Raw genomic sequence first — 56,318 nt, forward strand, 5'->3', positions numbered from 1 at the left:
GGAACAGCTCCAGCACCCACTCATTGGTGTCCAGCTGAACCAAAGGGGCAACGGCTTTGTGGGCAAATACCCCGTAAGTGTCTTCCAGCATGGCCCGAAAGTCGTCTGCCGGCACCGTGTCCTCGACGAACGGGTGCATCACGTTGAACGCCAACTCACTGTACGAGAGGCCGCGCCAGCTGCGGATTTCTTCCAGACTGAACTGTGGCAGGGATTCGGGCACGTAAAGGCCGCCGTCAGGGGCAAGCCCGGTCAGCAGGACGTCTTCAAAGCCAACCGAGGGCGCTTCGCCCCGTGTACTGATGTATCTCACCTTTTATGTCTCTCTAAACTGAATGCCTGACTGAACTGCGAGCCTAGCCTTCGAAATTTTCAGCGCGGATACGGACAACGCGGCCATCAATGTCGCTCAGTGCTTCCAGCTCCTCGATGGCGCGGTTCATCTGACGCTCCTGAACAGTATGGGTCAGGATAATGACCGGGATCCGCCCGTCCTTGAACTCGGACTCTTTCTGCATGATGGATTCGATGTTGATGCCGTGTTCGCTTAGAACCGAGGCAATCTTGGCAAGAACACCGGGGTGGTCCATCGCGGTGATCCGCAGGTAGTAGGCGGACTGAATATCCTCCATCGGCAGCACCGGAAGGTCTTCCATTGCATCGGGCTCGAAGCCAAGATAAGGCACACGCTGATTACTGGCAGAAGCCACAGAACGAGCTGCATCGATAATGTCTGCAATAACCGCAGAGGCAGTGGCCTCGTCACCCGCACCAGGGCCGTAATACATGGTCTGGCCAACGGCATCGCCATCAACCAGAACCGCGTTCAATACGCCATCAACTTGCGCGATCAGATGGCTGCGAGGAACCAATGTCGGGTGGACGCGCAACTCGATGCCGCCTTCCCGGCGACGGGCAATGCCCAGGTGCTTGATGCGATAACCCAGCACCTCGGCGTGGGCGATGTCATACGGAGTAATCTCGGAAATGCCTTCGGTGTAGGCCTTTTCAAACTGCAATGGCACGCCAAAGCCGGCGGAAGCCAGGATGGTCAGCTTGTGAGCGGCATCAATGCCTTCGACGTCAAAGGTAGGATCGGCTTCGGCATAGCCCAGATCCTGAGCTTCTTTTAACACTTCAGAAAACTCACGACCGGCGCGCATTTCGGTAAGGATGTAGTTACCGGTGCCGTTGATGATGCCAGCGATCCAGTCAACCCGGTTGGCGGCCATGCCTTCGCGCACAGCTTTGATAACCGGAATGCCACCGGCAACACCCGCTTCATATGCGACGATGACGTTCTTCTCGGCGGCCGCTTTGAAGATTTCGTTACCGTGAACCGCAATCAGCGCTTTATTGGCAGTGACAACGTGCTTGCCATTGGCAATGGCGGCCAGCACCAGTTCCTTGGCGGTATCGTAGCCACCGATCAGTTCAACCACAACGTCCACAGATGGATCATTGACCACATCAAACACATCGGTGCTGAACGGAATATCGCCCAGGTCGATGTCATTTCGTGGGGTGCGCGTGGCAACCCTGGCAACCCTGATCTGGAAACCGGTGCGGCCAGTAATCAACTGTGCGTTGCGCTCCAGAACATTGAATGTACCGCCACCAACGGTGCCCAGTCCGCAGATTCCGACATTGACCTGTTTCAAACCTTCACCTCTGTTCCCAATAGGTTATTCAAGCGAGCGACAGTATAACGGACAATGCCCGCCCGAATAACCCCGCCGATCAGCGTAATCCCAACGCTTGTGCGATCTGGTTGGCAGGACGGTAACCTGGCACCATTTGGCCATTGTCGAGAATGATGGCAGGCGTGCCGGTTACACCCACCTGTTGCCCGAGGCGATATTGGGCCTCAACGGGGTTTTCGCAGCTCTGGTTCGGCACGCTCTTGCCTTGTTTGGCAGCATCCATGGCGGCCTGCTGGTCGTCTGCACACCACACGGAGATATATTTCGAGAACGAAGGCGTGTTGGGACCGGAACGCGGGAACCCGTAATAGTTCACCGCTATGCCCATGTCATTCAGTGCGGATACTTCATCATGAAATTTCCGGCAGTAGGGGCAATCGATATCGGTAAAGACATCGATACTGGCTTTTTGCTCGCCGTTGGCCGGGAAAGTAATAAGTTTAGACTGATCGTACGCCGCCAGCGCCTGGGCTCTTTCGCCAAGCCGCTTCTCTTCCGACAGGTTGGCAATGCCCTCGGACGTTACCTTGAGAACATCGCCAGTGAGCAGGTACTGACCATCTTCAGTCGCCAGAATATTACCACCATTCGTGCTACTCACTTCGTAAAGTCCGGGCACTTCAGACGCTTTCACTCCGGTGATATCAAGCCTGGGAATTGCCTCCGTTAATTTGGCTCGAATGGCCTCTTCGGTGGATTCAGCGATCGCAACGCCGCTAGCGATGGCGCAGGCAATGCCGGCAATCAGTGAAACAAGCGCAGGGGTCATTCTATTGCTGGACATAAATATCAAAGTTCCGATTGGCGAAGGTTTAGGTGATATGCGACAGACGGACGCACCATTAGTTCAATGTCTGAGATTCAAAATACCGCGCCAGAGCCGGCTTTGCCAACAGCATCAACCACGGGGATGGTGAGATTGATGCAGTGACTGTAGGCGCTGACGGGCCACATGAGTGTAAATCTGCGTGGTCGAAAGATCTGAATGCCCGAGCAGCATTTGCACCACCCGCAAGTCTGCACCGTGATTCAGTAAATGGGTGGCAAACGCATGCCTTAAGGTGTGAGGGGAAAGATGCTTGTGGATGCCCGCCCGCTGAGCGTAGTGACGAATTCGATGCCAGAACGTCTGGCGGGTCATTGCGGCCGGACGATTGCCCGGGAACAGCGCATCGCACGGCCGACCCTTCAGCAAATCAGCACGACCATGGCGCATGTATTGGATCAGCCAGTCCACAGCTTCTTCACCCAGAGGGACCAGACGCTCCTTGTTGCCCTTGCCGATAATTCGAATCACGCCCTGACGCAGGTTAACCTCATCCACGGTCAGCGCCACCAGCTCCGAAACCCGCAGGCCACAGCCATAGAGTATTTCCATCATTGCCTTGTCTCTAAGCTCTATCGGCACGTCCGGGTCGGGTTCAGACAACAGGTTTTCAACATCCTCCTCGGAAAGTGAGTCAGGAAGTTTCTGGGGCAAACGGGGGCTATCTATTCGTAAGGTGGGATCTTCCGTGATGAGCTTTTCGCGCAAAAGGTAGCGATAAAAGCGGCGAAGACCCGACAGGCGACGGGCTGCCGTAGAGGTTTTGAAGCCTGAGGACAGCCCCGAAGATATCCAGCCCAACAGATGACTGCGGTTAACCTCTGTCAGGCGCGGCTTGGTCGGCTGACTGACCAGCCACGCCGCCAGCCGCTCAAGGTCACTACGATAGGCCTGACGCGTCTTTTCGCCCAACCCGTCTTCCAGCCAGACGGCATCGCAGAAGCGCTCGATCAATGCCTCATCGTCGGGCCTTAACGGCTGCTTGGTTCTTCGTTTATCCGTCATACAAAAAAGAAAAGGCAGCCACTGGCTGCCTTTTCTCCTTCAACTGTTGCCAGCACCGTTGGATGCTCAGCCCAGCTTTTCCTTGATGCGGGCTGCCTTACCAGACAGGTCACGCAGATAGTAAAGCTTGGCCTGGCGCACATCACCGCGACGCTTCACGCTGATGCTGTCGATCAGCTTGGAGAAGGTCTGGAAGGTACGCTCAACACCCACGCCGTAAGAAATCTTACGAACGGTGAACGAAGAGTTCATGCCGCGGTTGCGCTTACCAATCACCACGCCTTCAAACGCCTGCAGACGCTCGCGGTTGCCTTCAGTTACACGCACCTGGATAACCACGGTGTCGCCCGGTGCAAACTCCGGAACTTCCTTGGTCATCTGCTCTGATTCAATCTGACTGATGATGTTGTTCTTGCCGCTCATCGTAATGCTCCTGATACCCAATCTTTAATGCCCTGATGATTCGAAGGCACCCGGTTCGTTTAAAATCTCTTCCAGCAGCTCACGCTCTTCGTCCGTAAACACCCGCTTTTCAAGCAGGTCGGGGCGTCGCTCCCGGGTTCGCCTCAGCGACTCCTTGAGTCGCCAACGCCGGATCTGATCATGATGACCGCCCAATAATACTTCCGGCACCGCCTGACCTTCGTAGACTTCAGGTCGGGTGTAGTGCGGACAATCCAGCAACCCGTCAGCAAAGGAATCCTGCTCCGCTGACTGCGCATGACCCAGCGCTCCGGGGATGAGGCGTGTAATCGCATCCATGACAGCCATGGCTGCCAGTTCGCCGCCGGATAACACAAAATCACCCAGCGATACTTCCCGATCCACTTCTGTCGCTATCAGGCGCTCATCAACGCCTTCATAACGGCCGGCAACCAGAATCAGACTTTGCTCTGCTGCCAGCGACTCGACCACTTTTTGAGTCAGCGGCTCACCCTGAGGCGAGAGATACACCACACAAGGCTTAGACGGTGCCGCTTGTCTGGCCGTATCGATGGCGTCCCGCAATGGCTGGATTTTCATCAGCATTCCAGGACCGCCGCCGTAAGGCCGGTCGTCGACGGTGCGATGGCGGTCGTGGGTAAATTCCCGAGGATTCCACGACTGAAAGGTCAACAGACCGTCTCTCACCGCCCGTCCGGTCACCCCAACCTGGGTCACCGAATCAAACATTTCAGGAAACAGACTGACCGCACCAATCCACACCGGTTAAAACTCCGGGTCCCAGTCCACGGTCATGGCTGACTCCTCAAGTTGTACTTGCTTGACCACCTGATCAGGCAAGTACGGAATCAGTCGCTCACGCTGGTCAATCGATTCGCGGGTTGCATGAACAACCAGCACATCGTTGGAGCCGGTCTCAATCAGGTGATCCACCCGACCCAGACACTGCCCGTCCACCGTAAACACTGTCAGCCCTTCCAGCTGATGCCAGTAGTACTCGCCTTCAGGCAGTTCTGGCAGTTCGCTGATCGGAACCTGAATGTCTGCACCGCAATAGCTACGGGCCACATCCCGGTCGCTAATGCCTTTAAGCCGGACAACAATGCCCTGCCCCTGGCGGCGACCTTCTTCAAGCTTTGCAGGAATTCGCTGCCCGTTGTGGATCAGAGTCCAGTTAGGGTAATTCAGAATTCCTTCTTTGGGGTCAGTGTAGGAATAGACTTTCAGCCACCCTTTAACCCCAAACACCGAGGTGATCTGACCAATCACAGTTTCCTGCGAGTCTTTAGTCATATCGATACCCCGGTGAAACGTTATTGCCAATTACTCGGCTGAAGCGCCTTTCAGCAGCTTCGCAACGCGCTCGCTGGTCTGTGCGCCCTGGCTGATCCAGTGGTTCACACGATCCTGATCAATGCGCAGACGCTCTTCCTGACCGCGGGCAATCGGGTTGTAGAAACCAACACGCTCAATAAAACGGCCGTCGCGAGATTTGCGGCTGTCAGTCACTGTCAGATGGTAGAACGGGCGCTTCTTGGAGCCACCACGAGCCAAACGGATAATTACCATTTCGACCAATATCCTGTTCTGTTGTACGAACTTTGTACGATTCACGCCCAGCCAAGCATTAAAAACACCGGCTGGCGCGAAGACCCATACTCGAAAGGGGCGCTATTCTATGCTAATTAAACGCCAAAGAAAACAGGGAATGTGTCCCGGTTTCTACATACGGCCACCGGGTGGCATACCACCACCCGGACCGCCCGGCGGCATCATACCGCCAAGACCACGCATCATGTTAGCCATACCGCCTTTTTTGCCAAATTTCTTCATCATCTTCTGCATTTGCTTGTGCTGCTTCAACAGACGATTAACGTCCTGGATCTGGGTTCCAGAACCTCCGGCGATCCGGCGCTTGCGAGAATTGTTGATCACATCGGGGTAACGGCGCTCTTTGGGCGTCATGGAGCAGATAATAGCCTCCATCTGGCCCATGGACTTGTCGTTCACCTGCTGCTGGGCCATCTGCGCCATCTGGCCCATGCCCGGCAGCTTATCCATAAGACCACCAATACCGCCCATGTTTTTCATCTGCTGCAGCTGGTCGCGGAAATCCTCAAGATCAAAATTCTTTCCCTTCTTGATCTTCTTTGTCAGCTTCTGGGCTTTCTTCTGATCGATCTTGCGCTCTGCTTCCTCTATAAGGGAGAGCACATCCCCCATACCCAGGATTCTCGACGCGACGCGGTCCGGATGAAACGGCTCCAGCGCATCCGACTTCTCGCCCACACCCAGGAACTTGATGGGTTTGCCAGTGATGTGGCGAACAGACAGCGCCGCACCGCCACGGGCATCACCATCAGTCTTGGTCAGCACGACACCGGTTAAAGGAAGGGCATCATTAAATGCCTTGGCGGTGTTCGCCGCATCCTGACCTGTCATGGCATCAACCACAAACAGCGTCTCGATCGGATTCACCGCTTTATGCAGGCGACCGATCTCGCCCATCATCTGCTCGTCCACGTGCAAACGACCAGCAGTATCCAGAATAACCACATCGATATGTTTTTTGCGGGCCGCATCCATTGCGCCGTTGGCGATATCGACCGGATCCTGGTCACCTGTGCTTGGGAAAAACTCGACGCCCACTTCGCCCGCCAGGGTTTCAAGCTGACGAATCGCCGCCGGGCGGTATACGTCTGCACTGACGACCATCACCGATTTTTTCTGACGCTCTTTCAGGAAACGTGAGAGTTTCGCCACCGTGGTTGTTTTACCCGCACCCTGCAAACCGGCCATCATAATCACCGCCGGCGGCTGGGTGTTCAGGTTGAGGGCCTCTGTGCCATCGCCCATCACGCGTTCCAGCTCCTGCTGGACCACCTTCACAAACACCTGGCCCGGCGAGAGGCTGCGCTGAACCTCCTGGCCCACCGCCCGCTGACGAACGCCTTCGATAAACTCTTTGACCACCGGCAGCGCAACGTCGGCCTCCAGCAGCGCCATGCGAACTTCGCGCAACGTTTCCTTTATATTGTCATCGGTCAGCCGCGCCTGGCCCGAAATTTTGCGCAAACTACCAGAAAGTCGGTCCTGAAGGTTTTCAAACATGCTGTTCTTCCGTACCCGGATAAATTGATTGCAAAACAAAGGGAAACACTGCCGAAGTTCGTGACAGAGCTCCTTGATTCCAGTTGCATAATCGCGACATTATAACCAGACTAGCGCCTTGAAACGACCAGCCCGGTCAAATCGGTGTCAATCCCCGCCGATTCTCAGTTTGAATGTGGTTTAAGGATGTCATGGGAACGCTGATCCTCGCGGTCACCTCATTACTGCTCTACAGCATCGGCACCGCCCTGCAGGCACTCAGCTTTCGAGGCAGAGTTCACACCAGCACGGCGATCACCTCGCTCATCGGTCTTCTTGCGCTCACCAGCCATGGGCTCCTGATTGCCCAAACGGTGTACAGTCAGGGCGCATTCAATTTCGGTTTCTTCCAGAGTTCCGTGCTGATTTCCTGGCTCATCGTTGCCATGTTATTGGCGATGAACCTGCGCAAACCTGTGCAAAGCCTGTTTCTGGGCGTTTACCCGCTTGCAGGCCTGACCATCATCATGATTTTGATTACCCATTCGTCTTCTCGTGTGGTTCCAGGCGACAGCTACGGCATGCTGTCACACATTGCGTTGTCGGTAACTGCCTACAGCCTCTTTACCCTGGCGGCTTTACAAGCAGTCCTTCTTTACATGCAGAACCGCGGACTCAAGCGCAACTACAACAGCGTAATGATTCGAAACTTGCCCCCGCTCCAGACCATGGAATCGCTGTTGTTCGAGCTGGTCTGGGCTGGTGTCACCTTGCTCGTGCTGGCTATTGCAACAGGCGCACTGTTCGTGGAGGACCTGTTTGCTCAGGATCTGGCACACAAGACTTTGTTCTCGCTCCTGTCCCTGGTGGTCTTTATCGCACTTCTGATCGGACGGTATGTGAAAGGCTGGCGCGGCGTTACCGCAAGCCGCTGGACTCTGGCAGGGTGCGCACTTTTGATGCTGGCTTTCTACGGCAGCAAATTCGTACTTGAACTGTTATTCCAGCGCGGTGGTTGACCCGAGCAATGCACAACCATTCTTCCCACTTGTCGCTCCCGACCTTGACACCGGGGCCGACAGCCACCAACTTAGCTTCATCTCTGCTTTAGAAGGACGCTTTTCTTGAACGAAACATCGCTTACCGCGCTGTTTGTCATTCTGGTTTGCCTGATTCTGTTGTCCGGCTTCTTCTCCAGTTCGGAAACCGGCATGATGTCCCTCAACCGCTACCGCCTCAAGCACATGGCCAAAACCGGCCATAAAGGCGCGAAGCGGGCACAATCGCTGCTCAACCGAACAGACCAGCTGATCGGCGTCATCCTGATCGGCAACAACTTCGTCAACATTCTCGCTTCCTCTATTGCGACCGTCATCGCCATCCGCATCTGGGGCGACGCCGGTATTGCAATCGCCACGATTCTACTGACCATTGTTATTCTGATTTTCGCAGAGGTTACCCCGAAAACGCTGGCTGCCCTTTTCCCCGAGAAAATCGCCTTTCCTGCCAGCTACATACTTGGGCCGCTACTGAAAATTCTGTACCCCGTGGTCTGGTCGGTTAACCTGTTTACCGGCGCAATTCTGAAAGTGATTGGCGTCTCGGCAACCGACGCAGCCAGCGACCACCTGAGCCGTGAAGAACTCCGCACCCTGGTCAATGAGGCCGGCGCCCTGATACCCGCCAAGCACAAGGATATGCTGGTCAGCATCCTGGACCTGGAGAAAGTCACGGTGAACGACATCATGGTGCCCAGAAATGAAGTGGTCGGCATCGACCTGGAAGACGACCTGGAAACTATTTTGCGTCAGATCCGAAGCAGCCAGCATACTCGCATGCCTGTTTTCAAAGGCGACATCAATAACATCCAGGGGGTTCTCCACCTGCGCAACGCCACCAAACTGCTTCAACAGGAAGAGATCAACAAAGCCATGCTGATGCAGCTTTGCCGGGAGCCCTATTTCATTCCGGAAAGCACCCCGCTCAACACCCAGTTGATCAATTTTCAGAAAGCGAAAAGACGATTTGGCATGGTCGTCGACGAGTACGGCGACTTGCTCGGTCTGGCGACGCTGGAAGACATCCTGGAGGAGATCGTTGGTGAATTCACCACCGATTATGCGTCGACCAGTCCGGACATCATTCCTCAGGCGGACGGCACCTTTATTATCGACGGCACAACCGCAGTGCGCACGATCAATAAAACTCTTGGCTGGAAGTTCCCCCTGGATGGCCCGAAAACCCTAAATGGACTGATCACCGAGACCCTGGAAAACATCCCCGACACCAACGTCTGCCTTAAAGTCAGTGGGCACAGGGTCGAAGTCCTTCAAATCAAGGACAATGTCGTCAAGGCAGCCATCGTTCACCCGAAAAAGCGTAAGAAACGAACGTCACACTAAGGTACAGTTCGTTTTTTGTGCACCCGGTAGACGGTTTACTACATTTTGTTCACACTAACTTGTGTTACCGTGTGTAAAAATAGGGTAGATTAGAAAAAATAAAAACGATTGTTTAAAGTTTGCTCGGTTTTGTATCCGGTTGAGGCGTACACAGGAGTCGGCCATGAATAAGCAGTCCGGCATACATTTTCTCCGCGAACACCGGGAGGCAGGAAGCTCTGGCTCCTTGCCAACCGAGGTTGTGAGAATTCGGGACACGGTTGTCGCCGGTCTCGGAGATTTGTTGCAAGGAGCCTTCGACGCGGTAGATGATTCGCTATTCGAGCTAGCGAACAACGCCCGGAGCAACAACGAGCAAAACCGCTACTTTGAAGCAATGCGCGAAATCCGCATCAAGCGGAAGGGCGTCGAACGCCATTTTCAGAACGCGGTCGGCCAGCTTTTCGCCAATCCGCCTCAAAGTGGACATACCTCCCCCGAAGAACTGAGTTCAACCCCTACAAGCGCAGACAGCCTGTCGCTGGTCGGTGACGATGACCTGGAAGAACAGGTTGCACTGAATGGGATGATCACCAAATCCAAGGTGCATTTTCAGGGGCCACTGCTTCAGCTGCAGGCACGATTCAGCGAAATCTATCCGAACGTCGACGAAGAGACACCCGTCAACCCAATGGCGCCAGAACACCTCTGCAGCGCCTTTGTTGAAGCCATTCAGGCGTTGGAAATCCAGATTCGCGAACGCCTGATCCTGCTGAAACAATTTGATCGTTACGTAGTTTCCAACCTGGGCATGCTGCTGGATGAAGCCAACCGCATACTGATTCAGGCAGGCATCATCCCGAACTTCCGCTATCACGGCAAAGCCGGTAAACAGCACGAAAAAAGCTCTCAGACCGGCGCCGCGGGCGAACAGGGACAGGACGCTTCACCGGAGTCTGTTCAGGGGGAAGCACAGGGCCATCACGAGGGCGCCATGTTCGAGCAGATTCGCCAGATGCTGGCGATGCAGCGCTCCAACACCGGCCAGGTACCAAGATCCTCTGACCCGAACCTACACGTGATTGGTGGGGCCGAGCTGGTCGGGCTACTGAGCAATATGCCCCAGCAGTCCCCGGACATTCGGAACTACGACAATCTGAGCGAGGGATCGCCGACAGTGGTCGACCTTCGCTCGGCCGTTGAACAACTTCTGGCACAAAGCGCTCCCGCCAACGATGGCAAAAAGCCCGCGCTGAACGAAATGGACGAGGATCTGATTAACCTCGTTTCCATGCTGTTTGAGTTCATTCTTGATGACTACAACCTGTCAGCACCGGTTCAGGTGCTGATCAGCCGTCTTCAGATTCCCATTCTGAAAGTTGTCATCAAAGATAGAACCTTCTTCAGCAAGGCAACTCACCCGGCACGCCGACTGCTCAACAGTCTGGCCCGCGCAGGTATCGGCTGGAGTGATAGCGATGAGAAGACGCGGGACAAGCTATACGATCAGATTCATTCAACCGTGGCCCGCATTCTCAACGAGTTTGACGGCGATATTGCTCTGTTCGAAACCCTGAACGAAGAGTTTGAGCAATTCCTGGCCAGAGAGAATCGCAAGTCCTCACTGGTCGAGCAACGGACTCGTGAATCAGAGCGCGGCCGGATCAAATCCCAGAAAGCGCAGGAAACCGTCGACAAACTGCTTCAAACCAAGCTTTCCCGCTACAAGCTGAAAGAGTCGATCCGCAACATTCTGCTGAATGGCTGGAGCCGGGTGATGTTTCTGGCCTACCTGCGGGACGATGTGGAACATCGCTGGGCGCAGACAGTCCGCGTGGTTGATGATCTGATCTGGTGCCTCCATCCGCATCAGGAAGACGAGGAGCGCGACCAGTGGGTTCGAGTTGTACCGGGTCTGCTTAAATCGTTGCGAGCCGGGCTTGAAGAAGTATCCTACAACTCATCCAAACTGGATGAGATGATGGCAGACCTCAAGCACGAACTGACGGAGGCCTTCCGCGCGAATGCCCTGGCAGAGGCCATGGAGGATACCCCGGAACCTGAAGAGGAAGAGGTCAAGTCCACACAAACGGCCATCGAACGCCAGCAAGAGATTGAGAACGCGGCCATTGCCGAGCACCTCGCCCAGGTAGATGCGATCGAAATCGGTAACTGGGTGGAATTCAACCTCGTCAACGGCGCCAGCTTTCGCTGTAAGCTGTCGGCGATCATCGAAGAAGCGGAATGCTTTGTCTTCGTCAATCGCATGGGGCTGAAAGTCATTGAGAAGACTCGCTCTGATCTCGCCCACGAATTGCGCAGAGGACGATTGACGGTTCTGGAACAGGGCGCCCTGATTGATCGCGCACTGGATGCCGTTGTTGGCAGTTTGCGGAGCAAGGCTGGATAAGCTAGCCTGCTCCGCCGTTCTGCCTTAACCGCACTCAGGAGTCATCAAGGGTCAATGCTGAAGTATGGCAAGGATATCGGTCTTCCGGAGACCTACCGGATCACCCTGGCACTTTCCATTGCCTTTCTGGCTCACACATTGCTGGTGGCGGTGTTTCCCTTCGATTTGCCAGAGCACCATCACAATCCGGTGACCGTGGAAGTGCGGTTGACTCCGCTGGGCAGTACGCCCTCTCGCGAGCAAGCCGCCTCCCGTGCCGAAGCCGCGCCGATTGCCACCCCCTTCGCGATCGACGAACCGGCACCGGAGTCCAGCGAACCCGAGACGGTGTCTACCGTGCAAGACCAGGCACCGATCACCCCCGAACCCACCAGCGACCCGCTTTCGTCTCCGACTGAGAGCAGCAACGCCCGGACTCAACCCCGGCGAGAGACATCCTCATCCATCAGCGCCCTCGCTTCAACGCTGAGCGCCGCCGGGGGGCCACAACAACCAACCGAGGCCGCAGAGCCAGAACGCGTTACCCAGAGATCGACGAAGCCCACGGAAGAGACGGCCTACCGGGCACTCCTGGCGCGAAATATAAGCGAGAATGGCGGCGTTTCCGTAAAAGAGTTTCTGACACTGGATATCAAAGAGGGGGAGGCACGAACGGTATGGCTGCAGCTTCGATTGATGGGCAATGGCACCCTCATCGATGCACGGGTCAGCCAACCATCGGGCAATAAAAAACTAGATTTGCTGGCTTACAAAGCAGCTCTGTATGCAAATCCCTACCCAGAACCACCGGACGCCCTGAAGCGCCAGCGGTGGTTCAGCGTAGAGCTAAAAACGGGTGACTTCTGAGGAGGGGATCAGGCTTCTGCCTGCTTGGCAGCCGCTTTGACCTGCTCGGCCAACTCGCCGCTTTCTGACATTTCCAGGATGATGTCACAGCCACCAACCAGCTCACCGTTGATGTACAGCTGCGGGTAAGTCGGCCAGCTTGAGTAGACCTTCAAAGCTTCACGCAGTTCCTGGTTGTCCAGAATATTGACGAACGCAAAACGCTCACCACACGCCATCAGCGCCTGGGACGTTTTGGCAGAAAAACCACACTGCGGCTGCTGCGGGGTGCCCTTCATGTAGAGAATGATTGGGTTTTCTTCAAGCTGGTTCTTGATCGTTTCGTTGATATCCATTAACTGAATCCTCGCACATACATCGTGGGTTGCCCTTCGGCAACGACTTGCCTCTAATTGTACACGGCTCGAACGATGCAAACCAAACCACCGCAACGCACCAGCCTGTAGCGTTGTCATAAAACCACTGAAGGGCTAGACTTGTGCCCCTTTGCAAAGAAGGGCCATTTCATGGCAAGACACTTTCTCACCCTCAATGACCTGACGCCACAAGAACTCGATGCGGTGGTCGACCACGCGTCGAAGCTGCGTAATGAATGGCGCCAGGGCAAAATTCGAGACACCCTGAGGAACCGGGTTCTGGCGATGATTTTTGAAAAATCATCCACCCGGACGCGCGTGTCTTTTGAAGCAGGCATGACTCAACTTGGCGGATCCGCTCTTTTCCTTTCACCACGAGATACCCAATTAGGGCGTGGAGAACCGGTGGAAGATTCTGCCATCGTCATCTCAAGCATGGTCGATGCGGTGATGATCCGGACATTTGATCACGATACCGTTGAAACATTCGCTGCTTCATCCAGCAAACCTGTCATCAACGCATTGACGGACGACTACCACCCCTGCCAGCTACTGGCTGACATGCAGACCTTCCGTGAGCATCGCGGCAGCATCCGCGGCGCTACGGTGACCTGGGTTGGTGACGGTAACAACATGTGCCACTCCTATATGAACGCGGCGGCCCAGTTTGACTTCAATCTCCGTATTGCCTGCCCCGAGGGCTACGATCCGGATCCGAATTTGCTGCAGGCTCATGCCGATCGCGTTGAAGTTGTCCGTGACCCGGTCGAAGCCGCCCGTGGATCACACCTTCTGGTCACTGATGTCTGGGCATCGATGGGACAGGAAGATGAGCAGAAAGCCCGTGAGAAAGCGTTTCAGGAATACCAGATCAGTCCCGCACTGATGCAGGTTGCCGATAAACAGGCCTTATTCATGCATTGTCTTCCGGCCCACCGTGGTGAGGAAATTTCGGCGGACATGATGGAACATAAAAGCTCTGTGGTTTGGGACGAGGCCGAAAACCGCCTGCATGCCCAGAAAGCCTTGCTTGAATTTCTGATTCTCAATCGGCTGGATTAACCCAATGATGCAGAGTCTGAACCAGGCTGACGACTGGCTACTTGAAGTCAACAACATGTCTTGTGGCTATGGCGACGGCTCTGTCGTCAAGGACGTCAGTTTTGCGCTCAGCCACGGCGATATTGGCTGCCTTCTTGGCCCCAGCGGGTGCGGGAAAAGCACCATACTGCGGGCGCTGGCAGGGTTTCTGCCACTGAACACCGGGGAAATTTCGCTCCAGGGTACGTCAATCAGTTTGCCTGGCAAGACACTGGCACCAGAAAAACGTCGCATCGGCATGGTGTTTCAGGACTATGCGCTTTTCCCCCACCTCACCATTGCCGAAAACGTGGGGTTTGGGTTGCGTAGCGAAAGCCGGTCCGAGAAAAAGCAAAAGGTGGCTGAACTGCTGGAAGTGGTTCATCTGCAAGATCTGGCAAACAACTACCCTCATGAACTGTCAGGAGGCCAACAGCAACGGGTTGCTCTTGCCCGGGCCCTTGCGCCCGAACCTACTCTGATTCTGCTGGACGAACCTTTTTCAAATCTGGACGCAGATTTGCGGCGACGCCTGAGCCTGGACGTTCGGGAGATACTAAAGACCCTGGGAATCAGCGCCATTCTGGTCACCCATGACCAGCAGGAAGCCTTCGCCATGTGTGATCAGGTGGCCGTACTGAAAGATGGCGGCATCCAACAGTGGGACGTGCCCTATAACCTCTATCACGAGCCAGCCAATCGTTTTGTGGCCGGCTTTGTTGGTCAGGGAGGCTTTATTCCGGGAAAAACTCTGGGGCCAGACACCATTGAATCAGAGCTCGGCGTCATTCGCGGCAACCGGGCTTATCGCTGGGAAACCGGTACGTTGGTAGACGTACTGATACGCCCGGACGACATCGTTTACGACGCCGATTCTGACCTCAAGCCCAAGGTCGTGGAGAAAACCTTCGCTGGAACCTCAACGCTCTACCGATTCCGTTGCTCTGAAGACACAGAGTTTGAAGCCCTGTTCCGCAGTCATCTGGATTTCCATCTGGGCGAATACGTGCCGGTCCGGGTTGAAGCCGATCACTTGATCGCTTTCGAAAGAACCTGAGCAGTAGCGTGTAAGCCTGCCCAGGCTCCGCCGGGCTCAGTTGTTACAAACTCGCTCGATGGCATCTAGCCACCCGGAGTAAAGCGATTCGCGCAGCATGGGTTTCATTGAAGGCTCAAAACAGTGCTCCCGTTCCCACAGGTCAGCGATTTCTTCCAGGCTCTCATACACACCGCTTTGCAAACCTGCCAGATAGGCCGCGCCGAGCGCCGTGGTCTCGGTCACTCGGGGACGCTCAACCGGCACGTTCAGAATATCTGCGAGGAACTGCATTACCCAGTCGTTTACCACCATGCCGCCATCCACCCGCAGGGATTTCAACGACGTACCGTCATTCTGAATGGCTCGAACCAGATCCTTGGTCTGGTAACACACCGACTGCAACCCGGCGGTGACTATCTCGGCGATACCGGTGTCACGGGTCAGCCCCATGATGGCACCCCGTGCGTGCGGGTCCCAGTGCGGAGCACCAAGCCCTGTGAATGCAGGCACCAGATATACCGGGTTCTCTACGCCAACCTCCAAAGCATACCTGGAGGACTCACTGGCGTGACTGATCAGTTTCAGACCATCTCGCAACCACTGCATGGCGGCGCCAGCCACAAAGATGCTTCCTTCCATGGCGTAGCAGGGCTTGCCATTCAGGCGATAGGCCATGGTGGTCAGTAACCGGTTTTCCGAACGAGGCGCTTCAGACCCTGTATTCACCACCAAGAAACATCCGGTGCCGTAGGTGCTTTTGGCCATTCCGGGCTTAAAACAGGCCTGACCAATCAGTGCTGCATGCTGATCACCGGCAATACCGGACACAGGAACCGGCTTACCCAGCCACTCCGGTAACGTGGTGCCAAAATCGGCGGCAGAATCCAACACCTCAGGCAGCAAGGAACGGGGAATCCGGAACAATGACAGCAGCTCATCGTCCCAATCCTGAGTGTGGATGTTGAAAATCGCCGTTCGCGAGGCATTGGTTGCGTCAGTTCGATGGACCTTTCCGCCGGTCAGGTTCCAGAGCAGCCAGCTATCGACCGTGCCAAAAGCCAGTTCACCGGCCTCTGCCCTGCCCCGCAGCCCGTCGACGTTATCCAGAATCCAGGCAATCTTGGTTCCGGAAAAGTAAGGATCAATCAACAGACCGGTCTTTTCGACCACCTTGTCTTCATGCCCATCAGACTTGAGCTTGGTGCACCAGGAAGCGGTACGGCGATCCTGCCATACGATGGCTCGATACACGGGTTTTCCGGTTGCACGATCCCAGAGAATGGTCGTTTCACGCTGGTTGGTAATACCAATGCCGGCAATTGAGGAAGCATCAATGCCGGACGTTTCCAGGGCTTCCCTGCAAACGGACAACGTACTTTCCCAGATCTCGTCAGCGTCGTGCTCTACCCAGCCGTCTTTGGGAAAATACTGTTTGAACTCCTGCTGAGCGGTGGCTATGGACTTTCCGGAAGTATCGAAAACAATAGCACGGGAACTGGTGGTTCCCTGGTCAATGGCAAGCAGATACTGCGGCATTGGACGAATCCTTTCAGTTATTCGGCGTCTTTGTTGTTCGAAGCCTGAATTTTCTCAAAGGACGGTGAAGAACGCTATGACAAACGCCAAGGTAAAACCCTAAGACAAAAAAAAGGGCCGGTAAACCGGCCCTCAAAATGACGAATGAAACAAGGAAAGTTCGTAAGAACTACAACCTCAAAAGTCATCCCTTACACCGCCAGTATCTAATCACAGCTCGCTCATGTCCGTTTAGGTTATGTAGACGATGTGTAACATTCGGTGAGAAATCGCAGACGATCGGTCAAAGAGACGGCTCGATCGGTTTCTTACGCGGCCACACCAGGCTGAATTTTGCTCCTCCGAGCGCTTCGCTTCGGCTGACAAATGCCTGGCCGCCATGCCAGTAAAGAATTCTTCGCACTATCGACAGGCCAAGGCCATAGCCGCCCGAGGTTCGAGTGCGGCTATCATCCAGCCTGGCAAAGGCCGTAAAAACCTTCTCCCAATCCTCTTCGGGCACACCCGGGCCGTCGTCTTCCACATCGACCCGGCAGTTGTCTTCGTCCAATTGGCAATGAACGCGCACACGATTGGCCGCATAGCGCGCCCCATTACCCACCAGGTTCTGTATGGCCCGGTGGATATAGCGTGGTTCTAAGTCTGACATCGCCCAGTGTTCGGATTCTTCATCAATGTCAGCCTCGATGACATGCTCTGTCCGAATCATCTGCTGCTCACTGACGACCTGTCTCACGATGTCAGTAACCGAACACTCCTGAAGCGCGAACACCGGCCCGCCCTGCTCCAGGCGGGCGTATGTCAGGATTTCGTCGATCAACTCGTCCAGTTCCTGAATGTCCCCATCAATGCCATCGAGCTGCTTCTGAAGGGCCTCCGGGTCTGAAGTGCCTTCAATCATCTGGACCCCGAACCGGATACGCGCAACTGGTGTGCGCAATTCGTGAGACACCGCATGGATCATTTCCCGCTGCACACCGACCAGCCGCTGAATATGCTCCGCCATGCCGTTAAATGCTCCGGCAAGTCGCGACACCAGACGGCTGTCGGTGGTCTCAACCCGGGCTCCCATTTCACCCCGCGCGATACGAATCGCCACCGACTCCACGGCTCGCAAGTTGCTATCCACCTCTCGCATGGCGACATAGAGCGCCAGCGCCAGCACACTGCCACCAACAAGAAAAAGTAACCCAAGCACTGGCCATGCCCATTGATCGAAAGGCTCAGACGTTGCCAGATCAATCAGCGTGCCGTCTTCCAAACGAATCAGCACATTGGCGCGACCGTTCGAGGCATTCTGGTAGAGCGACAACCCACGGGAAGACACCCGTCCCAGCACGTCCGAGTCAGGAACCGCATCCGGCTCCTGAATGGTGGACAGCGTGACATCGAGAGACTGCGATAGCTGCTCCATCGCCTGATCACGACTTTCCGAGGGAATCCCGCTCAGGTGCCAACGCGCTATGAGACCAAGGGCTTCTGCAACATCGCTGTAAAGGTCACGGAATCGCATTCGAAGGACTTGCCCTTCGTCATCCCTGATCATCACTTGCTGCCCGATACTGGTGTCCACCGCGACAACCTGACCGTAGGCGAGGCGTTCCAGAGTAACGTCCGATACCGCGACGTCATCCGGGTCAAGTGCCTGGAAATCATAGGTCGATGATAGCCAGTGGTATTGCTGTCGAGCGTTGGGCGTGGACGCGATCCATTGCATGAGCGGCCCGGCATAACGTTCCTGCCAGTACTGCTCACGAACCGAATTCACCCCGACAAACAAGGCCACACAGAAGAGGATGATCAGGATGGTCAAGCCAATAAGGCGGGCGTATAGCTTTAGAAAAAACTTGAAGGGCATTCTATAAACCCTGGCAATGAACGCTGGCCTTTCCAGGCCAGCGCCAGAGACTGGATAGTCAGGCTTCCTTTACGAACAGGTAACCTTTACTGCGAACCGTCTTGATGCGCCTGGGATGGATCGGATCGTCCCCGATCTTCGGACGAATCCTCGACACCCGGACGTCGATAGAGCGATCCTGGCCATCGTACTCAATGCCTCTCAGAGCCGTAAAAATCTCTTCACGGCTCAACACACGACCGGCATTGCTGGATAACAGCCAGAGCAAGTCAAACTCGGCGCTGGTGAGGTCGATGCTGTCATCATTCAGCCAGGCTTCACGCATTGAGCGGTCAACCACCAGGTCATTGAACTGAAGACGGACCGGTTCCTCAGTGAGGCCTTCCTCGGCCGCAATCGTGCCGGTTTCGGTCACCCGGCGTAGCAAAGCGCGAATACGGGCCAGCAGTACCCGTGGCTTGACTGGTTTACCAACGTAATCGTCTGCACCCATCTCAAGACCCAATACCTGGTCGAGATCGTCGGTGCGAGCCGTCAGCATTATGATCGGACCGGTGTAATGAGGTCTTACCCGGCGACAGATTGACAGGCCGTCTTCTCCAGGGAGCATCAGGTCCAGCACAACCAGATCGGGCTGCTCGTTGCGGATGCGCTCGACTGCGTTTCCACCATGAGTTTCAAGAGACACTGTCAGGCCATTGCTTTCCAGATACTCCCGGGTCAGCTCTGCCAGCCTTTCATCATCTTCGACTATAAGAATCCGCCAACTTTCGTTCGTCTGTTCCACGCCGTCCATCTCTGCTGTTGTTATTTGGATTTCCCTGCACGAACTGCTGTGTATCTGACGATACAGGCTACGTCTTGTTACAGCAATTATACATGCTTTTCAGAAATATACATGGAACCCACCTCCCGTTACACCCCGGAGATCTCTTGCTTCCTCACGCCAGCCGTCATTGTGATCATAGCCTTGTCTGGAATTTACAATGAGACAAAGACATCTATGGCGACTTGTGCGGGAACCGCCACCCTCGAAGAGACCATCTTGGATGGGGTCAATAAAACCCGGAATGGGGACCTGACTATCAATCCAGAGGATACCCGGCAGCTACTTCCTCATCCGTGGCTTCGCGCTTCTCGATGATTTCCAGATCGAAATACAGGGTAAACCCGGCGAGTGGGTGGTTGGCATCCACTTTAATGAGATTGCCGTCGATCGACACGACCTGCACAACCTGGGCTTCATCCCCGGTATTGGTCTGAAATTTCATGCCTACCTGAAGATTCTCGACACCTTCGAACATCGAGCGCGGCACCTTGCGAATGAGCTCGGGGTTGTGTTCGCCGTAGGCCATGGACGGTGGTACGGTCACCTCCAGACAGTCGCCCACATTACGGTCTTTAACCGCTTCCTGAATTCCGGCTATCACGCCAGAACCGCCCAGCACAAAGTGCAAAGGCTCGCTACCCTCAGACGTGTCGACCAATTCGCCCAGTTTGTTCTTGAGCACGTAGTGAACCGTGTATACCGCTGGTTTTTGCATCAGGTTGGCTGGTTTCCTGTATTTGATGGGGTTTGAATCAGATCAAGGCCGTGAATCAATAGTTTCTGATCAAGGGTCTCCCGCAACCCTTTCGGGTTGTCCAGGTTCATTCGCTGCAGCAGCGAGGCGTAACGCCCCTGTTCATCACTGGCCTTTATCGCCCGCCAGAGCGCCGCCATTTTACCACGACGAGTTGCCGTTGCAGCCTTTAGACCCTTAAGGGCTTTCCCCAATGTCAGTTCCTGATCTGTAAAATCGCAACCAAAAGGAAAGGCCGGAAACACATCGCCACCGCCAGCAGACTGAACCAGGCTCTTGATTCTCTCCGGAGTGTTGTTTCGCCAGCCCAACGGCATCTGAAAGGCAGGATCCACTTTCCCGGCCTTTTTCGCCTGCGCAAGCAGGGATTCCTGAAAGCGCGAATCCGCAATGCGAATCAACCGCAGGTAGACCTGTTCATCCGGCTGACCACGAAGATCGGCAATACCGTACTCAGTGATCACAATATCCCGAAGATGCCTGGGGATGGTGCAGTGCCCGTAATTGAACACCAGGTTCGACACTGTCTTATGACCTGACTTCCGGGTGCTGCGAAGACAGATAATGGATCGCGCCCCAGGCAACTCATGGGCCATGGCAACGAAGTTGTATTGCCCGCCAACACCGCTCACCACACGGCCGTCCTCCAGGCCATCCGATACCGCAGCGCCGTTGAGGGTATGCATCATTGCCGTGTTAATGAAGCGGCTGTGGGCCCGCTGCGCCGCCTTCAAGCGCTGATTGCCAAAGGCATGATCATAAAGATGATTGATGAAGTTCACACTGGTCATACTGATGCGCTGGCGATCCTCTGGACTCAGATCGCGCAGCTTCTGGTAAAAAGAAGCCGGGCCCACGTAAAAGCCACCGTGGATAACAATGCCACCCGTGAGCTTCTTGCCCAGCGCCAGCGCCGATATCGCCTCTCGTGAGGCCTTCGCATCCAGATCCGGCTCAAGAGACTGCTCTCCGATTCTTAGCCGGCCGCCCTTGTACTCCACGTCCGAACGGAATATGCCGTAGCCTCGTAGCAAAGCAACATCACGGGCCCGCAACGGGGAGTCGATCAGGTCCTCCGCGTGCAGCACATCCAGCGTGTCAAGAGACACGTCCGGCTCGATACGCCCCTGGTTGATCAGTTCCTGCAATTCGGCATTATTGTAGACTTCCCGATGAATGACGCCGGCCTCAAGCAAGTGAATAAAGCCGTCCACCATCATCTCGCTGCAACCATAGAGTCCCTTTTCAAAGGGATCCACTCCACCCAATGACTCCACGACGGGAAAATTGGCAGCAACGGCCAGCTGATCATAAACCGCTTTCCAGTGGGCATTGTGCTGATGCCGCAGAATAGCGTTATGCACCAATGCAGAACCGAGGGAACCAATGCCAACCTGAAGGGTTCCGCCGTCCTTGAGCAAGGTGCTGGCATAGAACCCGATCAGATGATCTTCCGGGCTGATCGCCATCTGAGGCGCAGAAAACAACGGATAATCCGATCTCGGATGCTCCAGCAGAAGATCGAACTGGCTATCGCTGATTGCTGCACTGTTGCCCAGGAAAGGAAGATGGCGGTTCAGCTCGCCCACAATCGCCACCACATTACCATCCGCTTCCCGCTGTCTGAGCAGTGGCATCAGGTCGAGGGTCAGATCCGGATTGCAGCTGAGGCTCAGCAGCCCCTTGTCTCCGGCTTTGGTAGGCGGCGCCACCAACTGAGCCAGCACATTAACCCCAAGATCCATCAAGTCCCGAACCGCGTGGGTATAGTTGGTGCATACGTAACGTCGCTGCTGGGTCGCGTCGTTCAGAAAGGCCCCCGCTTTGAAGAAAAACTCGGAGACAGTGACATTCGGCGGTAGGCGTTTGCGAATCACATCCCTGGCATAGTCGAGTTCTGGAATATCGCCATAGAGCCGCTCTACAAACGGCTCCATGAATCGCTTTTCAAGGGTCGAAGATCCGCCGGGAGGCGTCAATGACAGCGCCGTGACAATGTGAAGGTTGATACCCGGGTCAGCCTGGGCACGTTCATAAAGAGCATTCACGAATCGGATCGGCTTGCCCAACCCAAGCGGTAAACCCAGCGTGATGTCTTTGCCGACGCGCTGAATCAGTTGATCCACACAGGCCTGGCTGTCATTAAGGGTCAGTGGCATGTCCTTGACCATGAACGAACTCCGTTTTGGCATCAGTTACGATCGTCAGAAACGGATGATCACACGGCTGCCGGGACCAGGCAATGGTCAGGCAATGGACAGACAGAAAATCGGCAATTTGTTGATCGGAAACGGCGGGACGTCGCTTACGCGAGACTGCGAATCAGAAATTCCACTTGAAGTTCAGGCAGGCGCCCTCTTCAAGCAACGCGACACCATGGTCTGGCTGTGCGGGTGCAGACGCGTACTGTCGCTTGTTTGCTTTCTGATCTGAAAAGCCAAGGCTCAGTAGACGTGAACCGATGGCGGCATACATGTCCGACTGCTGGCGTTCAAAGTCGCCCGACATCTCTTCCTGAAGCTGGTAAACATCCTGAACGGGCGTTTCATCGGCAAATACGCGCTCACTCGCTTCGGCGCGAACGACGAAAGCCAGCATATTGAGAACGAGAAGAGCGATAAAAATGCGAATAATCATGATGTTTCTAAGACCTTTAATCGGGCGCGAAGTGTAATGTCGCTTTGGATTAAAGTCTAATAAATCAGGTCGCGAAAAGATGTGATTTTGCACACATTCGCGCCAGCAAGCTGCCGCCCGGGCCAGCCTTTTTTGTCAGAAAAACATCACTTTATGTATCTGAATGTAACCAGACTGACCCGTGCCTGCTTACGGGCACGGGTAGGTGAAGTTCGAGTGCAGCGCCTCAATGTCCGACAGGACCGCTTCATCCAACGTCACTTCGGCCGACTCAATGTTTTCTTCAAGTTGCTCCAGGGACGTTGCACCAATGATATTACTGGTCACAAACTCACGACTGGTGACATAGGCCAGTGCCAGCTGCACCGGAGACAAACCATGCTGTCGGGCCAAATCCACATAGGCCTGTGTGGCCTCAACACCACGCTCGCTGGTGTAACGTGCAAACCGGGTATAAAGCGACAGCCTGGCGCCCTCGGGCCGTTTCCCGCCGAGATATTTTCCTGACAGAACTCCAAAGGCCAGAGGCGAGTATGCCAGCAAGCCTACGTTTTCGCGGCAGGCCATTTCCGCCATGCCAACTTCGAAGGTGCGATTGAGCAGATTGTAAGGGTTCTGAATGCTGGCAATGCGAGGCCAATTACGCTCCCGGGACAATCGCAGATATTCCGAGGTGCCCCAGGGCGTCTCATTGGAAATGCCAATGTGACGAATTTTACCCTCCTCGGCCAGCTCATGAAGTGCTTCCAGGGTTTCTTCGATCGGCGTCGATTGCTCGTTTACTTTGTGCTCGTATCCAAGCTTGCCGAAAAAGTTGGCGTTTCGCTCAGGCCAATGCACCTGATACAAATCGATGTAATCCGTCTGAAGCCGCTTCAGACTGTCCTCGCACGCCTTGCGAACATGGTCTTTGGTTAATCGTGGGCCGTTGCGAAGGTAGGTCAGCCCATTGCCGGGGCCTGACACTTTGGAAGCGATCACCAGATCTTCCCGACGACCCCGTTTCGCCAGCCAGTTACCCAGATAAGTTTCCGTCAGGCCCTGAGTTTCGGCGCGCGGCGGAACCGGATACATTTCGGCCGCATCGATGAAATTGATGCCCCGATCTGTCGCCAGATCCAATTGTTGCGCCGCCTGGCGCTCAGTGTTCTGCTCTCCCCAGGTCATCGTGCCGAGGCATATTTCACTGACGTTGATATCGGTTCTGCCGAGCCTACGGGTATTCATAGATCCTCCGTTGTCGTTCGATCATAGCGCCCTGCCGCTGTCACAGGATTGTCACAGCAATGTCGCGACCCTGTCATGGCCTGCTCTCATAGTGAATGCCATGAAAGCAGAAAGCTCGGGAGATAACGTGACTGAAACAAGCCTGGTGATGACGGATAAGCGACACATTAGCATTGTTTCTGAGACCTTTCCGCCGGAAGTCAACGGCGTCGCCAATACGCTTCGCTATCTGTGCGAAGCGCTGGTGAAACGCGGCCATCAGGTATCGGTTGTCAGGCCCCGGCAACACAGCGCAGATCAAGCGTTCATCAAGATGGACGGCAGCCAGCTTTGTCACCAGTCCACTCTCGTCACAGGCATTCCTATCCCGGGCTACAACGATCTGCGATTCGGCATTCCAGGCCCGGGCCGTTTGATGCGGCTGTGGCGTCGCAATCCGCCGGACGCGGTTTACGTTGCCACCCAGGGGCCGCTGGGCATCAGCGCTGTGAACACGGCACGAAAACTCGGCATTCCGGTCAGTTCAGGCTTCCACACCAACTTTCACAGCTACAGTCAGTATTACGGCGCTGGCTGGCTTGAAGCCCTGCTTTGCCGATATGGGCGCTGGTTTCACAACCGCACGGCAGTCACGCTGGTTCCGACCCGAAAAACCATCAATACCACCAAAGCAATGGGCATTGGACCAACAGCACTCTGGAGCCGCGGGGTAGACTGCGAACTGTTTTCACCGGCCAAACGCAGCTCCTCGTTGCGAGCATCCTGGGGATTATCACCGGAAGATCTGGCGGTTATCTACGTCGGGCGGCTGGCACCAGAGAAGAACGTGCAATTAGCAGTTTCCTGTTTCGAACGCCTGAAAAGCCTGCATCCAACGGCAAAGTTCATCCTTGTGGGCGATGGCCCTATGCGAACCCGCTTGTCAGAGCGCCATCCGGACTATGTGTTTACAGGCATTCAGCGCGGCGAAACCCTGGCGCAGCACTATGCGTCGGGCGATCTGTTCCTGTTTCCCAGCAAAACCGACACCTTTGGCAATGTCGTTACCGAAGCCATGGCCAGTGGGCTGGGGATTGTGGCGTTTGACGATGCCGCCGCCAAAGAGCATATCCGCCACGGCGACAACGGTCTGAAGGCCCGTCTGGACGACAGCGAGGCCTTCGTCAGCCAAGCCTTTCGCCTGGCCGACCAGCCGTCCTTTACCAAGCGCATTCGGAACCAGGTCCGGATGGACGCCCTTGATATGGACTGGGCATCGCAAGTGGAACGATTCGAGAACCTGGTCATTCATCCGCCACAGGAGACGCGCAGAGATGTCCGTCACAAGCAAAGTCTCACAACTTTTTGATCTGGTCGACCAGAGGGAATTCCGGCTCTGCCAGTCCATCAATCAACTGCTGCGCTACCGGCCTGTGCGGCGGTACTTCAGCCTGGTCAGCCGGCTGGGCGATGGCTGGCTCTGGTACCTGATCATTCTGGCCATGCCGATCATTGATCCTGAACGCGGGCTTTCTATCGCCCTGGCCATGGTAACAACCGGTCTGCTCTGCACAGTCCTCTATAAATTCCTGAAACACCGGCTGATACGGGAGAGACCGTTTATCTCATTCAAGGCAATCAATTGTGCTGTGCCACCGCTGGACCGATACAGTTTTCCGTCAGGACACACCCTGCACGCGGTCTGCTTTAATACCATGCTGGCCGTCGCTTCGCCGCAGCTGGCTCTTGTACTGCTGCCATTTACCGTCAGCGTCGCAGCATCAAGAGTGGTTCTCGGGCTGCACTACCCGACCGACGTAGCCGCCGGAGCGTCAATCGGTGGCACATTGGGCGTCCTGGCCACCCAACCGTTGGTTGATCTGTTCAGTCGAACAGTCTGAGCTGCGTGGTGGGCGACTCGTCATTGCGAAATCTCACCCCCAGCCCCAGCAGACGCACCGGGCGTTCGGTATTGGTCACCAGCTCATCCAGCAATGGCTGGTAGTCGTCCAGCTCAGGCTGTTGAATCTGGTCGCGAACGCGCTCTAGGGTGTGGGTGGAAAAATCGCTGTATCGAATCTTTATAAACAGCTTATGAATGGGTTTTCGCCCTGCCTTGCGGCTGAGCCGAAGGTTCAGATCTGCCACCAACGACGCCATCACTGACTCGCACGCCTGTTTGTCAGGCAAATCCTGTGAAAAGGTGCGTTCCACGCTCACCGACTTGGCAATGCGCGACACCACCACGTCCCGGTTATCGCGTCCAAAGGCCATCTCTCGCAACCGGTAGCCCTGTTTGCCGAACCGGTCCAGCAAGTCTTCTACCGGAACCTGCTGCAAATCGCCGCAGGTGGAGACTCCCAGGTCATGCAACTTCCCGGCAGTGACTTTTCCTACACCAAACAGCTTTTCCACCTGCAGTTGCTGGACAAATCCATCCACCTGATCCGGTGTGATCACGAACAGACCATCCGGTTTTTCCCAGTCACTGGCAATCTTGGCAAGAAACTTATTAGGCGCCACACCGGCGGAAATGGTAATACCCACTTCGTCCCTGACTCGTTGCCTCAGATGCTTTGCCATCAGCGTGGCGCTGCCCTTGTGATCGGTCACCTCTGTGACGTCCAGAAAGGCCTCGTCCAGAGAAAGCGGCTCGACCAGGTCGGTCAGTTCTCTGAGAATGGCCATTACCTGTCGTGAGACACTGCGATAGCGATTCATGTCCGGCGGAACAGTCACCAGGCCCGGGCAGAGCCTTCTTGCCTCGCCTCCCGGCATGGCTGATCGTACACCGAACGCTCGCGCCCGATAATTGCAGGTGGTCACCACGCCGCGACCTCCCTGCCCGCCTACGGCCAGCGGCACATCCCTGAGAGTCGGGTCGTCACGCATCTCTACGGCGGCATAGAAGCAGTCGCAGTCAACGTGAATGATTTTTCGCTGGGTCATGGCGCTGCCATTCGGAATAGCGTTACGATCAAGTCCTGGATCTGTACATATGTACAGCCTTGTATCTTAAGGTAACATGCAGAGAATGTCAGGATCGTGCTAGACGAACCGCCAACAATGTCAGAGGTAAGCGACACCATGACTGACCAGATTCCCGAAAATTCCCAGACTGAAATTGAAGCCGCTGCTTTCCGCAAACTGGTAAGCCACCTGCGCGAGCACACAGAAGTCCAGAACCTCGACCTGATGAACCTGGCGGGGTTCTGCCGTAACTGCCTGTCAAAATGGTATCGCGCCGAAGCCAGCGAGCGTGGCTTTGAGCTGTCAGATCCGCAGGCACGCGAAATTATTTACGGGATGCCCTACGAAGAATGGAAAGCGGCCTATCAAACCGGGCCCAAACAGGATCACAAGGAATGAATGTCAATGAGAGGGTGAGAATCCACCTCGCCTCCATTGATGCAGGCCACGGACACTTCAAAGATACGCTGGAGTTGATCAGCGCAGCCTTCGATTACGAACCGGCCGGCTTTCATAACGGGCCACTGTTCAACGCCGCGGGAGAAAACGAAGGCTCATGCCGTGTATTCTCCCTGGCCCAGTACTGCAACCTGAATGAATCAGACACCTTGCGCCTGTTTGCAGAACACTACCAGAATGTGTTGGATGACCCGGCCGGTGACAGCCATGGCAATATCCGCCAGTTTATGACGACCGGGTGGTCCGGCATTCGGTTTGAACAACCACCATTACGCAAACGCCCGGCCACAGGCCCGGGAGACAACACCGAAGAGAGCCTTTAATGACTGATACCGCTGCTTCTGGCGTCACCCAGTGTTTTCAGCTGAAAAGTGCCAGTGTGTCCATGACGGCACTGGAACTGTATTTTTTTCACGAAAGCGATTTTGAACAAACCCTTCGGGACAAGATCAGCCAGGCCCCTGGCTTTTTCAAAGACATTCCGTTGGTCATCAGCCTGGAAAAATACGAAGGACTGAGCAGCGAGCTGGATTTTTTTAAAATTATTGGCGCCTGTCGCCGCCACAACATCCATGTGATCGGCGTACGTGGCGGTGACGACGACCAACGCAGACTTGCCAGAGGCGCATCGCTGGCCTTGCTGCCGGGAGGTGGACAGCGCGATCGAGACATCGCCGAGACCGGACCCCAGCCTTCAGAAACCGCGGGGGCAGACACCGCACAACCGCCACCGGCCAGAGAGGTTGCCGAGCCTGCAGCGGCAAAAATCATCAATCAACCGGTCAGGTCTGGCCAACAGGTCTATGCACCGGAAGGGGATCTGATTATCCTCGCGCCCGTTCAGGCGGGCGCCGAAGTGCTGGCGGCGGGCAATGTTCATGTCTATGGCCCACTCAGGGGCCGAGCGCTGGCCGGGATACATGGGGCTGAACATGCCCGGGTTTTCTGTCAGTCTCTTGAAGCAGAGCTTGTGTCCATCGCTGGACACTATAAAATCTCGGAAGATCTTCAGGATAACGGTTGGAAAACCGCCGTACAGATCCAACTCAAGGACGAACTTCTGGTGGTAACACCACTGGACAAGGGCTAAGTTCGAATTCACTGCAAAACAGGAATGCAATTTTGGCTAGAATTATTGTCGTTACCTCAGGTAAGGGTGGCGTAGGTAAGACCACAACCAGCGCCTCTATCAGTACAGGCTTGGCGAAACTCGGCCACAAAACCGTGGTAATCGATTTCGACGTGGGCCTTCGCAACCTTGATCTCATCATGAATTGCGAACGCCGGGTGGTTTACGACTTTGTGAACGTCATTCAGGGCGAAGCCACCCTCAACCAGGCGCTAATCAAGGACAAACGGGTAGATACACTATCCATCCTGCCGGCGTCTCAAACCCGAGAGAAAGAAGCCCTGACCAAAGACGGCGTTGAAAAAGTCATCAACGAGCTGTCTGAGCGCTTCGACTACATCGTGTGCGATTCACCGGCCGGGATTGAGCACGGCGCCCTGATGGCGTTGTACTATGCCGACGAAGCCATTGTGGTGACCAATCCGGAGGTTTCCTCTGTCAGGGATTCCGACCGAATCCTGGGCATTCTCCAGAGCAAATCCCGCCGCGCCGAAATGGGCCAGGATCCGGTAAAAGAGCACTTGCTGCTCACCCGCTACAACCCGGACCGCGTCGAAAAAGGCGAAATGCTTTCAGTCGCCGACGTGGAAGAAATTCTGGCGATTCCCTTGCTGGGTGTGATACCGGAGTCACAGGTTGTCCTCAACGCCTCCAACCAGGGCGTTCCCGTAATCTTGGAGGAAGACAGCGATGCCGGACAGGCCTACGAAGATGCCGTTGCACGTCTGCTGGGGGAAGAGCGCGAACACCGCTTCATGTCCTCGCAGAAAAAGGGTTTCTTCTCACGGATGTTCAAGGGGGGCTAAGGGATGAGTTTCCTGGATTATTTCAAAAGCAAGAAGAACACCCGTACTGCCAGTGTTGCCAAAGAACGCCTGCAGATCATCGTCGCCCATGAGCGTGGCCAGCGCGGGCAGCCGGACTACCTGCCGCAGCTGCAAAAAGAACTGGTGGAAGTCATCCGCAAATACGTCCAGATCAGTGACGACATGGTCCAGGTTGAGGTAGACAGAACCGACAGCCATTCTGTGCTGGAACTGAACGTCACACTCCCCGAGCACTGACCTCCTATATCTTAACGCCGAGACCGTTGTCACTTTCTCATGCAACGGTTTCAGGCGTCAGATTGGGCCATATTTCGCCTGGTTCCAATCGATGAGATACGCAGTTCACAAACCCCGTATCGGACACGGCTGAACTATCGGCAGGCGTGGTAGACTCCCGCCATTATTTTCAAGGAAGTATTTGTGATGCAAACACCGAACACCCACGATGTTCGGCGGCCTGTTGCCAAATTGGCCGTGCGAGTTGCGGTGACTGCCCTTTTGGCATTGTTTATGCCGGTGGCGGCTGCCGAATTACCAACTGAAAACGATAAAGGCTGGGATCTTCGTAAGGAAACCGATTCCATTCAGGTGTATACCATTGATCAGCCAAACTCCAGTTTCCAGGCCTTCAAGGCAGTGGCGATGCTGGACACCTCCATCGAGAACCTGATGGCGGTAATGATCAACCCCAAATCCTGCGTAGAGTGGGTTCATAATTGCTCCGAGTCCTACGCATTCGGTGACGGCGATTTTCGCGATCGTTACGCCTACTCCATCAATGATATGCCCTGGCCGGTTGCTGACCGGGACTATGTGCTGCGTATTCGCACCCACGGTAGCGAAAGTGAGGGCGATATCATCATGGATCTGAACGCTGTGCCCCAGCGGCGGGACGTGAACGAAGACTACGTAAGAGTCGACCGCTCGGACACGCTTTACCGTTTCACTCCGATGGGTGATCAAACCCGCATGGTCTGGATTCAGCACACCGAACCGAATGGTTCCATACCTGGCTGGCTCGTGAATTCGCTGTTGGTGGATATCCCGATCAAGTCCATGGAAGAACTGGAACGGGTGGCCCGCAAAGATCGTTATCAGAACTACACACTGGTTTATGACGATGACGGGCACCTGACCGCCGTCGTTCCCGCGTCATCAAACGCTCAATCAGGGGATGACGAGTCCGAGCCGAACAGCTAAGCTCTAGGTTAATGGAATGCCCCGCGCCTAACCGTCAATGGGAGCCTTATTGTCGATGACCGTTCTCGCCCACGAGATCATGACCCCCAGCATCAAAGCCGTACCACAATCATGGACGATGGATCGGCTGGCAAGATTCCTCACCGACAACGAAATCACCGGCAGCCCGGTGACCGACGATTCAGGCGAAATCGTCGGCATTGCCACTCTCAAGGACATCACCGAATTTCGTTGGAATGCCAGCCGCGCCGACAACTCTGACAATCCCATGACGGCGGAGGAAGAGCAGGAAGCTCGTCGCTTGCGCATGGTCATTTTCGAGGAAATGGGAAAGGTGCCGGTAGAGGTAAGGGACATCATGACACCCATCGTACTTTCCGTTGACGAGCAAACCCCGGTTCAGGACATTGCAGAACTGATGATGAAAGAGCATCTGCATCGAATCTTTATCACCAAAGAGAAAAAAATTACAGGTATCGTAACGACCTACGATATGCTGAAACTGATCTCCGACAAGGAGCTCACCCAACGCTGTGCCGGAAACGGCGGCTGACCAAAAGGTTGAACAGAGAGGTATCGCACCCTATGCCAAGAGCATCGCAGGCTCGCAGAAAGATGTATGTCCTCGACACCAATGTGCTGATCCACGACCCCAACGCCCTCCTGAATTTTGAAGAACACGATGTCATCCTGCCGATGACGGTCCTTGAAGAACTCGACAGCCTCAAATCCGGAAAACAAGCCGTCGCCGCCGATTGCCGTCAGGCCATCCGCAACATCGACAAATTGCTGGGTGATGCCAGCCCTCGAGACATCGAAAAAGGCGTTCCCATCGTCAGAGCCAAGAAAGCAGAGCCACTCGGCGCCCTGTCGATTCTGATGAGCACTGAATACCACGGCAACCACGGCCTGCCAGAGCACCTCAACGATAACAAGATCATCAATACCCTTGCCGCCTTGCAGGCCCGCCATCAGGATCGGGACATCATTCTGGTCAGCAAAGACATCAATATGCGGCTCAAGGCCCGCGGCTTTGGTGTGGAGGCTCAGGACTACCACAACGACATGTTGCTGGATGACATTGACCTGCTGCCCAAAGGGTATAAAGAATTTTCAAATTCCTTCTGGGACACCATCGAAAAGGTGGAAACCATCCAGCGGGAAGGCATAACCGAGCATATCCTGAGAAAGGAAGGCGAGCTCGCCAAGTTGACGATCAATGAATTTGTCATTGACGAGCAGGGGTTCGTTGGCAAGGTTTCCGATGTCAGTGAAGACCAACTTGTTATCCGCGACCTCCATCAGCACGATCTGATGAACGAGGAAGTCTGGGGACTGATTCCCAGGGACATCTACCAGGCCATCGCGCTGAACCTCCTGCTGGATCCGGACATTCATCTGGTCAACCTCACCGGCTCGGCGGGTTCCGGTAAAACCATTCTGGCGCTTGCTGCCTGCATCGAAATGACTGTGGCGAGCAAGATCTATAAACGCATCATTGCCACCCGCAGCACCCAGGGGCTGGATGAAGATATTGGTTTCCTGCCCGGCACGGAAGCGGAAAAAATGGAGCCCTGGCTGGGTGCCATCGTGGACAACCTTGAGGCACTCCACGAAGACGACGAGAACATGACCGCCAGCGTGGACTACATCCTCAGCAAAGTGCCGCTGCACTTTAAATCCATGAACTACATTCGTGGCCGCAGCTTCCAGCACAGCCTGATCATTATTGATGAATCACAAAACCTGACGCCGCACCAGATCAAAACTATCATTACCCGTGCGGGTAATGGTTCCAAAGTGATCTGTCTGGGCAACCTTGCACAGATCGATACGCCCTACTTGAGCTCGCTGAGTTCGGGCCTGACCTACATGACCGAGCGGTTCAAGAGCTTCCGGCATGGGGGTCACATTCACCTGCAGGGCGTCCCAAGGTCTGTTCTGGCGGAGTATGCGGAGGCCAATCTCTGATCTTCATGCCCCGGCCGGCACGCAACAGGAAAACTGGCCTATGTCGATTTCAACGAAAACGGCACTCCCCATCATTCTGATGGCCATCCTGTTGTCGCTGTCGGCTTTTCTGATTCAGCGCAACCTGATTCTGCCCGCCTTCACAAACATCGAAAAAGACCAGGCCAAAGACAACATCGACAGGGTCGTTCGTCGTCTGGAGGGTGAACTGAGAACAGTCGATTTCACGGTTTATGACTGGTCGTCCTGGGATGACACCTATCGTTTTCTGGAAGACCAGAACGATGCCTACGTTTCTTCAAACCTGAATGCTGACACCTTCTGGAATTACGGTTTTGAAATCGCCCTGATGATGGACATGGAGGGTACACCTGTTTGGGCGGGCGTTTATGACTTCCAGGCCGAAGAGGGCAGCGTGGACCAGACCGGGCGGCATCTGGCCGACATCCTTTCCACCGCCAACAGACTGAGCCAACAAATCGACCTGGAAGCCGACATTGACGATCGCAAGATCAGCGGTGTGTTTGAACTGGACGGCACACCAGTTCTGTATTCCATGCGACCAGTGCATCGAAGTGACGGATCTGGAGAACCCCGAGGATTCGTAATGTTCGGTCAACGATTGAGCGCAAAACGACTGGCCGACCTCGCCCAGCAAATTGTTCTGACATTCACGGTAGCACCGGTTAACCAGCAGACTCTGAGCGACACAACAACGCCTTATACCATCAAGGCGCTGGATGACGAACATTTGAAGGCGACCAGATTACTGACTGTCGACAACAAGCCGCAGCTTGAAGCCTCTGTCATTCTGGAAAGGAACATCGCCCGACTCGGCTCGGAGATAACCCTTTATAGCGTTTCCGTGTTTGTATTACTGAGCCTGGTGTTGTCTGCCATGCTTCTGGTGCTTTTCCGCAATCTTGTCGTGCGGCCCATACTGGACCTCAAGCGCGATATATCCAGTATCTCGAACGCCATGGATTATTCCATGCGGGCACAGATCCGAAACCATGACGAAATCGGACTGTTGTCCCAAGAGTTCAATTCCATGCTAAACGTCATCGAGTCCAATAATAGACAACTGAAAAAGCTCACCGAGACCGATCCCCTGACCGGTCTTTACAATCGCCTGGCGCTGGACCGAAAACTGCAGCAGGCGTGGAGTATCCTGACCCGTACCGGTGACCCGCTGTCGGTATTGTTGATTGATATCGATCATTTCAAAGCTTTCAACGACCACTACGGGCACTTGGCCGGCGATGATTGCCTTATCCGAATTGCCAGTATTCTTCAGGATACGATCAAAAGAGATACCGATATGGTCGCGCGATACGGGGGCGAGGAGTTTCTGATTGTTCTGCCGGGCACGTCCGCACGGGACGCCCAGATCATTGCCAAGAGCCTGATAGACGCAGTGGCCGAAGCAAGAATCGAGCATCATCTCAGTATGGTAAAACCTTACGTCACGGTCAGCGTGGGACTCTCTGCCGTTACACCTTCCCCGGAATACAGCCTTAAAGAACTTATCAGCTCTGCTGACAAAGCACTGTATCGAGCCAAGGAGCAGGGACGTAATTGTGTCTGCTCAGCGCCACCTTCGGGCTAGCCAGCAACCAAACTTTTCATCGGCCCTGCAACGTAGCGATGACACGCCGACCGCCAACGCTGTTCCGGTGTTCGCAGAGGTAAATACCCTGCCAGGTGCCCAATGCCAACCGGCCATCCCGCACAGGTAACGTCAGTGATGGGCCAATCAGCACGCTTTTGATGTGTGCGGGCATGTCATCTGGCCCTTCCATCGTATGCTCATAGTGTGGCGCGTTTTCCGGAACCATCACGTTTAAGTGGCGCTCCAGGTCGCCTCGCACATCCGGGTCGGCGTTTTCGTTCACTGCCAGAGACGCAGACGTGTGTTGGATAAACAAATGAAGCAGTCCCACCTGGCAATCGCCCAGGTTCGGAACCCGGGCGAGCAATTCGCGTGTCACCAGATGAAAGCCCCTGGGCATGGGCGGCAATTCAATGATTGTTTGTTCCCAGATCATCACTGCCTCCGTGGGTTACTTCTGATTCTCATCCCAGGGATGCACAGGGACAACCGCATCACCGACGTCTGATTCATAGCTGCTGCGGAAATAATCCATGGCTTTTTCTGCCTCGCTGAGTTCGTCGAACCGGGCAATGTGGTAGATCGCCTCGCCCTCGTTTACCAGGGGCAGATTATTCACGCAAATGACAATGCCTGAACAGGGAGACACCACAGCGTTTTCCGATTCACCGAACGGATCGGCCACCATGGCCAACCGTTGGCCCTTGCGAACCTTCTGCCCCAGACGGGCGACCGGGCGCATGATGCCGTCTGTATCAGTGCGCACCCACTGCGAATTCGCGGCCGTTTCTGAGCGCTTCTTGGGCGCTTTGGGGCCTTTGCGGGCAGGGATCATTTCCAGGTTGCGCATCACGCGAACGACGCCTTTGACACCACTCGAAATCACCACCTCGTCAAACCTAAGGGCTTCGCCGCCCTCGAACGTGATTACCGGAATGTCCTGGGAGTCGGCGTAGGCTCGCAGGCTGCCTTCACGCAGGCTGGCGTTGATAATGATGGGCGCGCCGAACGCTTCCGCCATGCGGGTGGTTTCCGGGTTTTTCAGCTCGGCCCGAATCTGAGGCAGGTTGAACCGATGAATTGCGCCGGTGTGCAAATCGATGATGTGCGAGACATTTTCCATGATCTGCGTGCGCAACAGATAGGCAATGCGCCCACCCAGCGAGCCGCTCTCTGTGCCGGGAAAACACCGGTTCAGATCCCGCCTGTCCGGCAGATAACGGGTGCGCTGCACAAATCCAAAGATGTTGACGATGGGCACTGCGACCAGAGTGCCCCGCAGGTGTCTCAAAGCGGAATTCTTCAACACCCGGCGAACAATCTCTACGCCGTTAATCTCATCACCATGGATAGCGCCACACACCATCAATACCGGACCCGGCCGACGGCCATGAACCACTTCGACCGGAATATGGAGAGGCGTGTGGGTGTAGAGTTTGGCAACTGGCACCTCAACTGTTTTTCGGGTACCTGCAGGAATTTCTTCTCCTGCAATCACAAAGGGCGAGCGTGCCGCCATATCAACCGCCCCCGCCTTTGGTGCGAGTTTTCCAGGGCTTCTGGTTTTTCTCGGTCCAGTTAATGATCATGCCCGCGATGTTCTTGCCGGTAGCAGTTTCAATACCTTCCAGCCCGGGCGAGGAATTCACTTCCATCACCAGCGGGCCCCGGCTGGAACGAAGCAGATCCACACCGGCGACGTTCAGGCCCATGGCTTTCGCCGCCGCTATCGCCGTGCGACGCTCCTGCGGTGTGATGCGAACCAGCGAAGCGGTACCACCGCGGTGCAGGTTGGAACGAAATTCGCCTTCACCACCCTGGCGCTTCATGGCGGCAATCACTTTGTCACCAATAACAAAGCAGCGAATATCGGCACCACCGGCTTCCTTGATGAATTCCTGAACCAGGATATCTGCTTTCAGGCCCATGAAGGCTTCAATCACACTTTCCGCCGCTTTGCGGGTTTCGGCCAGCACCACACCAATGCCCTGGGTGCCTTGCAACAGTTTGATGACCACCGGTGCGCCACCCACCATTTGCAACAGTTCGGGGACGTTATCCGGCTTGTTCGCGAAACCGGTCACCGGCATGCCAACGCCTTTTCGGGCCAGCAGCTGCAGCGAGCGAAGCTTGTCCCTGGAACGGGTGATGGCAACGGATTCGTTCAGTGGAAACACACCCATCATCTCGAACTGGCGCAGCACGGCCGTACCGTAGAAGGTCACCGAGGCGCCGATACGAGGGATCACCACATCGAAATTTTCAAGCACTTCTTCGTGGTAGTGAATTCTGGGGTCAGCCGACGTGATATTCATTGAGCAGTGCAGTGCATCAATGACCTTTACGTCATGCCCTTTATTAATACCCTCTTCTACCAGGCGACGGGTGGAATAGAGGTGTCGGTTTCGCGACAGAATCGCAATCTTCATTATTTCGTCCTTAGAGCCGGCTCACCGGCAAGGTAGGAACATTCAGGAACTACAAATGCCCGGCCAGCCATTGCCGTGCGGCCAAGCAGCATTCGAAAACGCATGGAATCCCGATTGGTCAGAGTCATTTCAATGGGCCATTCCTCACCGCCGATGATCAGCCGGGTTTCAATCACCAGCCTCAATTCCTTGTGCCCGCCAGAATCCGACACGTTACGTTCATCCAATATAGGGGCATCACATTCCACCACCTGGTGCAGGTCATTCTGCACCGGGTGGACCCAGAATTTCACCCGCCGCTGGCCGTCCAGCGTGTAGGGCTCGGTGCGGAACGTATGCAAACAGGAGGTTCTGGCGCCAGTATCGACTTTGGCTTTGATTCTGCCAATATCAAACTCCGGCAAAGACACCCATTCCCGCCAGCCCAGGGGCATCTTGTCCTCGATGCTGTTCAACGCTGGGCCGTTGGTACTCTCATCCTTTTTGGTCGGCATCCTGCTCTCCTGCCTTGGGTAAATGCTCCGGGCTTAACAACTGAACCCGGAAAGGTTCGGAATGGCTACCCGCGTACACACTGGTGTGGGGGAAGGGAATCTCGATACCTTCGTCGTCCAGCGCCTGTTTTATATCCACCATCATCTGGCTTCTACCTTCCAGCACCTTATCGCTTGGCAACCAGAAGGAAAACTGCAGATCCACTGAAGAAGGCCCGAACCCCGTGACCAGAACAAAGGCCTTGGGTTCTTCGAGGCTGTGGGGGTTCTTCCGGGCCAGATCAAGCAATAACGTCTCTACACGGCTAACGTCTTCGGCGTAGGCAATGCCTACCATCAGGTCCAGGCGACGGATCGGGAATCGAGAGCGATTCACCACGCGGGTTTTTATCAGCGTTTCGTTCGGAATTCGTACATACAGGTTGTCTGGCGTGCGCAGCTTTACGCTCAGCATATCAATGGCAACGACTTCGCCGATGGTGCCTTCTACCTCGATCACGTTCCCAATTTCAAACGGTTTTTCGACAAGCAGAAACAGGCCGCTGATCATATTGGACGCGGACGTCTGCGACGCAAAACCAACGGCAACGGTCAATATCCCGGCGGCGCCCAACACCACGTCCAGTGAAAATCCCGCTTCCCGTAGCGCCGCAACCAGAAAAATCACAAGAACGACGTAGAACACCAGCCGCCGCATCATCACCGTGTGGTGACGAGAGGCCCGCTCCTGCATGAACCTGGTTACGCCACGTGCCGACAGGGACGCCAGAACACCACCCAATACCACCAGGAAGCACACGCCAATCCATTTGCCCCATTGGATATTGGCTATGAACGCAGTGAACCCCGTTTGAAGTTCTTCAGGCAAAAGACAGTCTCCGTTGCAAAGAAAGATTATCCGAACATTCGGTCGTAAGCTTTAATCAGGCCGCCGCGGGACGTTTGCTCCCTTGCAGCGGTCACCAGGGAACAGTCACCTGCTTCCGCAACCACCCCTGAATCGACCCGAAGCCGGGCCGAATTCATGCCCGACTCACAATACACCGTCACCCTCGGCGTCCAAAGTTGCCCCTGCTTATTTCGATGCAACGATAGCAACGGAGTGGGCAAACTGAACCTTTCCAGCAACAGAGGTTCGTCCTGCTGATTAACGATTCGCACAGGCGTGATGGCTCGCCATGGGCGCTTGGGTACCGCATCGAGCACGAGCCGGGCGAAGGTTGCGGCGGAATAGCAGAGCTCCCCTTCCATTGTATTCCTGCCTACCCAGGTCATCATCGGGTCAGCGAGCGGGAGCTCAAGCAATTGGGTTTGCTTGTTACCCACCAGAATGCGCATCCACAGGAGGGTGCCCACGTATATGGTGCATTCGGTGTCTGCAGGAATGGTCAGTGGCTGATAGGGGCGTATCACCATGGCCAAACGCGACATGACTGGTTGGTAAACGACCTCGTGGCCAGCGCCAGGCCGCACAAAACGCTGAACGGCCAGATCTGGATTTGGCGCAGTGTCGGTAACCGTTTGCAGCCAACGTTCCTGATCGTCGTCTTCGGCCATGCGCCGGAAACGAACCTGCCATTCCTGGTCAAGACAACTGACCCAGACCTGAGTATGGCTCAGTTCATGGTAGTGGGTTTCGCCCGGGTTCAGGTTGTAGGCTGTGGCCCATTGGCCGTCCTCCATAATTATCTTGGCGTCTTCCTTTCTGGTCATTGCGGCCTGCTTTCGTCTATCAAAGCTGAGAACTTATTGGAGAACTCGTTGGAGAACTCGTTGGATAGGTCCTTGAGTTTATTAATAACTATAATCCAAACAAGGGATTCCAGCGAATACACCAGTATTGGCGCTAAACGTTAAACTTATGATTTCCATATAGGATCCTCCATGACGCAGCTGGTCTGGTTTCGAAATGATCTCAGGGTGGCAGACAACGCAGCCCTGACTGCAGCCTGCAATCACCAAGAGCCGGTCCAGGCCTGCTTCATTGTGTCACCCGGTCAGTGGAAAGAACACGACTGGTCACCCGCTCGCGTCAAACTGGTTCTGGAACACGCCAACGCGCTTTCCGAAACGCTCGCAAAGCTCGGTATCCCGATGACCTTTATCGAGGCTGACACCTTCGAAGAAAGCGTGACTGCGATGTCGAGATTTTGCGGGCAGCGAAGTATCCGGCATGTGCATTTCAATGAGGAGTACGCAGTTAACGAAAGGCTGCGGGACAAGGCGGTTAAAGCCGAGCTGGACAAGGCCGGAATAGCGGTCAACAAGTACCGGGATCAGACGGTCGTTCCGGTGGGCAACATTCTGACCCAGCAGAACGAACCCTATTCGGTGTTTACTCCGTTCTCCCGCAGCTGGCGTCGCTGGGTGGACGATAACAACCCATCAGTTTTTCCCGCGCCCAAAGCCATTGGCGAGCCTGTACGGCCAGAGACCTACACGAAGTTTCCCCGGGGTTTCCCGGAGCCACCGCCGGCCCTGGTCAACACCGGCGAGGATGCAGCGCATAACCAGTTGGAGAAATTCCTGGACGAACGGGCCGGTGACTATAAAGATCAGCGGGATTTCCCCGCCGTGAACGGCACCAGCATCATTTCCCCTTACCTGGCCAGCGGCATCCTGTCGGGACGTCAATGCATGATTGCTGCACAGCAGCACGACGGCATCGGCGCAAGTGAAACCGGCCTGGCCACCTGGACCAGTGAAATAGCCTGGCGGGATTTCTACATCAATATCCTTTACCACTACCCAAGGGTGAGCATGAACCGGGCATTCAAGCCAGACACCGAGGCGCTGGTCTGGAACGAGCCCGGCGAAAAGTTCGAAGCCTGGAAAACGGGTAACACGGGCATTCCGATCGTTGATGCCGCCATGCGCCAGCTGAACCAGACCGGCTGGATGCATAACCGCCTGCGCATGATCACGGCCATGTTCCTGACCAAAAACCTGTTTATCGACTGGCGACTGGGCGAGGCCTATTTCATGTCAAAACTGGCAGACGGATTTCTGGCCTCCAACAATGGCGGCTGGCAGTGGAGCGCGTCGACGGGCACCGACTCCGCACCCTATTTCCGGGTGTTCAACCCGGTTACCCAGAGTGAACGCTTCGACCCCAGTGGCGCATTTATAAAGAAATATCTGCCAGAACTTGCCAGATTCGACGCCAAGGCGATTCATCAGCCAGGAAAAAAGGGCGTTCTGCCAAAGGGCTACCCCAAACCTATCGTCGATCTGAAAGAAAGCCGCAAAGAGGCCATTGCCAAATTTCAAGCGCTGAAGAAGGACTGAATCATCGGCGGTAACGTCGTTGGTCGAGCGTCTTGAGTCTATCCGGGTGAAACACCATCAAGCCTGTGACAAAGGCCCCGTTGGCAAAGCCCTCCGGAATCATGAATAGCGGCAAATAGCGTAGATACTCGTGAACCAGCTGATCGAAGCTGTAGACGCCGCCCGTCCAGAGCAGCAGACACATCATCAAGCCCGCACCCGCCACTGCCAGCCCGGCGCCAAAGAAACCGCAGAAAAATATATAGGCGAAGAAATTTCGAAAGTTCCGGCGCCGCTCCCAGCCCATTATCCAGTAGCTGATCAAAACCGGAATCATGACCGTTACCAGACCGTTTGCCGCAAAAGCGGATAACGGCTCCTGACCAGTAACAACGGTTAGCAACAGGGCCATAAGCCCCGCCAGCACGGCGAGAGACCAGCCCATCATAAGGGTGATCACGGTAACGCCAAGCACATGGATAGACAGCCCTGGTGAGAGGCCGGCCCGCAGGTGCCACAAGAAACCCAGAACAAGGGCGGCGCCATAAAAGGTGTGTTGCAGCAGATTGTCTTTGCGAAATTCTCGCCAATCTGTGCAGCGGACAGCAGCAACCAGAATGATCAAGAAAAGAAGTCCGGTCAGCACCATCTGGCTTTGAGTAAGCAGATTCTCGGTCATACCCATGTCTTAGATAGCCCCCAGCCTGATTCCACATCCGGAATACGAATATTTATTCAGACAGATTTAAAGGCATAAATCTTGTAGCAGCCCGCCAGCGCCAGGCAGGCCAGGCCCGGCACCAGTAATGCCTTGAACTTCAGGATGCCGAACAGGTACGCGCCGAACACGCCGCCAATCACGAAGCCTGAGATAATCAACCCGAATAAAATGGCTTTTCGTTTTTCAAAGGCTTCGCCTCTGAACACCTTACCCAACATGATCCCAAGGTCCGTAAATATGCCCGTCAGATGAGTGGTACGAACAATCGCACCGCTGTAGGTGGTGGCCATTGCGTTCTGAATACCGCAGGCAGCAGACGCCGCATAGTGCCCGTAAGAAGAGCCCTCGGACAAAAAATAGAAGGCTGTGAAGATCAACAGTGATTCGATTAACAGTGCAGTATCGTAATGGCGACCAAGCTTCAACGCGCCACCATGAAGCAGGAACCCGGAGATTGCAGCCCCGATAAAAAAGGCCAGCAGTATCCCGCCCAAGTGCAGCGAGCCAGCCAAGGTGCCGGTCAGAATACTGGTACCCATTAGGGTCGCGGTTCCGGAAAGGTGGGAGACCGATTGGTGCTCAAAGCCCATAACGCCAATGGCGTTGATGCAGCCGGCAATAAAAGCCAGAACAAAAGCGCCGTATTCAATCCATCTGGGTAACTTTGAAATCAAGATTGTTGACCTAGCGTTTCGGACTGCCGACGCCACACACCGGGCACCCCGGATCACGAGCCAGTTTCATTTCCCGCCATTCCATGTGCCAGGCGTCCAGAAGCAACAGGCGGCCAACCAGAGGCCTGCCAATGCCGGTAATCACCTTGATGGCCTCCATGGCCTGGGTGGCGCCGATCATGCCAACCAATGGCCCGATTACCCCGGCTTGCGAACAGCTCAGTTCTTCGTTGCCCTGCTCCGGATACAGACAGTGGTAGCAGGGGCTGGACTCGTCGCGTGGGTCGTACACCGAGAGTTGCCCCTCGCCACGAATAGCTGCGCCGGAAATCAACGGAACGCCGGCTGATACGCTGGCGCGGTTAAGCGCGAAACGAGTGGCGAAGTTGTCCGTGCAGTCAACCACCAGACTGGCAGCGGCCACCTGCTGCTGGAGCGACTCGTCGGCCAGGCGTTCTTCGATGGTTTCTACCGTTACTTCCGGGTTGATTCGACGAACCCTCTCGGCGAGCGCCTGAGCTTTGAGCTCCCCCAAATCGCCGTGTTCAAAAGCGACCTGGCGCTGCAGATTCGCCAGTTCAATGCGGTCGTCATCGACGATCGTCAGGTGGCCGACACCGGCGGCACCCAGATACAGGGCAACCGGGCAGCCCAGACCACCCGCGCCGACGACAAGCACGCAAGCCGATTTCAGGCGGGCCTGGCCATCGATATCAAAGTTGGGCAGGAGTATTTGCCGGCTGTAGCGCAGAAGTTCTTCATCGTTCAGCATCTGTTTTGCTCTCTGCAATCATTCAGGGACACCAACACAACCCAGGGTAAAACGATCTCTCCGCCCGTAGTCCTGTCGGGTTTCAATGTGTCGGAATCCAGCGTTCTTGAATAGCGCTTGTACCGCCGCCCCCTGATCATAGCCGTGCTCGATCATCAACCAGCCATCAACGTCCAGCCATTCTGGCGCGGTGGTGACAAGTTGGCGAATATCATCAAGCCCATCCTTGCCAGCCACCAGGGCCGACTCAGGTTCAAAACGGACATCGCCCATTGTCAGGTGCTCGTCCTCTGCCCGGACATAGGGCGGGTTAGAGACAATCAAATCGTAACGGGCGGCTGGCAAATCGGCGAACCAGTTGCTTTGCAGCACCTGAACCGGAAGACCGAGTGCGTCAGCGTTAGTTCTGGCCAGCAAAACAGCCTGTGCTTGATCATCACAGGCCTGAACATGCCAGTTGGGCCGCTCACTGGCCAGTGCCAGCGCAATGGCGCCACTTCCCGTCCCAAGATCCAGAATCTTTGCGGTTGAAGGTAGTGGCAGTTCCAGAGCGGCTTCGACCAGGCATTCGGTGTCAGGCCTGGGTATGAGGGTAGACGCATTCACTTGCAGACGCAGCGACCAGAACTCCTGCTCGCCAAGCAGATGCGCAATGGGTTCTCCGTTAATCCGTCGTTGAACCAGGGTATTGAATAGCTCAATGATATCTGCGGAGGGCTCGCGCTCGGGCCAGGCTCTGAAGCTGGTACGACTCCAGCCGGTCAGATGGCTCAACAACAACTCAGCGTCCAGTCTGGGCGACTCGCCACCAATAGCCTTGGCGGCGCTCGCCAGCAATGCTTCGCAGGTAGGCGCCTGATCAGTCATCGGCCAGCGAAGCCAGCAGGTCAGCCTGATGCTCCTGCTGCAACGGGCCAATCACCGCATCCAGATCGCCGGACATCACTTCGTCCAGCTTATAAAGCGTCAAATTGATGCGGTGGTCCGTCACCCGGCCCTGCGGAAAGTTGTACGTTCGGATACGCTCGGAACGGTCACCACTGCCCACCAGGCTCTTGCGGGTCTCAGCCATGGTTTTCTGCTGGCGCTCCAGCTCATCGTTCTGCAACCGCGACGCCAGAAAACTCATGGCCTTGGCACGGTTCTTGTGCTGTGAACGCTCTTCCTGACATTCCACCACGATGCCCGTGGGAATGTGCGTGATGCGAATGGCGGAATCGGTTTTGTTGACGTGCTGACCACCGGCACCTGAGGCGCGGAAAGTATCGACACGAAGGTCGGATTTATTGATGTCGACCGCTTCCGCTTCGTCTGCCTCGGGCATGACCGCGACCGTGCAAGCCGAGGTATGAATCCGGCCCTGGGATTCGGTTTCCGGCACCCGCTGTACCCGGTGGGCACCTGACTCGAACTTGAGCGCGCCGTATACGCTGGGCCCGGCAACCCGGGCAATCAGCTCCTTGTAACCGCCATGCTCGCCTTCGCTCTCGCTAAGAACTTCCACCTGCCAGCGATGGGCCTCGGCATAGCGCAGGTACATTTTGAACAGATCGCCGGCAAAAATGGCCGCCTCGTCGCCGCCGGTGCCCGCGCGGATTTCCAGAAAGACGTTTTTGCCATCGTTTGGATCCTTGGGCAGCATCAAACGCTGTAGCTCTTCGTCCAGCTCTTCGCTTTTCTGCTCGGATTCTCGAAGTTCTTCCTCGGCCATGGCCCGCATATCGGCATCGCCATCTTTGGCAAGTTCAGCGGCTTCCGCAACGTCGTCACGAGTCTGCTGCCAGGCTTTAAAGCACTGAATGATCGGTTCTATCTCTGCGAATTCTTTGGACAGGTCCCGGAATTTATCCTGGTCGGCGATGGTGGCCTGATCGCTCAACAACGCGCTGACCTCCTCGAAGCGGTCACTGAGCTGCTCGAGTCGGGACTGTATCGATGGCTTCATAGTTTTTCCGGAATGGTCGGTTCGTCGGCTTCCGGCGCGTCCAGCTGATGCAGCTCTCTGAGCCACTCAGTGACCTCCGGCCTGCCCTCGGTGGTTGCCTTGCGAACCTGAACGGATGGCTCGTGCAGAAGTTTATTGGTTAACCCGCGCGCCATGCTGCGCAACACGGTTTCGGGGTCGGCGCCGTTGCGCAAAGCCCGCACAGCCTTTTCCGTTTCGGAGTCGCGCAGGGTTTCGGCTCGCTGGCGGAACTGTTTTAACGTGGACACCGCGTCCAGCGCCCGAAGCTGACTCAGAAATTGATCAACGCCGTCTGACACCAGGTTCTCTGCTTCCCTGGCTGCCCCCTCACGGGACCGGACGTTTTCTTCAATCACCTGCCGCAGATCATCTACGGTATACAGGAATACGTCCGCCAGGGAAGCCACTTCCGGCTCGATATCGCGGGGAACTGCAATATCCACCATGAAGTACGGACGGTGTTTACGCTTCTTCAGGGTGCGCTCGACGGCACCCTTGCCGAGAATGGGAAGCGGGCTGGCGGTAGAAGAAATAATAATATCCACGTCCGCGAGATACTCTGGAATCTCGGACAACAGAATGCCTTTGCCACCGCGTGCATGTGCGAGGTTCTGGGCCCGTTCCAAAGTACGGTTCGCGACCAGAAAGTCCTTGACCCCGGCGTCTGCCAGATGACGAGAGACCAGCTCGATGGTTTTACCGGCACCGATCAGCAACGCCTTGTGTTGCGACATATCCGAAAAGATATGGTGCGCCATGCTCACGGCGGCATAGGCCACAGACACCGGGTTTTCACCAATGGCGGTCTGGGTACGAATCCGCTTGGCGACAGAAAAGGTCTGTTCGAACAGGCGCGACAGAAAGCCGCCGCTGGCCTCGTGCTCACGAGCGAGTGCGTAAGCATCTTTCAACTGCCCCAGAATCTGTGGCTCGCCCAGCACCATGGAATCCAGCCCGGCAGCAACGCGCATGACGTGCCGAACCGCCTCGCCATCGCGATAAACATAGAGGGCTTCCTCGAGATCACCGGCCGGTAGGCCATGAAAGCCCGCCAGCCAACGCAAAACCAGCGGAACGCAGTCATCGTCACCTGCCAGGTAAAGCTCGGTTCGGTTGCAGGTGGAGAGAATGGCTGCTTCCGATGCCCCGGACATGGCTTTCAGCTCGGCAAACGCATCGCCTATCCGATCCGGCGAAAAGGCGACGCGTTCGCGAAGCTCAACCGGCGCGGTCCGATGATTTATTCCGAGGGTGACCAATGCCATATCGGGTGACTACTGCCTTAGAACGTTGGGAATTCTCTTTATTTTAACGGTCGGAAGCCGCAGCGGCTACCCGAAAGCACCACGAAGCCCGCTCTGATGTCATGAAATGACGGTAAGTGCTGACAGGTTGGGCAACCCAGGGCGCTTATGCCATGATACAGACTTGTTGATTCCAGCCTCACCTGATCATGGGATATTGCATGCAAAAGCCTGCTTTAACGCTTTTTCTCGGTCTTTTAGGACTTTCACTGGCTGGCTGTGCCTCCTTCAATACGGCCAAAGACATCGAATCCAGCGCTGACACCGAACAGCCCCAGGTAGAGGCTCCTGCTCCCGAACCCGCCAAGATCGAGTACGCAGATTTTGAACCGGAAGTTCTGTATCTGCTGCTATCCGGTGAAATTGCCGCCCAGCGCGGTCGCTACGACGTCACCCTGGTGAACTACCTGAAGGCCGCCAAGCAATCACGTGATGTAGGCGTCATCCAGCGCTCAATGCGCATCGCCCAATCCCTGAACGCCGACAATGCCCAGACTCAGCTTGCCAATCTCTGGGTGGAGATCGAACCGGACAATCTACAAGCACACCGGGTTCTGGCCATTCAAGCCGTGAAAAAGAACGACCTGGAAGGTGCGCTGGGCCACATGGAAACCATCATGGACCTGGGCGGCGATGCCGATTTTGACAGCCTGGCCGCCATGGCTGGCAACCTGCCCGCAGAACAACAACAGGAATTGCTATCGCTTTACCGGCAACTGGAACAACGCCACCCCAACAACCCGGAATTGCAATACAGTATCGCGCTCCTGTTAAAAGCAACCGGGCAGCCCGAACAGGGGCTTGCCCAATTAGAACCGCTACTGGAAGAAAATCCGAATTTTCAGCCGGCTCTGGTATTGAAAGGCGACCTGCTCTACGAAACCGGCGAAACCCGGCAGGCTCTGGACCACCTCCTTCGAAACACCCGGCGTTTTCCTGAAAACCGCCAGATGGGCACCCTGTACGGGCGCATGCTGATCGGCGAAGGGGAACTTCGTTCCGCCCAGGACGAGTTCAAGCGACTGGTTAATCTGTTTCCTGACGTTCCGGGCCTCAGGCTCTCACACGCCCTGGTCGCCCTTGAAAACGGCGAAACCAAGCTGGCCGAGGAAGAACTCACCAGGCTCATCGAACAGGGCCACCACTCCAATGAGGCCCACTATTATCTGGGCCGGATTGCGGATCAGAACAACCGCCCTGAGCAGGCCATCGGGTTTTATCAGAATGTCGAATCCGGCACCTATTACTTCCCTGCCCTCGCCAGGGCCAGCGAACTGAAGGCCGAACAGGGTGACCTGACTGGCGCTCTGGCCGACATCCAGACTCTTCGAGAAAGTAACCCCAAACAGGCTGAGAACTTCTGGCTGCTGGAGGTCAATCTGCTCTCCGATCAGGGCAGCAAGCAGCAGACCCTGGAGTCGGTCAATTCTGCTCTGGAGGCCTTTCCAGGGAACGTTCAGTTACGCTACGCACGCGCAATGCAGCTGGACTCCATGGGCCGTTATCAAGACGCCGAGGAAGACCTGCGAACAATTCTTGAAGCCGAACCTGACAATGCCGTCGCGCTGAACGCTCTGGGCTACATCCTGACAACCCGGACAGAGCGTTATGACGAAGCCCAGGACTTGATTGAACGAGCGCTGGAACTGGATCCCGAGAACCCGGCCATCCTCGACAGCATGGGCTGGGTGTTGTTTCAAAAGGGCAAAACTGAGCAAGCACTGGATTACCTCACTCGGGCCTGGGAAGTCTTCCCCGACCCCGAGGTGGCCGCTCATCTGGGCGAAGTGCTCTGGAAAACCGGCGACAGAACGCAAGCCCGAGTAATCTGGGATGACGGCCTGGAAGAAGACCCGGATCATCCGATTCTGAATGAAACCATTGACCGGGTAACGGGAGAAGCGGCGCAGTGATTCGTCACTTAACACTGCTTACGCTTCTTCTGATCCTGGGAGGCTGTGCGTCCATTGATCTGGAACCGCTGCCGGAAGGGCTCACTGACGAGCAGCCGGCAAGCTGGACACAGAAGCAGACCAGACTGAACGAGCTGAGTAACTGGCAGCTGTCCGGCAAGCTTGCCGTGCGCCAGCCTTCCGATAGCGGCACCGCGATCATTAACAGCTGGGTCCAGAACGGCAACCGTTACGACATCGGCCTTTCTTCCTCCTTTCTCGGCATGGGCAGCACCCGCCTGAAAGGAACCACGGAATTTATTGAACTGACATTACCAGGAGGCGATCGCTATCAGTCTGGCGATCCAGAGGCTCTGGTCGAGGCCGCCACTGGCTGGCAACTTCCTCTCAGCAATCTGGCCCGGTGGATTAAAGGCTTGCCAGGTGCCAACGGGGATTACCGCCTGCTGTTTGATCGCCAAGACCAGCTCGCCCTGATACGCCAACAGGGTTGGGAGATCCGGTACGATCGCTGGAACCGCTTTATCAGCGACTTTCCTGCTCTGCCTGCCCGCCTGACCGCCGTTAAGGGCGAAAAACGCGTCAGGCTCGTTGTCACTGACTGGCGCGTTTCAGGCGAATCCGACCTATGACCGACCTGACCCTGCCATCACCCGCCAAGCTGAATCTTTGCCTACACATCGTTGGCAAACGGCCCGACGGCTATCATGAACTGCAAACCCTGTTTCAGTTTCTGGACTTCGGGGACGACCTCACCTTTACGCTGCGCGACGACAACCACATTGTGCTCGCCAAGCCAATTGAGGGCGTACCAGACGAAGACAACCTGATCGTCCGGGCCGCGCGCCTACTGGCTGAAACCACCAGTGATCCCATTCCGGGTGTCACCATCGACATCCAGAAGAGGCTGCCCATGGGTGGCGGGTTGGGTGGTGGCAGTTCTAACGCAGCCACCACCCTGCTGGCACTGAACAAACTCTGGAAACTCGAACAGCCGCTGGAACGGCTTGCGGAACTCGGGCTTGAGCTGGGTGCCGATGTGCCCGTATTCGTCCATGGGCACGCTGCGTGGGGCGAAGGCGTGGGAGAAAAGCTCACGCCAGCGGCCCCGCCCGAAGATTGGTTTGTGGTGCTCAAGCCAGATTGCAACATCAGCACCGGAGAGATTTTTTCCCACCAAGGGTTGACAAGAAACACCCCCAGAATCAAAATAGCGCCCGCTTTTGAGGGAGACGCCTCGACGTACCGAAACGATTGCGAGGATGTGGTCCGCAGACTGTATCCCGAGGTTCATCAAGGCCTGGAGTGGCTTGCACAATTCGGACCTGCAAGATTAACCGGAACCGGGGCTTGCATATTTGGACGTTTCCCAACAGAATCCAAAGCCCGGAATATCTGGGCAAGCAAACCTTCCGGCATCAACGGGTTCGTAGCTAAAGGGGTGAATATTTCACCGCTTCACACAAAGCTGACAGAGCTGAACTGATGCCAAAAAAGCACGATACTGGGGTGTCGCCAAGTGGTAAGGCAACGGGTTTTGATCCCGTCATGCGCAGGTTCGAATCCTGCCACCCCAGCCACCTTTCTCCCGATTCTTCTGACTCAAACGCCGATACCGAGAAGGATTCCGTCGTGTCCAAATTGATGATTTTTTCTGGTAACGCCAATCCTGAGCTTGCCAAAGCCATTGCCCAGAAGCTGCACATCCCCATGGGACAGGCCACCGTTGGCACGTTCAGTGACGGTGAAACCACCGTTGAAATCAATGAGAACGTTCGCGGGCACGATGTGTTCATCATCCAGCCGACCTGCAACCCAACCAACGACAACCTGATGGAACTGATCGTGATGGCCGACGCACTGCGCCGCGCATCAGCCACCCGGGTAACCGCAGTGATCCCCTATTACGGCTATGCCCGTCAGGATCGTCGGGTTCGCTCTACTCGCGTTGCCATCAGCGCAAAAGTGGTTGCAGACATGATTTCCAGCATCGGCGTTGACCGCGTTCTGACGGTTGACCTTCACGCCGATCAGATTCAGGGCTTTTTCGATATTCCGGTAGATAACATCTACGCCACACCGGTCATGCTGCAGGACATCGAAAAACAGCGTTTTGAAAACTTCATCGTTGTCTCGCCAGACGTAGGCGGCGTTGTTCGCGCCCGCGCGGTCGCAAAGAAGCTGGACGACGCCGACCTGGCCATCATCGACAAACGTCGCCCGAAGGCCAATGTGTCGCAGGTTATGCACATCATCGGTGATGTGAAAGACAAGACCTGTATCCTGGTGGATGACATCATTGATACCGCTGGCACCCTGTGTAAGGCAGCCAATGCCCTGAAAGAGCATGGCGCGTCCAAAGTGATCGCTTACATCACTCACCCGGTGCTGTCTGGCCCCGCCATCGACAATATCAACGCGTCACAACTTGACGAACTGGTGGTCTGCGACACCATTCCATTGGGTGACAAAGCCAAGAATTGTGATAGAATCCGCGTCCTCGGAATGGCAGGCCTGCTGGCGGAATCGATCCGCCGGGTCAGCAACGAAGAGTCCATCAGCGCGATGTTCGAAAACGCCTGATCGGCTAACTGCCTGTTCTAACGAGAAGAATTCGGACCGGGAGCCCCAAGACGTCTCTGATCTGATCAGAGAGGAAATGGCGGCTCCCGGTCTGTTTAGTCCGCCGGAAAATCCGGCACATTTGAAACTATCACCTGTTCAGGACCTGGTCGCGGGCCGCTCGGGTGACCATCGAGGTTATTGAAATGTCTCAAGAATACGTTATTGAAGCATTTCCTCGGGGCGATCAGGGGAGAGGTGCGAGCCGCCGCCTGCGTCGTGAGGAGAAAAAGATTCCAGCCATTATTTATGGCGGAAACAAAGATGCCACTCCGATTGCGATCTGGCACAACGAGCTGAAGAAAGCCCTGGAAAACGAAGCTTTCTTCTCTCACATCCTGACCATCGAGCTGGACGGAAAAAAAGAGAGCGTGGTCCTGAAAGATCTGCAGCGCCATCCTTACAAGGCTCTGCTGACCCACGCTGACTTCCTGCGCGTCGACAAGGATCACGAGATCCACATGAACGTGCCGCTGCACTTCATCAACGAAGAAACTGCAGAAGCCGTCAAGCTCCAGGGTGGCGTTGTGACTCACCAGATCAACGAAGTAGAAGTGATCTGTCTGCCACAGAACCTGCCTGAGTTCATCGAAGTCGACATGGCCAGCGTTGGCATGGACGAAGTGGTTCACCTGAGCGACCTGAAGATGCCGAAGGGTGTCACCATTGCCGCTCTGACTCACGGTGAAGATCACGACCTGCCGGTTGCGGCCATTCACAAGCCTCGCGCTGCCAAGGTTGAAGACGACGAAGAGACCGAGGAAGACGAAGAGGCCGAAAAGGCTGAGAAGCCTGAGAAGAAGGCCAAGAAAGACGAGGACGGCGAAGACAAGGAGTAACCACTCCGGGAGTGTCGGACAATGGCTCAGGATATACTCATGGTGGTGGGGCTCGGAAATCCCGGCCCCGACTATGAAAATACCCGACACAACGCCGGCGCTCTTTTCGTCGATGCTCTGGCCCGCGATGCGGGCCAGACGCTCCGCCCCGAAAAGAAATACCACGGGCTCTACGCCCGCATTCAGTGGCAGGGCCTCGACCTGCACCTCCTGAACCCAACCACCTACATGAATCGCAGCGGGCTCGCCATCAAAGCCCTGGCCGATTTTTTCAAGATTCAGCCGCAACAGATTCTGGTTGCCCACGACGAACTCGATATCCCTCCCGGCACAGCCAAGCTTAAAAAAGGTGGCGGCCACGGTGGCCATAATGGCCTTCGGGACACCATTGCACACCTGGGCACCAACGAGTTTCAACGTCTTCGAATAGGCATCGGCCACCCCGGTGACAGCCGCAAAGTAACCGGTTACGTTCTCGGTCGTCTTGGCAAAAAAGAGACCGAAGAACTCAACGCGGTCAGCGACGAGATCATGCGTGTATTACCGGATGCCGCCAACGGCAATTTGGCCGCGGCGATGAATCGCCTACACAGCTTCAAACCGGTATAATCCGGCCACAATTTTTTCGGACCCAGCAGAGGCATTCCATGGGATTTAACTGCGGCATCGTCGGCCTTCCAAACGTCGGCAAATCCACCCTGTTCAACGCACTGACCAAATCCGGCATCGGTGCTGAAAACTTCCCGTTCTGCACCATCGAGCCCAATGCCGGTGTGGTGGCCATGCCAGATCCGCGGCTGAACAAACTGGCCGAGATCGTGAAGCCCGAAAAAATTCTGCCCACCACCATGGAATTCGTTGACATCGCGGGCCTGGTGGCCGGCGCCTCCAAAGGTGAAGGCCTGGGCAACCAGTTCCTGGCCAACATCCGCCAGACCGACGCCATTGCCCATGTGGTGCGCTGCTTTGAAGACGGCAACGTGATTCACGTTGCCAACAAAGTGGACCCGGCGTCCGACATCGAAGTAATCAACACTGAACTCGCCCTGGCCGATCTGGACACAGTCGAGAAAGCCATCAAGCGGGTTCAGCGCGTGGCCAAGAGCGGCGACAAAGAAGCCAAGGCCCAGCTGGAGATGTTCGAGCAGCTGCTGCCCGTGTTGAACGAAGGCAAGCCCGTGCGCAGCATGAACCTGGACAAAGACCAGATGGCGCTGATCCGTGAGCTGTGCCTGCTAACTGTGAAGCCCACCATGTACATCGCCAATGTGAGCGAGGACGGCTTCGAGAACAACCCACATCTGGACAAGGTGAAAGAAATCGCTGAATCCGAAAATGCGGTTGTGGTGCCCATTTGCAACAAGATTGAAGCAGAGATTGCGGAACTGGAAGACGACGAGAAGTCCATGTTCCTTGAGGAAATGGGCATGGAAGAACCCGGCCTGGACCGTGTTATCCGCGGCGGATACGGCCTGCTGAACCTGCAGACCTATTTTACCGCCGGCCCCAAGGAAGTCCGCGCCTGGACCGTTAAAGTCGGCGCAACGGCGCCTCAGGCCGCCGGAGTGATCCATACAGACTTCGAACGCGGCTTTATCCGCGCAGAAGTCGTGAGCTACGAGGATTACGTGAAGTACAACGGCGAAGCCGGCGCAAAGGATGCCGGCAAATGGCGCCTGGAAGGTAAAGAGTACATCGTTCAGGACGGCGACGTTATTCACTTCCGCTTCAACGTCTAAACCCGAGGGGAATTTCCAAGAAAACCGGCGTTCAGTCTTGACAGCCGCGGCGCAAATCACGAAAATACGCGCCTCGTTTGGGGCCTAGCCCACAACGAAATGGCAAGGTAGCTCAGTTGGTTAGAGCACAGCACTCATAATGCTGGGGTCGGCGGTTCGACTCCGCCCCTTGCTACCAGACTTCCGAAAAAGCCACGATTCTCATCGTGGCTTTTTTTGTGCCCGGCTGAATGGTCAGACGATGGGATTGCAGGAAATCTCATCAAGCGGGACGGCTTTGCCGATCAGGCTGCCCTGAACTTTGTCGACGTCGAGTTCTTTGAGCATGGAGAATTCCTGTTGGGTCTCGACGCCCTCTGCCACTACCTCTGCGCCCACGCGACGCGCGTATGAAATGAGCGCGGCTGCCAGTGCCTGCTTTTTCACGTCCGAATCGATGCCCCGAATCAGGTTCAGATCCAGTTTGATGACATCCGCGTCCAGCTCCATCACGTGCTTGAAGGACGCATAGCCGGAGCCAGCGTCATCGATGGCCAATCGAACGCCCATTGCCCGGAACAGCTGGGCAGCGTTTCTGAACGCCTGATAGTCCATTATTCTGGCATGTTCCGTCACTTCCACGATGACGCGCTCGCCATCAGTACCTAACAGGAGTTTGGCCAGAACTCTGGAAAGCACCATCTCCGGAGACGCATTGATACTGATGAAACAGTCCTCGGGCAGATGTTTCAGGGCACCAAGAGCCCGGCGAATTGCCACTGACTCAAGGCGCTCGCCCTGCCCGACTTCTTCGGCTTCGCTGAACCACACGTCTGGGGATCGATAATTCACCGTCTGAAACCGCGCCAAGGCCTCATAGCCTGCGACACGATTCTTCTCGACGCCCCAGATCGGCTGGAAGTGCATGTCCAGTTCATCGAATGCGATGACCTGGTCGATTCGTTCCTCGATCTCATTAAGCCGCCCATCTGACTGTCGAAGGGATTCGATCCGGTCAGCGATCACTTCAGCCACAAACCGCAGTAGGGATGGATCGCGCGAGTTCAAAGAGTGATGAGTGGAATGCTTGAGGCAACACAGAGTTCCATAAACTTCGCCGGTGGACAGAAAGATGGGCACGCCCATGTAGGCGCCAATCGACAGGTCATCGGTTACCGCCATGTCACGGGTGATCGGGTTTTGCCCGGTGTCCGGGATGATGCAGGGAAGCTCGCCGTCAGCGATTTTTCGGCAGTAGGTATCGTTTTCCGGGTGGGAGAAATAGGCGTTATCTGAAAGCTTTGATCGCTCTCCTGCGTTCAGAACGACAGACGACCGAAAGCCGCGCTCAAATTTGCCGATGAACGCGAGGTCCATACCAAAGTTGCGGCGAAGCATACCCAACAATTTCGAGATCGAAACAGTAAATCCCTGATCGAAATAGTCGGTTGCGGTTACTGTATCCTTTACAACCATGAAACCCCCGTTTTATGCCATCGGGCGATAAACTCCAAGCATTCCTTACCCACCACACTCCTTCATACAAGGTAGCGGACAAAAGCGCAATATCATCCTAGGCAACAAAAAAAAGGATGGCAGGAATCGACTGGAGACACTGATGGACAGCGAACGGCAACGTCGCTAATGTTTGGTAGCCAAAAACAAATTCACGACAGCAGGATCGTTGCAATGAAACCAGAAACCCTCGCCCTTCATGCAGGCTTTAAAGGCGACCCGACCACGAACGCCGCCACCACCCCGATTTACCAGACGACCTCCTACACATTCGACGACACTCAGCACGGTGCTGACCTGTTTGACCTGAAAGTGCAGGGCAACATCTATACCCGCATCATGAACCCCACCAACGGGGTGCTGGAAGAGCGCATGGCGCAGCTGGAAGGCGGCGTGGGTGCGTTGGCAGTAGCCTCTGGGATGGCGGCCATTACCTACGCCATTCAGACCATCTGCAAAGTGGGCAACAATATCGTCAGCACCAGCCAGCTCTACGGTGGCACTTACAACCTGTTTGCCCATTCACTGCCGAACCAGGGCATCACCTGCAAAATGGTTCGCCACGACGACTTCGACGCCGTGGAAGCCGCCATCGACGAAAACACCCGAGCACTGTTCTGTGAATCCATCGGCAACCCGGCTGGCAACGTGGTGGACATCCAGCGCTGGGCCGAGATTGCTCACAAACACGGTCTGCCCCTGATGGTGGATAACACGGTCGGCACGCCATTCCTGTGCCGCCCAATTGAGCACGGTGCGGACATCGTGATCCATTCTCTGACCAAATACATCGGCGGCCACGGCACCACGGTAGCCGGTGTGGTGGTTGATTCCGGCAAGTTCGACTGGGCGGCAAATGCCGACAAGTTCCCGATGCTGAATGAACCGGACCCCTCCTACCATGGTGTGGTGTACACCGAAGCGCTGGGCCCGGCCGCCTTTATTGGCCGCTGCCGCGTTGTGCCGCTTCGCAACACCGGGTCAGCGCTTTCTCCATTCAACTCATTCCTGATTATGCAGGGGCTGGAAACCCTGGCACTGCGTATGGAGCGTCACTGCGAGAACGCCGAGAAAGTCGCCAAATTCCTGCAGGATCACGAATCGGTAGAGTGGGTCAATTACGCTGCGCTCCCCGGTAGCCCTTACAAGGCAACCTGCGACAAGATCTGCGGCGGCAAAGCCTCTGGCATTCTGAGTTTTGGTATTAAAGGCGGCCACACGGCCGGCGCCAGATTCATCGATTCTCTGGATCTGATCTACCGGCTGGTGAACATCGGCGACGCCAAGTCTCTGGCCTGCCACCCCGCATCCACCACGCACCGCCAACTGAATCCGGAAGAGTTGGCCAGTGCCGGCGTCAGTGAAGATCTGGTGCGTTTGTCCATTGGCATTGAGCACGTAGACGACATCATTGCCGACATCACTCAGGCACTGAACAAAGCAACGTCGTAACCCCATACCGGGTGCGACCAAGGTCGCACCCGGTGCCCCCGTGATTGCCCGTATCCGCCTTGTAACCCGTGAGCCACGGGATTACCCTTTTACTATTGACACTATTCCTGACAAAGCCATCGCCAAAGAGCCCTCTGTAATGAACGATAGCGCAAAACCCCGCGTCACCAGCGGTTCCAAATTCCGCAACGAGCATGGTTTCTCGGCCATTAAAGACGGAATAAAGCGCTCCGGTTCGGGCATCATCGACACCAAAACCCAGCGAAAGCCGTCCTGGTTAAGGGCAAAAATGCCCGGCGGTGAGCGCTACGAAGCGGTTCGTCGCAATGTTCAGGAACACCGGCTCAGCACCGTGTGTCAGGAGTCGCACTGCCCCAATATCGGTGAATGCTGGAACAATGGCACCGCCACGATCATGGTGATGGGCTCTGTGTGCACTCGCGCCTGTCGTTTCTGCGCTGTAG

At 55.6% G+C, this 56,318-nt stretch carries 58 protein-coding genes and 2 tRNA genes (2 of these 60 running past the window's edge); 29 read left to right on the top strand and 31 right to left on the bottom strand.

All coding sequences use genetic code 11. The features are described from left to right. From thrC to ffh, 9 genes are all read right to left on the bottom strand, one after another. On the bottom strand, window positions 1-313 hold the 5' portion of the coding sequence (gene thrC / locus QLQ17_RS12915) for a threonine synthase (RefSeq protein ID WP_283209985.1). 1,088 nt of this gene lie to the left of the window's left edge; only the first 313 of its 1,401 coding nucleotides appear in the window; it begins with the start codon at window positions 311-313; its stop codon lies beyond the left edge, outside the window. A 43-nt stretch (window positions 314-356) separates the two neighbouring features. Next, window positions 357-1,661, bottom strand: a complete 1,305-nt coding sequence (locus tag QLQ17_RS12920; RefSeq protein WP_283209986.1) for a homoserine dehydrogenase — start codon at window positions 1,659-1,661, stop codon at window positions 357-359. A gap of 79 nt (window positions 1,662-1,740) precedes the next feature. Continuing rightward, the gene (locus tag QLQ17_RS12925) at window positions 1,741-2,487 is read right to left on the bottom strand and encodes a DsbC family protein (protein WP_283209987.1); all 747 of its coding nucleotides are present in this window, start codon (window positions 2,485-2,487) and stop codon (window positions 1,741-1,743) included. Window positions 2,488-2,601: 114 nt separating this feature from the next. After that, window positions 2,602-3,534, bottom strand: a complete 933-nt coding sequence (gene xerD, locus QLQ17_RS12930) for a site-specific tyrosine recombinase XerD (protein WP_283209988.1) — start codon at window positions 3,532-3,534, stop codon at window positions 2,602-2,604. A gap of 66 nt (window positions 3,535-3,600) precedes the next feature. After that, window positions 3,601-3,957, bottom strand: coding sequence for a 50S ribosomal protein L19 (gene rplS / locus QLQ17_RS12935; protein WP_283209989.1), 357 nt, complete (start codon window positions 3,955-3,957; stop codon window positions 3,601-3,603). Window positions 3,958-3,981: 24 nt separating this feature from the next. Next, window positions 3,982-4,740, bottom strand: a complete 759-nt coding sequence (trmD, locus tag QLQ17_RS12940; RefSeq protein WP_283209990.1) for a tRNA (guanosine(37)-N1)-methyltransferase TrmD — start codon at window positions 4,738-4,740, stop codon at window positions 3,982-3,984. Window positions 4,741-4,743: 3 nt separating this feature from the next. Continuing rightward, window positions 4,744-5,271 carry a ribosome maturation factor RimM gene (gene rimM, locus QLQ17_RS12945; RefSeq protein WP_283209991.1) on the bottom strand — a complete coding sequence of 176 codons (528 nt, stop codon included), beginning with the start codon at window positions 5,269-5,271 and terminating at the stop codon, window positions 4,744-4,746. Between the two features lie 30 nt (window positions 5,272-5,301). Next, window positions 5,302-5,547 carry a 30S ribosomal protein S16 gene (gene rpsP / locus QLQ17_RS12950; RefSeq protein WP_283209992.1) on the bottom strand — a complete coding sequence of 82 codons (246 nt, stop codon included), beginning with the start codon at window positions 5,545-5,547 and terminating at the stop codon, window positions 5,302-5,304. A 153-nt stretch (window positions 5,548-5,700) separates the two neighbouring features. Beyond that, on the bottom strand, window positions 5,701-7,089 hold the full coding sequence (ffh, locus tag QLQ17_RS12955) for a signal recognition particle protein (protein WP_283209993.1): 1,389 nt from the start codon (window positions 7,087-7,089) through the stop codon (window positions 5,701-5,703). A 191-nt stretch (window positions 7,090-7,280) separates the two neighbouring features. On the opposite strand from ffh, the gene QLQ17_RS12960 reads away from it, so the two are divergent. From QLQ17_RS12960 to QLQ17_RS12975, 4 genes are all read left to right on the top strand, one after another. Then, complete coding sequence (locus QLQ17_RS12960) at window positions 7,281-8,087, top strand: cytochrome C assembly family protein (RefSeq protein WP_283209994.1); 807 nt, start codon at window positions 7,281-7,283, stop codon at window positions 8,085-8,087. A gap of 105 nt (window positions 8,088-8,192) precedes the next feature. Then, complete coding sequence (locus tag QLQ17_RS12965; RefSeq protein ID WP_283209995.1) at window positions 8,193-9,470, top strand: HlyC/CorC family transporter; 1,278 nt, start codon at window positions 8,193-8,195, stop codon at window positions 9,468-9,470. A gap of 163 nt (window positions 9,471-9,633) precedes the next feature. Continuing rightward, the gene (locus tag QLQ17_RS12970) at window positions 9,634-11,859 is read left to right on the top strand and encodes a DUF1631 domain-containing protein (protein WP_283209996.1); all 2,226 of its coding nucleotides are present in this window, start codon (window positions 9,634-9,636) and stop codon (window positions 11,857-11,859) included. A 54-nt stretch (window positions 11,860-11,913) separates the two neighbouring features. Continuing rightward, on the top strand, window positions 11,914-12,705 hold the full coding sequence (locus QLQ17_RS12975) for a TonB C-terminal domain-containing protein (protein WP_283209997.1): 792 nt from the start codon (window positions 11,914-11,916) through the stop codon (window positions 12,703-12,705). Between the two features lie 8 nt (window positions 12,706-12,713). Here QLQ17_RS12975 and grxD read toward each other — a convergent pair whose 3' ends face one another. Then, window positions 12,714-13,040, bottom strand: a complete 327-nt coding sequence (gene grxD / locus QLQ17_RS12980) for a Grx4 family monothiol glutaredoxin (RefSeq protein WP_283209998.1) — start codon at window positions 13,038-13,040, stop codon at window positions 12,714-12,716. Window positions 13,041-13,211: 171 nt separating this feature from the next. Here grxD and argF point away from each other — a divergent pair, with 171 nt between their 5' ends. Then, the gene (argF, locus tag QLQ17_RS12985) at window positions 13,212-14,123 is read left to right on the top strand and encodes an ornithine carbamoyltransferase (protein WP_283209999.1); all 912 of its coding nucleotides are present in this window, start codon (window positions 13,212-13,214) and stop codon (window positions 14,121-14,123) included. A 4-nt stretch (window positions 14,124-14,127) separates the two neighbouring features. Then, the gene (locus QLQ17_RS12990) at window positions 14,128-15,198 is read left to right on the top strand and encodes an ABC transporter ATP-binding protein (RefSeq protein WP_283210000.1); all 1,071 of its coding nucleotides are present in this window, start codon (window positions 14,128-14,130) and stop codon (window positions 15,196-15,198) included. A 36-nt stretch (window positions 15,199-15,234) separates the two neighbouring features. Here QLQ17_RS12990 and glpK read toward each other — a convergent pair whose 3' ends face one another. The 7 genes from glpK to QLQ17_RS13025 form a co-directional block, all read right to left on the bottom strand. Next, a complete protein-coding gene (gene glpK / locus QLQ17_RS12995; protein WP_283210001.1) occupies window positions 15,235-16,716 on the bottom strand; it encodes a glycerol kinase GlpK in 1,482 nt (493 codons plus the stop codon). Between the two features lie 283 nt (window positions 16,717-16,999). Then, window positions 17,000-18,574, bottom strand: coding sequence for an ATP-binding protein (locus QLQ17_RS13000; RefSeq protein WP_283210002.1), 1,575 nt, complete (start codon window positions 18,572-18,574; stop codon window positions 17,000-17,002). A gap of 58 nt (window positions 18,575-18,632) precedes the next feature. Next, window positions 18,633-19,370: a response regulator gene (locus tag QLQ17_RS13005; RefSeq protein WP_283210003.1), complete on the bottom strand. Its 738-nt coding sequence runs from the start codon at window positions 19,368-19,370 to the stop codon at window positions 18,633-18,635. Between the two features lie 289 nt (window positions 19,371-19,659). Continuing rightward, window positions 19,660-20,118, bottom strand: coding sequence for an FKBP-type peptidyl-prolyl cis-trans isomerase (locus tag QLQ17_RS13010; RefSeq protein WP_283210004.1), 459 nt, complete (start codon window positions 20,116-20,118; stop codon window positions 19,660-19,662). Beyond that, window positions 20,118-22,328, bottom strand: a complete 2,211-nt coding sequence (locus QLQ17_RS13015; protein ID WP_283210005.1) for an acetyl-CoA hydrolase/transferase C-terminal domain-containing protein — start codon at window positions 22,326-22,328, stop codon at window positions 20,118-20,120. The genes QLQ17_RS13010 and QLQ17_RS13015 overlap by 1 nt, the downstream gene beginning before the upstream one ends. A 151-nt stretch (window positions 22,329-22,479) precedes the next feature. Then, a complete protein-coding gene (locus QLQ17_RS13020; protein ID WP_283210006.1) occupies window positions 22,480-22,794 on the bottom strand; it encodes a hypothetical protein in 315 nt (104 codons plus the stop codon). 189 nt (window positions 22,795-22,983) lie between these two features. After that, window positions 22,984-24,021 (bottom strand): NADP(H)-dependent aldo-keto reductase, encoded by a 1,038-nt coding sequence (locus tag QLQ17_RS13025; RefSeq protein WP_283210007.1) that lies wholly within the window; start codon window positions 24,019-24,021, stop codon window positions 22,984-22,986. Window positions 24,022-24,121: 100 nt separating this feature from the next. On the opposite strand from QLQ17_RS13025, the gene QLQ17_RS13030 reads away from it, so the two are divergent. After that, window positions 24,122-25,369, top strand: a complete 1,248-nt coding sequence (locus QLQ17_RS13030) for a glycosyltransferase family 4 protein (RefSeq protein WP_283210008.1) — start codon at window positions 24,122-24,124, stop codon at window positions 25,367-25,369. Then, a complete protein-coding gene (locus QLQ17_RS13035) occupies window positions 25,335-25,901 on the top strand; it encodes a phosphatase PAP2 family protein (RefSeq protein ID WP_283210009.1) in 567 nt (188 codons plus the stop codon). The genes QLQ17_RS13030 and QLQ17_RS13035 overlap by 35 nt, the downstream gene beginning before the upstream one ends. On the opposite strand, the gene dinB is transcribed toward QLQ17_RS13035, so the two are convergent. Next, window positions 25,885-26,949: a DNA polymerase IV gene (dinB, locus tag QLQ17_RS13040; protein ID WP_283210010.1), complete on the bottom strand. Its 1,065-nt coding sequence runs from the start codon at window positions 26,947-26,949 to the stop codon at window positions 25,885-25,887. The genes QLQ17_RS13035 and dinB overlap by 17 nt on opposite strands. Before the next feature lie 138 nt (window positions 26,950-27,087). Between dinB and QLQ17_RS13045 the strand changes: the two genes are divergently transcribed. From QLQ17_RS13045 to QLQ17_RS13085, 9 genes are all read left to right on the top strand, one after another. Next, on the top strand, window positions 27,088-27,369 hold the full coding sequence (locus tag QLQ17_RS13045; RefSeq protein WP_283210011.1) for a DUF1244 domain-containing protein: 282 nt from the start codon (window positions 27,088-27,090) through the stop codon (window positions 27,367-27,369). Continuing rightward, window positions 27,366-27,752, top strand: coding sequence for a HopJ type III effector protein (locus QLQ17_RS13050; protein WP_283210012.1), 387 nt, complete (start codon window positions 27,366-27,368; stop codon window positions 27,750-27,752). Before QLQ17_RS13045 ends, QLQ17_RS13050 begins: the two co-directional genes overlap by 4 nt. Next, window positions 27,752-28,519 carry a septum site-determining protein MinC gene (gene minC / locus QLQ17_RS13055; RefSeq protein WP_283210013.1) on the top strand — a complete coding sequence of 256 codons (768 nt, stop codon included), beginning with the start codon at window positions 27,752-27,754 and terminating at the stop codon, window positions 28,517-28,519. The genes QLQ17_RS13050 and minC overlap by 1 nt, the downstream gene beginning before the upstream one ends. A 32-nt stretch (window positions 28,520-28,551) precedes the next feature. Then, complete coding sequence (gene minD, locus QLQ17_RS13060) at window positions 28,552-29,364, top strand: septum site-determining protein MinD (protein WP_283210014.1); 813 nt, start codon at window positions 28,552-28,554, stop codon at window positions 29,362-29,364. Between the two features lie 3 nt (window positions 29,365-29,367). After that, window positions 29,368-29,622 carry a cell division topological specificity factor MinE gene (gene minE, locus QLQ17_RS13065; protein ID WP_283210015.1) on the top strand — a complete coding sequence of 85 codons (255 nt, stop codon included), beginning with the start codon at window positions 29,368-29,370 and terminating at the stop codon, window positions 29,620-29,622. A 186-nt stretch (window positions 29,623-29,808) separates the two neighbouring features. After that, window positions 29,809-30,585, top strand: coding sequence for an START domain-containing protein (locus QLQ17_RS13070; protein ID WP_283210016.1), 777 nt, complete (start codon window positions 29,809-29,811; stop codon window positions 30,583-30,585). A gap of 55 nt (window positions 30,586-30,640) precedes the next feature. Continuing rightward, the gene (locus QLQ17_RS13075; RefSeq protein ID WP_283210017.1) at window positions 30,641-31,138 is read left to right on the top strand and encodes a CBS domain-containing protein; all 498 of its coding nucleotides are present in this window, start codon (window positions 30,641-30,643) and stop codon (window positions 31,136-31,138) included. A gap of 32 nt (window positions 31,139-31,170) precedes the next feature. Beyond that, on the top strand, window positions 31,171-32,556 hold the full coding sequence (locus QLQ17_RS13080) for a PhoH family protein (RefSeq protein ID WP_283210018.1): 1,386 nt from the start codon (window positions 31,171-31,173) through the stop codon (window positions 32,554-32,556). 40 nt (window positions 32,557-32,596) lie between these two features. Next, on the top strand, window positions 32,597-34,165 hold the full coding sequence (locus QLQ17_RS13085) for a sensor domain-containing diguanylate cyclase (protein WP_283210019.1): 1,569 nt from the start codon (window positions 32,597-32,599) through the stop codon (window positions 34,163-34,165). A gap of 16 nt (window positions 34,166-34,181) precedes the next feature. Here QLQ17_RS13085 and QLQ17_RS13090 read toward each other — a convergent pair whose 3' ends face one another. The 6 genes from QLQ17_RS13090 to QLQ17_RS13115 are packed head-to-tail and all read right to left on the bottom strand — an operon-like array spanning window position 34,182 to window position 38,804. Further along, the gene (locus tag QLQ17_RS13090; protein WP_283210020.1) at window positions 34,182-34,604 is read right to left on the bottom strand and encodes a secondary thiamine-phosphate synthase enzyme YjbQ; all 423 of its coding nucleotides are present in this window, start codon (window positions 34,602-34,604) and stop codon (window positions 34,182-34,184) included. A gap of 15 nt (window positions 34,605-34,619) precedes the next feature. Next, on the bottom strand, window positions 34,620-35,687 hold the full coding sequence (locus QLQ17_RS13095; RefSeq protein ID WP_283210021.1) for a succinylglutamate desuccinylase/aspartoacylase family protein: 1,068 nt from the start codon (window positions 35,685-35,687) through the stop codon (window positions 34,620-34,622). 1 nt (window position 35,688) lies between these two features. Continuing rightward, a complete protein-coding gene (rimK, locus tag QLQ17_RS13100; protein WP_283210022.1) occupies window positions 35,689-36,597 on the bottom strand; it encodes a 30S ribosomal protein S6--L-glutamate ligase in 909 nt (302 codons plus the stop codon). Continuing rightward, complete coding sequence (locus tag QLQ17_RS13105) at window positions 36,597-37,091, bottom strand: ATP-dependent zinc protease family protein (protein WP_283210023.1); 495 nt, start codon at window positions 37,089-37,091, stop codon at window positions 36,597-36,599. Before QLQ17_RS13105 ends, rimK begins: the two co-directional genes overlap by 1 nt. Beyond that, the gene (locus QLQ17_RS13110) at window positions 37,072-37,959 is read right to left on the bottom strand and encodes a mechanosensitive ion channel family protein (protein WP_283210024.1); all 888 of its coding nucleotides are present in this window, start codon (window positions 37,957-37,959) and stop codon (window positions 37,072-37,074) included. The genes QLQ17_RS13105 and QLQ17_RS13110 overlap by 20 nt, the downstream gene beginning before the upstream one ends. A 26-nt stretch (window positions 37,960-37,985) precedes the next feature. Beyond that, window positions 37,986-38,804, bottom strand: a complete 819-nt coding sequence (locus QLQ17_RS13115; RefSeq protein ID WP_283210025.1) for a DUF432 domain-containing protein — start codon at window positions 38,802-38,804, stop codon at window positions 37,986-37,988. A gap of 171 nt (window positions 38,805-38,975) precedes the next feature. Between QLQ17_RS13115 and phrB the strand changes: the two genes are divergently transcribed. After that, a complete protein-coding gene (gene phrB / locus QLQ17_RS13120) occupies window positions 38,976-40,379 on the top strand; it encodes a deoxyribodipyrimidine photo-lyase (protein ID WP_283210026.1) in 1,404 nt (467 codons plus the stop codon). 1 nt (window position 40,380) lies between these two features. On the opposite strand, the gene QLQ17_RS13125 is transcribed toward phrB, so the two are convergent. The 6 genes from QLQ17_RS13125 to hemA are packed head-to-tail and all read right to left on the bottom strand — an operon-like array spanning window position 40,381 to window position 45,756. Next, window positions 40,381-41,043, bottom strand: coding sequence for an energy-coupling factor ABC transporter permease (locus QLQ17_RS13125; RefSeq protein WP_283210027.1), 663 nt, complete (start codon window positions 41,041-41,043; stop codon window positions 40,381-40,383). Between the two features lie 50 nt (window positions 41,044-41,093). Continuing rightward, entirely contained in the window at window positions 41,094-41,753 is a 660-nt protein-coding gene (locus QLQ17_RS13130; RefSeq protein WP_283210028.1) for a YoaK family protein, read from the bottom strand. A 10-nt stretch (window positions 41,754-41,763) separates the two neighbouring features. Beyond that, a complete protein-coding gene (locus QLQ17_RS13135) occupies window positions 41,764-42,525 on the bottom strand; it encodes a HesA/MoeB/ThiF family protein (protein WP_283210029.1) in 762 nt (253 codons plus the stop codon). Window positions 42,526-42,543: 18 nt separating this feature from the next. Beyond that, window positions 42,544-43,392, bottom strand: a complete 849-nt coding sequence (prmC, locus tag QLQ17_RS13140; RefSeq protein WP_283210030.1) for a peptide chain release factor N(5)-glutamine methyltransferase — start codon at window positions 43,390-43,392, stop codon at window positions 42,544-42,546. Then, window positions 43,385-44,470, bottom strand: a complete 1,086-nt coding sequence (gene prfA / locus QLQ17_RS13145) for a peptide chain release factor 1 (protein ID WP_283210031.1) — start codon at window positions 44,468-44,470, stop codon at window positions 43,385-43,387. Before prfA ends, prmC begins: the two co-directional genes overlap by 8 nt. After that, window positions 44,467-45,756, bottom strand: a complete 1,290-nt coding sequence (hemA, locus tag QLQ17_RS13150; protein ID WP_283210032.1) for a glutamyl-tRNA reductase — start codon at window positions 45,754-45,756, stop codon at window positions 44,467-44,469. Before hemA ends, prfA begins: the two co-directional genes overlap by 4 nt. 200 nt (window positions 45,757-45,956) lie before the next feature. Between hemA and QLQ17_RS13155 the strand changes: the two genes are divergently transcribed. From QLQ17_RS13155 to QLQ17_RS13195, 9 genes are all read left to right on the top strand, one after another. Further along, the gene (locus QLQ17_RS13155) at window positions 45,957-47,708 is read left to right on the top strand and encodes a tetratricopeptide repeat protein (protein ID WP_283210033.1); all 1,752 of its coding nucleotides are present in this window, start codon (window positions 45,957-45,959) and stop codon (window positions 47,706-47,708) included. After that, window positions 47,705-48,340 (top strand): lipoprotein insertase outer membrane protein LolB, encoded by a 636-nt coding sequence (gene lolB, locus QLQ17_RS13160; RefSeq protein ID WP_283210034.1) that lies wholly within the window; start codon window positions 47,705-47,707, stop codon window positions 48,338-48,340. The genes QLQ17_RS13155 and lolB overlap by 4 nt, the downstream gene beginning before the upstream one ends. Beyond that, complete coding sequence (gene ispE, locus QLQ17_RS13165; RefSeq protein ID WP_283210035.1) at window positions 48,337-49,194, top strand: 4-(cytidine 5'-diphospho)-2-C-methyl-D-erythritol kinase; 858 nt, start codon at window positions 48,337-48,339, stop codon at window positions 49,192-49,194. Before lolB ends, ispE begins: the two co-directional genes overlap by 4 nt. A 19-nt stretch (window positions 49,195-49,213) precedes the next feature. After that, a tRNA-Gln gene (locus QLQ17_RS13170) sits at window positions 49,214-49,288 on the top strand. A 52-nt stretch (window positions 49,289-49,340) separates the two neighbouring features. Further along, window positions 49,341-50,291, top strand: a complete 951-nt coding sequence (locus QLQ17_RS13175) for a ribose-phosphate diphosphokinase (RefSeq protein WP_283210036.1) — start codon at window positions 49,341-49,343, stop codon at window positions 50,289-50,291. Between the two features lie 185 nt (window positions 50,292-50,476). Then, entirely contained in the window at window positions 50,477-51,169 is a 693-nt protein-coding gene (locus QLQ17_RS13180) for a 50S ribosomal protein L25/general stress protein Ctc (protein WP_283210037.1), read from the top strand. A 21-nt stretch (window positions 51,170-51,190) separates the two neighbouring features. Further along, window positions 51,191-51,778, top strand: a complete 588-nt coding sequence (pth, locus tag QLQ17_RS13185) for an aminoacyl-tRNA hydrolase (RefSeq protein WP_283210038.1) — start codon at window positions 51,191-51,193, stop codon at window positions 51,776-51,778. A gap of 38 nt (window positions 51,779-51,816) precedes the next feature. Continuing rightward, window positions 51,817-52,908 (top strand): redox-regulated ATPase YchF, encoded by a 1,092-nt coding sequence (gene ychF, locus QLQ17_RS13190; protein ID WP_283210039.1) that lies wholly within the window; start codon window positions 51,817-51,819, stop codon window positions 52,906-52,908. A 101-nt stretch (window positions 52,909-53,009) separates the two neighbouring features. Continuing rightward, window positions 53,010-53,086: transfer RNA gene (locus QLQ17_RS13195), tRNA-Met, on the top strand. A 56-nt stretch (window positions 53,087-53,142) separates the two neighbouring features. On the opposite strand, the gene QLQ17_RS13200 is transcribed toward QLQ17_RS13195, so the two are convergent. Then, the gene (locus QLQ17_RS13200; RefSeq protein WP_283210040.1) at window positions 53,143-54,363 is read right to left on the bottom strand and encodes a sensor domain-containing phosphodiesterase; all 1,221 of its coding nucleotides are present in this window, start codon (window positions 54,361-54,363) and stop codon (window positions 53,143-53,145) included. A gap of 213 nt (window positions 54,364-54,576) precedes the next feature. Here QLQ17_RS13200 and QLQ17_RS13205 point away from each other — a divergent pair, with 213 nt between their 5' ends. Continuing rightward, window positions 54,577-55,854, top strand: coding sequence for an O-acetylhomoserine aminocarboxypropyltransferase/cysteine synthase family protein (locus QLQ17_RS13205; RefSeq protein ID WP_283210041.1), 1,278 nt, complete (start codon window positions 54,577-54,579; stop codon window positions 55,852-55,854). Window positions 55,855-55,993: 139 nt separating this feature from the next. Then, window positions 55,994-56,318: the 5' portion of a lipoyl synthase gene (lipA, locus tag QLQ17_RS13210; RefSeq protein WP_283210042.1), read on the top strand. It continues 722 nt past the right edge of the window; the window shows 325 of its 1,047 coding nt (coding positions 1-325); it begins with the start codon at window positions 55,994-55,996; its stop codon lies off the right edge, out of view.

It is taken from the genome of Marinobacter sp. CHS3-4, from assembly GCF_030053415.1.
Taxonomy (GTDB): domain Bacteria; phylum Pseudomonadota; class Gammaproteobacteria; order Pseudomonadales; family Oleiphilaceae; genus Marinobacter.

What these genes read in the sequence shown, in the direction of transcription:
- QLQ17_RS12925 (WP_283209987.1), bottom strand. Translation starts at nt 2,487, where the DNA reads ATGTCCAGCAATAGAATGACCCCTGCGCTTGTTTCACTGATTGCCGGC.
- xerD (WP_283209988.1), bottom strand. Translation starts at nt 3,534, where the DNA reads ATGACGGATAAACGAAGAACCAAGCAGCCGTTAAGGCCCGACGATGAG.
- rplS (WP_283209989.1), bottom strand. Translation starts at nt 3,957, where the DNA reads ATGAGCGGCAAGAACAACATCATCAGTCAGATTGAATCAGAGCAGATG.
- rimM (WP_283209991.1), bottom strand. Translation starts at nt 5,271, where the DNA reads ATGACTAAAGACTCGCAGGAAACTGTGATTGGTCAGATCACCTCGGTG.
- rpsP (WP_283209992.1), bottom strand. Translation starts at nt 5,547, where the DNA reads ATGGTAATTATCCGTTTGGCTCGTGGTGGCTCCAAGAAGCGCCCGTTC.
- ffh (WP_283209993.1), bottom strand. Translation starts at nt 7,089, where the DNA reads ATGTTTGAAAACCTTCAGGACCGACTTTCTGGTAGTTTGCGCAAAATT.
- QLQ17_RS12960 (WP_283209994.1), top strand. Translation starts at nt 7,281, where the DNA reads ATGGGAACGCTGATCCTCGCGGTCACCTCATTACTGCTCTACAGCATC.
- QLQ17_RS12970 (WP_283209996.1), top strand. Translation starts at nt 9,634, where the DNA reads ATGAATAAGCAGTCCGGCATACATTTTCTCCGCGAACACCGGGAGGCA.
- QLQ17_RS12975 (WP_283209997.1), top strand. Translation starts at nt 11,914, where the DNA reads ATGCTGAAGTATGGCAAGGATATCGGTCTTCCGGAGACCTACCGGATC.
- grxD (WP_283209998.1), bottom strand. Translation starts at nt 13,040, where the DNA reads ATGGATATCAACGAAACGATCAAGAACCAGCTTGAAGAAAACCCAATC.
- argF (WP_283209999.1), top strand. Translation starts at nt 13,212, where the DNA reads ATGGCAAGACACTTTCTCACCCTCAATGACCTGACGCCACAAGAACTC.
- QLQ17_RS12990 (WP_283210000.1), top strand. Translation starts at nt 14,128, where the DNA reads ATGATGCAGAGTCTGAACCAGGCTGACGACTGGCTACTTGAAGTCAAC.
- glpK (WP_283210001.1), bottom strand. Translation starts at nt 16,716, where the DNA reads ATGCCGCAGTATCTGCTTGCCATTGACCAGGGAACCACCAGTTCCCGT.
- QLQ17_RS13000 (WP_283210002.1), bottom strand. Translation starts at nt 18,574, where the DNA reads ATGCCCTTCAAGTTTTTTCTAAAGCTATACGCCCGCCTTATTGGCTTG.
- QLQ17_RS13005 (WP_283210003.1), bottom strand. Translation starts at nt 19,370, where the DNA reads ATGGACGGCGTGGAACAGACGAACGAAAGTTGGCGGATTCTTATAGTC.
- QLQ17_RS13010 (WP_283210004.1), bottom strand. Translation starts at nt 20,118, where the DNA reads ATGCAAAAACCAGCGGTATACACGGTTCACTACGTGCTCAAGAACAAA.
- QLQ17_RS13015 (WP_283210005.1), bottom strand. Translation starts at nt 22,328, where the DNA reads ATGGTCAAGGACATGCCACTGACCCTTAATGACAGCCAGGCCTGTGTG.
- QLQ17_RS13020 (WP_283210006.1), bottom strand. Translation starts at nt 22,794, where the DNA reads ATGATTATTCGCATTTTTATCGCTCTTCTCGTTCTCAATATGCTGGCT.
- QLQ17_RS13025 (WP_283210007.1), bottom strand. Translation starts at nt 24,021, where the DNA reads ATGAATACCCGTAGGCTCGGCAGAACCGATATCAACGTCAGTGAAATA.
- QLQ17_RS13030 (WP_283210008.1), top strand. Translation starts at nt 24,122, where the DNA reads ATGAAAGCAGAAAGCTCGGGAGATAACGTGACTGAAACAAGCCTGGTG.
- QLQ17_RS13035 (WP_283210009.1), top strand. Translation starts at nt 25,335, where the DNA reads ATGTCCGTCACAAGCAAAGTCTCACAACTTTTTGATCTGGTCGACCAG.
- dinB (WP_283210010.1), bottom strand. Translation starts at nt 26,949, where the DNA reads ATGACCCAGCGAAAAATCATTCACGTTGACTGCGACTGCTTCTATGCC.
- QLQ17_RS13045 (WP_283210011.1), top strand. Translation starts at nt 27,088, where the DNA reads ATGACTGACCAGATTCCCGAAAATTCCCAGACTGAAATTGAAGCCGCT.
- QLQ17_RS13050 (WP_283210012.1), top strand. Translation starts at nt 27,366, where the DNA reads ATGAATGTCAATGAGAGGGTGAGAATCCACCTCGCCTCCATTGATGCA.
- minC (WP_283210013.1), top strand. Translation starts at nt 27,752, where the DNA reads ATGACTGATACCGCTGCTTCTGGCGTCACCCAGTGTTTTCAGCTGAAA.
- minE (WP_283210015.1), top strand. Translation starts at nt 29,368, where the DNA reads ATGAGTTTCCTGGATTATTTCAAAAGCAAGAAGAACACCCGTACTGCC.
- QLQ17_RS13070 (WP_283210016.1), top strand. Translation starts at nt 29,809, where the DNA reads ATGCAAACACCGAACACCCACGATGTTCGGCGGCCTGTTGCCAAATTG.
- QLQ17_RS13075 (WP_283210017.1), top strand. Translation starts at nt 30,641, where the DNA reads ATGACCGTTCTCGCCCACGAGATCATGACCCCCAGCATCAAAGCCGTA.
- QLQ17_RS13080 (WP_283210018.1), top strand. Translation starts at nt 31,171, where the DNA reads ATGCCAAGAGCATCGCAGGCTCGCAGAAAGATGTATGTCCTCGACACC.
- QLQ17_RS13085 (WP_283210019.1), top strand. Translation starts at nt 32,597, where the DNA reads ATGTCGATTTCAACGAAAACGGCACTCCCCATCATTCTGATGGCCATC.
- QLQ17_RS13090 (WP_283210020.1), bottom strand. Translation starts at nt 34,604, where the DNA reads ATGATCTGGGAACAAACAATCATTGAATTGCCGCCCATGCCCAGGGGC.
- QLQ17_RS13095 (WP_283210021.1), bottom strand. Translation starts at nt 35,687, where the DNA reads ATGGCGGCACGCTCGCCCTTTGTGATTGCAGGAGAAGAAATTCCTGCA.
- rimK (WP_283210022.1), bottom strand. Translation starts at nt 36,597, where the DNA reads ATGAAGATTGCGATTCTGTCGCGAAACCGACACCTCTATTCCACCCGT.
- QLQ17_RS13105 (WP_283210023.1), bottom strand. Translation starts at nt 37,091, where the DNA reads ATGCCGACCAAAAAGGATGAGAGTACCAACGGCCCAGCGTTGAACAGC.
- QLQ17_RS13115 (WP_283210025.1), bottom strand. Translation starts at nt 38,804, where the DNA reads ATGACCAGAAAGGAAGACGCCAAGATAATTATGGAGGACGGCCAATGG.
- phrB (WP_283210026.1), top strand. Translation starts at nt 38,976, where the DNA reads ATGACGCAGCTGGTCTGGTTTCGAAATGATCTCAGGGTGGCAGACAAC.
- QLQ17_RS13125 (WP_283210027.1), bottom strand. Translation starts at nt 41,043, where the DNA reads ATGGGTATGACCGAGAATCTGCTTACTCAAAGCCAGATGGTGCTGACC.
- QLQ17_RS13135 (WP_283210029.1), bottom strand. Translation starts at nt 42,525, where the DNA reads ATGCTGAACGATGAAGAACTTCTGCGCTACAGCCGGCAAATACTCCTG.
- prmC (WP_283210030.1), bottom strand. Translation starts at nt 43,392, where the DNA reads ATGACTGATCAGGCGCCTACCTGCGAAGCATTGCTGGCGAGCGCCGCC.
- prfA (WP_283210031.1), bottom strand. Translation starts at nt 44,470, where the DNA reads ATGAAGCCATCGATACAGTCCCGACTCGAGCAGCTCAGTGACCGCTTC.
- hemA (WP_283210032.1), bottom strand. Translation starts at nt 45,756, where the DNA reads ATGGCATTGGTCACCCTCGGAATAAATCATCGGACCGCGCCGGTTGAG.
- QLQ17_RS13155 (WP_283210033.1), top strand. Translation starts at nt 45,957, where the DNA reads ATGCAAAAGCCTGCTTTAACGCTTTTTCTCGGTCTTTTAGGACTTTCA.
- ispE (WP_283210035.1), top strand. Translation starts at nt 48,337, where the DNA reads ATGACCGACCTGACCCTGCCATCACCCGCCAAGCTGAATCTTTGCCTA.
- QLQ17_RS13180 (WP_283210037.1), top strand. Translation starts at nt 50,477, where the DNA reads ATGTCTCAAGAATACGTTATTGAAGCATTTCCTCGGGGCGATCAGGGG.
- pth (WP_283210038.1), top strand. Translation starts at nt 51,191, where the DNA reads ATGGCTCAGGATATACTCATGGTGGTGGGGCTCGGAAATCCCGGCCCC.
- ychF (WP_283210039.1), top strand. Translation starts at nt 51,817, where the DNA reads ATGGGATTTAACTGCGGCATCGTCGGCCTTCCAAACGTCGGCAAATCC.
- QLQ17_RS13200 (WP_283210040.1), bottom strand. Translation starts at nt 54,363, where the DNA reads ATGGTTGTAAAGGATACAGTAACCGCAACCGACTATTTCGATCAGGGA.
- QLQ17_RS13205 (WP_283210041.1), top strand. Translation starts at nt 54,577, where the DNA reads ATGAAACCAGAAACCCTCGCCCTTCATGCAGGCTTTAAAGGCGACCCG.